A 57,671-nucleotide genomic window follows, 5' to 3' on the forward strand; every position below is an offset into this window, starting at 1 on the left:
CTGGATGCGCTGCTGCGCCTGCGCGAAAGATTGCCGCAATGGCTGCCCCAGGAGAAGCTGACCGGCGCCATAGAGCGGGCCGGACTGCCGAAGACATTCGTTTGCGCACACGCCGCCTGAGCGGTGCCGAATTACTGGAGGACTACATACATGCCGCTGCTACACTGGTCTCCCCGCTCGCCCTATGTTCGAAAGGTCATGGTGGCATTCCATGAGAAGGGCCTCGCCGACACCATTCAAACCACACGAACCACGGCGGACCCCATGGTCCCGCATGAAGAATTGATGCTGGTGAACCCGCTCAGCAAGATTCCAACGCTCGAGCGCGAGGACGGTCCTCCCCTTTGGGACAGCCGCGTGATCATGGAATGGGCCGACAGAACCGGAGAAAGCGGTCCCCGCCTCTTTCCGGAAGCGCCGGAACAGCGTGAAATCGCACTGCGCGACGAAGCGCTCGGTACGGGCATGCTGGATATCGCATTGCCATGGCTGGTGGAGCTCTATATGCGCCCGCCCGAACAGCGCTCCGAAATCCAGATCGCGGCCTGGCGCAGAAAGCTGGCCAGTACCCTCGACTGGCTCGAAAGCCATATCGCCGAAATCGATGCCCGTTCCTTCGATGCCGGGCATCTGAGCATCGGTGTGGCCCTTTGCTATCTGAATTTCCGGTTCTCCTCGGAGGGCTGGCCGAACAACCGTCCCACGCTTGCCGCATGGCACGCCCGTTTCCGCGAGCGGCCTTCCGTCATCGCCACCGAATTTCGCGACGATCCCCGCCCGCAAGCCGCCGGCTGACGGCCAATCGCGATTTCACGCGCCCGACTGGGCGGCATGAAGCTGGCGATACCGTCCATCCGAGGCGACGAGAACGGCATGATTGCCCTCCTCGACAATGCGGCCGTCTTCCACCACCAGGATGCGGTCTGCATTGGCGATGGTTGCAAGCCGATGGGCGATAACCAGCGTGGTGCGCCCCTCGGACAGATCCGACAGGGATTGCTGTATCGCGCGCTCCGTTTCGGTATCGAGCGCCGAGGTCGCCTCGTCCAGGATGAGGATCGGCGGATTTTTCAGGAAGATGCGGGCAATCGCCAGACGTTGCTTCTGGCCACCCGATAGCTTGACGCCGCGTTCGCCGATCACCGTGTCCAGGCCTGAAGGCAGGGCCGCAATCACGCTTTCAAGCCGTGCGCGCCGCGCCGCCTCAAGAATCTCGTTCTCGCTGGCGTCCAGCCGTCCGTAGGCGATGTTCTCCCTGATGGTGCCCGCAAACAGAAAGACGTCCTGCTGCACGATCCCGATGTTGGAGCGCAGCGACTTCATCGTCATGTCGCGGATATCCATGCCATCAATGCTGATCGAGCCTTCGCTGACTTCATAGAAGCGCGGCAACAGCGAGCATATGGTGGTCTTGCCGGCACCCGATGGTCCAACCAGGGCAACCGTTTCCCCCGCTTTCACCGCAAGGTTCAAGCCGGATAAAACCCGCCGCCCGGTTCCGTAGTCGAAGGCCACATCGCGATAGACGATATCGCCCTTCAGACGGTCGACGACGCCCGCTCCCGGCCGATCGGCGATATCCGGCTCCGTTTCCAGAAACTTCCGATAGCGTTCGAAGCCGGCGAGCCCTTTCGGATACATCTCGATCACCGTATTGATCATGTCGAGGGGGCGAAAGAACACATTGACCAGGAGCAGGAAGCCGACAAAACCGCCGGCGGTCAGCTCGCCATGGACGACAAACCACGCTCCGACCAGCATCACCACCACCTGCACAAAGCGCATCGACAGGTAGGAAAGCGATATGGACGCCGCCATCACCTTGTAGGCTGCAAGCTTGGTCGTCAGGTAATTTTGATTGTTCTCGGCAAACAGCTTGCGCTCATGATCCTCATTGGCAAATGCCTGGACCACGCGAATGCCCCCGACATTTTCCTCGATGCGCGCATTGAACTCGGCGACGCGACGATAGATGGCGCGCCATGTCCGGGTCATGCGGCTTCCATAGTAAAGGGTGATGAACGCCGACAGGGGCAACACCACGGCGGTGACCAGCGCCAGCGGCACATGCACCCACAGCATCAGAACGAAAGCACAGATCAACGTCATTACGGCTATGAACAAATCCTCGGGACCGTGATGCGCGACTTCGCCGATCTCCTCCAGGTCCTTGGTCAGACGGGCCACCAGATGGCCGGTCTTCTCATTATCGAAGAACCCGAAAGACAGTTTCTGCAGGTGATCGAAGGCCTTGCGCCGCATCTCGGTCTCGATGCGAATTCCAAGCATGTGCCCCCAATAGGTGACGATGACACGCAAGGCCGCATTGACGAGATAGACGAGCAGAAGCCCCGTTGCGGCAAGCGCTATCAAACCGAGCTGGCCCGTCGGCAACAGCCGGTCGATGAACAGCGTGACGGCAATGGGAAAGGCCAGTTCCAGCATCCCGGCCACAACCGCGCTGGAGAAATCGAGCCAGAACAGGCCGCGATGCGGTCTGTAGTAAACTGCGAAACGTTTGAGGGTGTCGATCATGCTTCTTGCCGGAGGTCAGGATATGGGAATGCAGCACTCAAAGCCCTGGTCATAGACCGTGGTCAGCGCTTGCTCCATTGCTCGAATGCCGAAAGTGTGTGCAGCGCGCTCTGGATCGTGGGCGTGGCGACCTGGGCGGAGTTGAGGAATATGATCTGGTCCTCCTTCGCCACCCGCATGAACCGGCTCCAGCCGGGAGCGATGGCATCGAGCCGTGCACGTATGCCTTCCTCGCTCTGGTCGGTGCTCATATAGCTGTTCATGACGACCAGAAGATCGGGGTCGAGACGAGCGAATTCCTCAGAGCTCAGCGGTACCGCAAAGCCGCGCCCCCTCGCCGGTTCGCTGGTAACGCGGTCTGCCCAGTCATATTGCTTGTAACCCAGATCGCGGATCGCCTGTATCGCGCCCGAGACATCGCGCACCGCACTGATCTGGTCGAAGACGATGATCGCGAGATAGGTTTTCTCGCGCGGATCCTCCGGAAGACCGGAGCGGACCTCGTCGACACGCTCCATATAAGAAGCACGCTTGGCCTCGAACACCTCCGAACGACCAAGGACTTCGGCCAATTGCTTCTCGATGGAAAACCCTGCTTCGCCCACCGACATCGTCGCCTGAAGGTAGACAGGCGCGATCTCCGAAAGGACATCGGACTGGGCCGTTTGCTGACCCATGCCGACGATCAGATCGGGTTTCAAAGCGCGCAGCTTCTCAAGGTCGATGTTTCCCACGGGGCCGATCCCGCCGATACGCAGGGACGGATCATCGCCAAAGACGCTTTTTATGAAATCGACATCATAGATGCTGGCTCCATTTTCCGCCCGGCCATAGACCCCAACCACGTCGAAACCCAATTCGATCAGAGGCAGGGCAATGAGCGCCTCGTGCAAGGCAACGATGCGGTTGGGCGTATCGGGTATCCGCAAGGTCCGACCGGCGTCGTCGACAACCTCGCGCGACTGGACCGCAGACTGGACCGCAGACTCGGCCACGGCCAGGCCACCGCTCAGCAACAAGACCACGACAGCCGTCATGAGCTTTCTCATATCCGTTTCCCTTATTGGCGCCGCATGCGGCGCATGGCGCGCAAGCGCAGTGTGAGAATGAACATCGGCACACCCAGCATGACGATGGCGAGACCGGTCGGCAGCGGGATGTCCCCCGCAAAGGCGCGCGTCATCATGTCTGCGCATATGACGAGCAGGGACCCGACCGCCGCAGAAAGGACCAGCCTGCCCCGGCCCGATGTCGGGCTTATGAAGTTTGCGAGATGCGGTGCCATCACCCCCAGGAAGGCAAGCGGCCCGACAGCGGATACGGCCGCCGAAGTCAACAGAACGGCGGTGACGAGAATGACGGGCTTCGACAAGGGAAGATTCTCGCCCAGCGACATCGCCATCTGATCGCCCATGTCGTAGCTGCGCAGCGAACGGCCAAGCAGCAGAATGGCCGGCACACCCAGGGCGAACCATGGAGTGAAGGTCGCAAGGCTGTTCCAGGAGGAGCGGAAAAGCGACCCGGCCATCCAGTCTGCCAGAGCCAGCGAGACTTCAGGCGGCGTGTAGAGCACCAGGACTGAGGTCACCGAGGACAGGGTCGTCTCGACCGCAATTCCCATCAGGAGGATCGCCATGCCGCCGGCATTTCCACGTCCCACAAGCAGGAGCAACAGGATGCCCACCGCGAGACCGCCGCCAAGCGCCGCCAACGGCAAAACGCCCTGCGGCATCGTCGGAAACAGAACGAAGATCAGCATGAGCGCCGTCATCGATCCCTGGCTGAGCCCCAGCAGTCCGGGATCGGCCAAAGGGTTCTGCGATAGCGACTGAAGCATTGCACCGGTCAATGCGATCGACCCGCCGACCAGCACCCCCATCAGGATACGCGGCAGGCGCACCTCCCAGATCGCAAAAGCCAGATCGCCGCCGCCCGGTCCACGCCGCAGCGTAGCCGCAGCATCGCCAAGCGTTATCGGCGTGGTGCCGACGGTCAGTGAAACGATTGCCGCAATCAGTATTGCAACGAGAAGACACGCAAGCGTCGTCAAGTCCCCGACGCGAATCTGGAGGCCGCCGGAGAGCCTCACGACACGACGACCGTCGAGTGCCCGGGCAAGGATCATCGGCTTGCCTCCCTTACGCCAGGCGACAGGTAGTAGCGTTTGACGATGATGGCGAAGACGAGGCCACCGAGCAGATCCATCATGATGCCGGTGTGCAATATGTGCGGCGCGAAGACTGTTCGAGCGGCCAGATCGGCAAGCAGGCAGATCGCAGCGCCGATCAGCGCATTTGCCGGCAAAGCGCGCGCAAAGGATGCGCCGACAAAGGGGCGCACGATATGGGGCGTCACCAGCCCGACGAAGCCGATAGGACCGCAAATGGCAACAGCCGAACTGACCGACACCACGACGGCACCAACCGATATCCAGGTGACCCGCGAAACATCGACACCCGCCGAAGCCGCTTTCTCGCGGCCGAATGTCACCAGCGTCAGGGGTCTGGCAAGCACCATGAGCAGGCCAAGCCCCAGCGCGCCGAGCCACCAGAAATCCATCAGGCGCTCGACATAGACATGATTGATATTGCCCGACGCCCAGCTCAGAAAATCGCTGCGGCGCGACGGACTTGCCAGCATGATGGCATTTGCGACACTTCCGTAGAGCATCGAGAGGACGGCGCCCGACAGGATAAGCGCCAGACCGCGCGGGTCCTTCGACATGCCGGTCATGCGGGTCACGAAAAGACAACTCACGAAGCCGAACAATCCGCCTGCAATGGCAGCAACGCCCTGCCATTCCATGGGCAGGTTGAAGATGAATGCCCCCACGATGACAAAAAGCATCGCCCCGGAATTGATGCCCAGGATGCCCGGCGAGGCAAGCGGATTGCGCGTCAGCCCCTGCAGGACAGCGCCGCCGCAAGCCATCGTCGCGCCCAGAAAGACTGCGATCAGCGCGCGCGGCAAACGCTGATAGACGACGACGAAATGATCGTAATCATCGGCATCGAAGGCAAGCAGCGCTCGGACAACGCTGCGCAGATCGATGGAAGTCGCGCCGAATGCGAGGTTTGCAAGCAGGGCTGCGAGCACAACCGTCGCACCGGCCAGCATCGCGGGATAGCGATATCGGATCATGTGACGACGTCTGTCCTGTTTCGCGGCAGGCAGACCAGACGCTCGTCACGGATGAAGACGTCGGCATCGAAATCGAAGACCCGGCGGACATTGTCGGCGGTGATCGTGGTTCTTGTGTCGCTGTGCGAGACAACCTTTCCATCGTGCATCATCACCACCTCGTCCGCGAATGCAGACGTCAGGTTGAGGTCGTGCAGAACCGCGACGATGGTCTTGCCACGCTGCGTCAAAGACCGGATCAGGGCGAGGATCGCGTATTGATAGTGAACATCAAGATGATTAACCGGCTCATCAAGCAGGATGGTGTCGGCATCCTGTGCGAGGATCATGGCTATCCAGGCGCGTTGACGTTGCCCGCCAGACAGCGCGTTGACCGGCTTCGAAGCCATGCCCTCAAGTCCGACAGTGGCAAGGGCATCCATGAACAGGGCACGGTCTCTTTCGCCCGGCCCGCCGAACAGCGAATAGCGCGCATAACCGCCGAGCTCGACCAGTTCACCGAGCGTGATGTAGTCGGGGCAATAATTTTCCTGCGGCAGATAAGCCACCCGTTTCGCCAATTCCCTTCTGCCGATCCCATGGAGCGGCGTATCGTTCAGCAATACGCTTCCCGACGATGCCGGAAGAAACCCCATGATCGCCTTGATGAGGGTCGATTTCCCGCACCCATTCGGGCCCACCAGCGCCGTGAAACGACCGTCGGCGAATTGAACCGACACGCCGTCAACCACAGGCTTGGCTGAAGGAGCATAGGAAACAGTCAGATCGTTGCAGGTAAGCAGGGGCACGATAAATCCGGTTGGGTCCTGGTTGCGACGGTCATCAGGGAACAGCGCGGCTTTCGTTTCACGAGGCGGTCACCACCTGCGCTATCGGGCAATGCCCGCGCAGGGCGCCTTCGCGATCCGGGCCATCTCTCCAGTATGGCCCGGCGTGCAACATGCCTCTCCCGACGGGGTCTAGAAATCGACACGCATGCCCGCGCCGAATGTGCGCGGTTGCACGATGCTTGCGCTTATGACGCTGCCGCGCCCACCGATCGATGTCGCTGCCCTTTCGTCGAAAATGTTCTTCACGTAGCCGAAGATCTTGATGTTGTCTTTTGGCCGGTAGGACATGTTCACATTCGCGACGGTGTATGGCTCGACCGCATAGGCGACGGTGTTTGCGTCGTCGGAGAAATAACCGTCGACATGACGGATATTGCCTCCGAAATTCCACCGCTCCGTGATGTCCCAGTCGAAGCCGAAGCCGATCATGTAGCCGGGCGACTTCGCGAATTCGTTGCCCTCGAAATCAGCGCTCGAATCGGTGAACTTCGTGATCTTGGTACGCAGCAAGCCAAGCGAGCCGTTGAGCCGCAGGCTGTCCGAGACGCTCCACGTCGCACCCAGTTCGACACCATAGGAATGCGCGCGATCCGCATTCAGCGTCGCGCTCGTCTGCAGGTCGAGTTCGGGAATATAGGTCCGCGAATAGCGATGCGCATCGCGGAAATCGCTGTAGAAGAGATTTCCGGTAAGTATGAGGTCGCCGTCGAGCAGGCTGGCGCGGCTGAACAACTCGTAATTCCAGACCGTTTCCTTGCGGAAGGGAACGAACATTTCACGCGTCGTGTCGAGCGAGACGCCGCCCGGATTGTAACCGCGATTGACAAGCGCACCGACCGTCAGATCGGGCGTGATATTATAGGACACCGAAATCTTGGGCAGTATGTCATCGAAAGTGCCGTCGAAGGAGACGGGAGTTCCCGCATAACTTCCCGTACGGGTCATCGTGTCGCGCTGATAGCGAAGGCCGCCGGTCACGGACCATTTGTCGGTCAGTCGGTAGGTCAGCTCGGAATATATGCCAAGGCTTTCCTTGCTGTCGCGAAAATCGATTCCGCCCAGGAAGTGCAGCGCTTCGTCTGCCTTGACATTGCGATAGAACGCGCCGGCGACGCCCGTCAAACGACCGTCCATCGCTTCGAAAGTGGCCCGGGTCTCATTCGAGAAATCGGTCTGGTCGATCTCGGCAGAGCCATTGTCGGAAGGATTATAAAGCCGGCGGATATCCGACACCGAATACTGCGTCTGGTTGAACAGCGTGACACCATTCTCCATCTCGTAGCTCAGATCCAGAATACCTGTATCCGTCTTGTTGTCCCAACTGACGACCGCAGTCGAATTGCTTTCATATCCGTTGAATGGATAGGGGATGGATTCCGACTGCGGACCGTTCGATTCAGTATGGCTGTATGTGAACTTCGCCTCCAGGCCGGGGATCGCCGAGGGCTTCCATAACAGTTTTCCCCTGCCGTTCTTCACCGAGATATTGGGGTCTGCGTCACCCGGATCGAAGGCGGGGTTCACGAAATCGATAATGCTGTCACGACCGTAGAAATCGAGCGCCAGACGGCCGGCAAGCTCATCCTGAATAAGCGGGCCGGAAGCCATCAGGGAAAGTCGCCGCCCCTCATTGCTGCTCACGCTGCCCTGGATGGATGCCTCCGGCGTCCATGTGGGGTCGTTCGTGTTGATGATGATCGCACCGGCAATGCTGTTTGCGCCTTGAGAAGTGGTTTGCGGCCCACGAAACACTTCCATCGCGCCAACATCCCACACCGACGTGTCGCCGAAATAGAGCTCGTTGAAACTGATATATCGCCCATCAACATTGATCGTGGCACGGGGAACGGTCCCCCCGTAAAATGCGGTGGCGCCCGTGTTCGGCCCCTCGATTGCCTGACCGCGTATCGTGCCTGCTCCAACGGTGTTCGGCACAAAGACATTGGGAATGTCATTGAGAACATCCTTGGCGGTGTTTTCCTGCACATTCTTTTCAAGCTCTTCCTCCGTCACGACCGTGACCGAAGAAGCGGTGTCGAAAATGCTGCGCACCATGCGCTCGCCCGTGACCGTAATCGTTTCGAGCACCGTGGCATTCTGCTGATCCTGCGCGGATGCAGTAAGCGTCAAGGCAGCAAGGATGGATAATCCGCTCGCAGTGCGCAGCAGAAGATTGGAAGAAATATGTGACATGAAGCCCCCAGGAAATCGGCTGTATACGCTGGCTGGGACTAGAGCCTTGGCTTGCTGAATGTGCTTTAATTCCACATTGCAAAATGGATTCCAAAAGTCAACTTTAAGACATGGATATACGATGCCGAAGCGGCGACTGTATCCGTTCTGCAACAGGTTTGACGGTCCGAGGAGGCATGATATTGCGTTCGAATGCGGGATACAGGGAGGAGCCGGATGGTATTTGAGACGATGGCGCCTCCGGGAGAGCCGGCTGCCAATCCGCTCTACGAGCGAGCGATCCGGAGCCAGTCCTCATGACCCGCGATAAAACGGATACAGAGAGAACGCCGCACTCTCCGGGACGCTCGGGCACTATCCAGTCGGTCGCCATTGCAAGCCGGTTTCTGAAGGTTCTTGCAAGCGCAAGAGGACCGATGGCGCTGAGTGAGGTCGCCAAGGAAACCCGTACGGGTGCATCGACCGCGCATCGTTATCTCAGGAGCCTGATTGCCGAAGGATTTGCCGCGCAGGATCCGGCCAGCGGCCGCTACGATCTCGGCCCGGCCGCACTCGGCATCGGCATGGGCGCGCTCCGCAGGATCGAGCCGGTGGAAGTGGCTGCCCGGCATATGAAGAAGCTCGCTGGGTCTCTCGCCGCAAGTGCCGGGGTCGCAATCTGGACGGAGCGCGGGCCGACACTCGTCCGCTGGTATCGCAGCGCCTATTTCTCGATCAGCACGGTCATGCTCGGGGATGTCCTTCCGGTGGACAACAGCGCCTGCGGGCTGGTCTTTCAGGCCTTCATGACGCCGAAGATGGTGGATGCCGCCCGACAACAACAACCGGCAAATTTTCGCGGCACACAACCCGACGCGGCAAGGCTGAGCTTCATCCGCCAGGCAGGTGCCGCCGAGCTCAATGAACACCTGTTTTCATCGCTCACCGGCAAAGCGGCCGCCATCTTCGATGCCCAGGGCGAAATTGCCTGTGTCGTGACAACGGTGTCACTCATCGATGCCGCACGGTCTGAGGAGCACTTCAGCCTCTTGGTCGAAGCCGCCAATGCGGCCTCGAAAGAGTGCGGCGGCACCGCCTGAGCAATCTCAGGCAGCATCGCCCTGCACCCTATCCGATACCCAGATGCGCGCCCAGGGAGGAGCCCTCATATTCCTTGCGGAACAGCCCCATTTCGCTCAAGCGCGGCATCAGCTCCTCGAAGAAGAGCTGCATCGATCCCCAAGAACCGCCAGGCAGCGAAATGAACCCGTCGATGGCGCCCGCCTCGTGCCACGTCACGATATCCTGGATGACATCGTCAACGGTGCCGACTGAAACCCAATGTGCCGAACCGACCACTTCCGGCCGCGCTAGCAATTCCTCGATGGTGGGTTCGTTCTCGGCGATAAAACGGCGCAACAGGTCCGCATGAGTCCGGCTGCGCACCGGCGTCTGCGGGTCGGGCAGGAAAGACGCCATGACGCGATCATCATCATCCATCTCGCCAATGTCGAGACCAATGATCGACCGGACGGATTCGACGCGCTTTTCGCGTCCGAGATGCGCATGTCCCAATCGATGCAGTTCGCGCGCTTCCTCCCGCGTCCGGGCAAGGAAGAAATACAATCCCGGCAGCACACGAATATCGTCGGGAGAACGCCCCTTCTGCGCGGCGCGCCGACGCAGGTCACCGCGCAGCTCGATGCCTGCCGCCAGATCCGGAATGGCGCCGAAAATGGCATCGGCGACAGAGGCGGCAAAATCGCGACCCGCATCCGAAGCCCCGGCCTGAAACAACGGTATCCGGCCGGCCGGATGCGCAGGAATGGCGAGCGGCCCACGCACCGAGAAAAACTCACCCCGATGGTCTATCGGAGCGGCATCGCCGCCGAACTGATTGCTGTTCCAGAGATCGCGCACGACATCGGTGAATTCGGCCGCACGGCGATAGCGCACTTCGGGGGACGGCAATGGCTCGTCGCTGAAATTCTGCGCGCCATCCATCGAGGTGACGATGTTCCAGCCGGCACGCCCATTGCTCATCCAGTTAAGCGATTGGAGCTGGCGGGCAACCTGATAGGGAGGGTTGAACGTGGTCGAGGCCGTGGTGACAAGGCCGATCTTGTCCGTCTCCTGCGACACGGCGGCAAGCATCAAAAGCGGGTCCAGGCCCACAGCCGCATTCTCCGGCGAAGCCGGCTTGTCGGTCCGCGACCGCTGCCCCGCACCTGAAGGCGGACCGCCCGTGAAATCGGGTTTGAAGACGAAATCGAGCTTGGCGTTCTCCGCCATCTTCGCCAGCTCCACATTGAAGCCGATGGTTCCCTTCCTGGAAGCTTCCGCATCCGCTTCATCCAGTGGCCGCGTACCCTTGCGCCATGTGGCAGTCAGGCTGAGGCCAATCGTCAGATGTCGCGATCCCATGGTTTGCACCTTTCTCGTTCAAATGAAGCGGGCGGCGATTTCATGAAAACGCAAACCCACTCGATCTCTTTGTCTTTCCCGGCTTTCAGGAGCAGCAGACGATCCCGCCCGATCGCAACTCGATCGCCGCACCGCCGCTGGAGCCGAAGGGTTTTCTGCGCAAGGCAAAGCGGAACGGGATGGGAGTGCTTAATCCTCGACGTGGTCGTGACCGCCGATGCGGCCCGGCCGCCAGTAGCCTTCCGAGGAGATCCGATCACGGGTGAAACCGCGCTCGATCAGGTGGTGGCGCTGCGAGCGCACATTGCTGGTTTCGCCTATGAGGTAGGCGTGGCCATTTCCTTCCGGAAATTCAAAGCCGGCGATGCGGTCGAGCATGATTGAACTCGGGCCGGCGTCTCCACCTGGCCGGTGTATCCACTCGATCTTTGCGTCCGCGCGGGTCGATAGTTCCTGCTCGTCCTCGCTCCCCGAAACCTCGATGAAGGCAAAGGCGCGCGCACCCGCCGGCATATCTTCCAGAATATGCAGGATGGCCGGGATGCAGGTCTCATCGCCGCAAAGCAGGTGCCAGTCTGCCGAGGGCGCGAATACGGTGCGGCCACGTGGACCGCGCGCGACGATCTCGTCGCCAGCCTTTGCGCTGCGTGCCCATGTCGGAGCGGGCGTGTTCCCATGCAGGACGAAATCCACCGCAAGCCGCTTTGCGGCCTTGTCGAGTGAACGGATCGTGTAGTCGCGACGGCCCGTTTCTCCATCCGGCAACGGCACCTGCATGACCAAAGCCTGGCCCGGCCTGTACTCAAATGTGTCGAGATTATCGGCGGTCAGCACCACGCGACGCATGCGCGGCGCAATGTCGAACGTTTCGATGACGGTGAATTTCCACTCCGCCAGATTGGGGCGCCGTGGAGGTGTTAAAGCTGAAGCGGTCATGAAGGATGCCTTGTGTGCTTGTCGCCGTCACCTCGGCGATACGGCTGTCGAACAGCATTATCGATAGCAAGATCGATTGAAGTGAAGCCGAACGAACAGGCATACGCCGCGCGCTCTGGCGGACGACATTTAGCACCCGTATTTTCTCGGTCAAGATAAGTTGATATTAAATATCATATTTATGTCGACAGATGAGCGGCGGCATCGCCTGACATCCGCTGAAATGCCGAGAACCAGACGTCCGGGCGCCGGGCGCCCAACAGGAAGCACGGCGCCCGGACGTTCAGGCGGTAACGAGCTTAGAGAGAAATCTGCGGCTGCGTTCGTCCTGCGGTGCGTCGAAGAACCGGTCAGGCGGTGCGATCTCCACAATCTCGCCGGCTTCCATATACACCACCAGATCCGCGACCTGCCGTGCAAAGCCCATCTCGTGGGTAACCACCACCATGGTCATACCACCCTCGGCAAGATCCACCATCGTATCCAGAACCTCGCGGATCATCTCGGGGTCGAGAGCGGATGTCGGCTCGTCGAAAAGCATGATCCGGGGCTGCATGCACAGGGCGCGGGCAATCGCAACACGCTGCTGCTGGCCTCCCGACAACTGCCCGGGATATTTGGTCGCCTGATCGAGTATGTGCACCCTTTCGAGATATGCGTGCGCGCGCTCCACCGCATCGCGACGGGCTGTCTTGCGGGACAGCACCTGCGGCATCACGCAGTTTTCCAGAACAGTCATGTGCGGGAAGAGGTTGAAGTGCTGAAACACCATACCGGCCTCCCGGCGAACCGCATCGAGATCGCGCAGATTGTCGCCCAACTCGATCCCGCCGATGCAGATGCGGCCACCGTCATGGCGCTCAAGCCTGTTGAGACAACGGATCAGCGTGGATTTTCCGGAACCCGAAGGCCCGCAGATCACGACGCGCTGTCTCTCCTCCACCGAGAAGTCGACGTCACGCAGTGCATGGTAGTTGCCGTAATATTTGTTCAGCCCGCTAACATCGATGGCGAGGGTCATGAATGGCTCCTTGCAGTGAGGTCCGTTTCGATGTGACGCGAATAGGCGGCGATGCCGTAGCAGATGACGAAATAAATCATCGCAACGAAGAGATAGGCTTCCGCCGAAGGTGCAGGCCACATCGGATCTGTCGCCGCGCTGCGAGCAGCGCTCAGCATGTCGAACACGCCGACGATCAGAACCAGCGAGGTGTTTTTCACCATGACGATCGCCGTGTTCGTGAGAGGCGGGATCACCTTCTGGATGGCCTGCGGCAACACGATGTGCCAGATCGTCCTCCAATAGGGGATACCCAGCGCCTGCGCCGCCTCGGTCTGACCGTAGGGCAGGCCCTGCAATCCACCACGGATCACTTCGGCGAGATAGGCCGCGGCGAAGATCGTCAGCGCGGCGAGCGTCCTGCCCAACTTGTCGATGTTCCAATCCGGCGGCAGGAACAGCGGCATGAGGATCGCTGCAACGAAAAGCAGACCGACCAGAGGCAATCCGCGAACCAGCTCGATAACCAGTACGGACAGACCCCGCGTCACGGGTTGTGCGGATCGCCGACCGAGCGCCAGCACAACCGAAAACGGAAAAGCGAGACCCAGCGAAAGAACCGCCAGAAGCAGGGTCACCGGCAAACCGCCCCATTTGGAGGTCGGCACGGGAGGAAGTCCCATCACGCCACCACCCATAAGAACAAGCATCACGGCAATGCCCGCTGCCCAGACGAGCAGGAGACGCGCACCCCAGAAGCGCGGCGAGAGGGTCAGCAGAACAAGCGCCATGATCAGGACGATCACGATCACGGCACGCCACTGTTCCTCCGGCGGATAAAGACCGAACAGGATCAGCCGCAGCTTGGCACCGATGAAAGCCCAGCAGGCACCGCCGGACTGGCATTCTGCGGGTGAAGCCACGGTCCAATGCGCGCGGATCAAAGCCCAGTCGATCACAGGAACGAAAGCATAGATGATCAGAACCGAGATCAATGTCAGCGCGATGGAAAGCCTATCCCCGAACAGAGTTTTCACAAATCCGGACAAGCGGGACTGCCGCTCGGGAACCTGTGTCATGGAGCCGCCAGTGTGCAGGCTCGTGAAGGTGGTTTTCTCGGTCGGCATCATCGTTCCACCAGCGCAATGCGCGCATTGAAGTAATTCATCAGGGCCGAGACACTCAGTGAAATGGTCAGGAAAACGCCGAGCATGATGAGAATGCTCTCAAGCGCCTGCCCGGTCTGGTTGATGACAGTATTCACGACCAGGCCCAGTTCGGGGTATCCCACGGCAACAGCAAGGGTCGTGTTCTTGACGGTCGACAGATATTGCGAGGTCATCGGCGGAACGATGACACGCAGCGCCTGCGGCAGGATGATCCTGAACATGATGTGTCGCTCGCTCACGCCGAGCGCCCGACCGCCCTCCCATTGCCCCTTGCCGACCGCTTCAATTCCGCCACGAATGATCTCTCCGGTGAACGCAGTGGTGTAGAGCGTAAGTCCGATGATGATGGCGGAGAATTCCGGCGACAAATACAGGCCACCGCGGAAATTGAGGCCATGGAGTTGCGGCGCCTCCAATGCAATGGGCCGACCCGCCAGAAGCCAGACCAGCACCAGGGCAGGAAGGAAAATCGCAAATCCCCAAAGCCATCTGCGCAATCGACCCTGACCAGCGGCCCAGTGGCGCAGGACTATCAGCAGCACCAGTGCCAGCAGAACCGCAACAGCAATCACGGTTCCACTGCCCGGCCCCATGACAAGCCCCGGCGCATAGACGCCGCGTAGCGACAGATAGAGTCCCGGCAGAGGGTTCAGCGCCTGCCGTACGGGCGGGAAAAGGGAGGTCGCAACGCCGTAAAAGAAAAGCAGCTGCACGATCAGCGGCACATTGCGAAACACGGTCACGTAAATTCCGGCAAGGCGCGACAGAAGCGGATGGCCGGAAAGGCGGGCGAGGGCCAGAGCCAGCCCGCCGATCGTTGCAAACAGGATTGTGAGGAAAGAGAGCCACAACGTATTCGCCAAGCCGACGACATAGGCCCAGAAAAAACTGTCCGATGGCGAATAGCGGAGCACTGTTTCGGAAATGGGGAATCGCGCCGGACGTTGCAGGAACTCATATCCCGTACGGATCCCCCGCTCCGCGAGATTCTGGACCGTATTGCCTCCGATCCAGAACAGGAGCCAGATCAGGCCGCCCAGGAGGACCGCCTGGAAAACACCGTTTCGCAGGCGGTCGGAATACCATAGCTCTCTCAACATGGCGCTACTGGAAAGCGAGTGGCAGCATCAATCCGCCGTTCCTGTAAAGCGCGTTGTAGCCGCGTTCGAGTTTGAGCGGGCTGTCCTTGCCGACATTGCGGTCGAACAGTTCGCCGTAATTGCCGAGCGCCTTGACGATCCGATAGGCGAAATCATCCGTCAGGCCGAGCGCCTTCCCGTTCCCCGGATCGGTGCCGAGGAAGCGGCGAATCCGCGGATCCTCGCTTTTCATCATCTCGTCGATATTGGCCTGTGTGATACCGAAATTCTCGGCCGCGATCAGTGCCTGTACTGACCACCGCACGATATCCATCCACTGGTCGTCTCCCTGGCGAACGGCCGGCGTCAGGGCATCAATGTATGGCGTGGCCGGAAAGATCACATAGTCGTCCGGCTTGTCGGCCATGCTTGCCCGAACCGATGCGAGAGCACCGGCATCCGTGATCAGCGCATCGCAGCGTCCTGAAAAGAATGCCTGTCGCGCAGCGGAGGTGTTATCGAAGATGACGGGCTTGAGATCGAGATCGTTCTGGGTGGAAACGTCGTTGACGACCACCTCCGTCGTGGACCCTGTCTGCACGCACACGGAGGCTCCCGCCATATCCTCGACTTTCGTGATGCCGAGCGCCTTCGGCATCATGAAACCCGTATATTCATAATAGTTGGGCTGGGTGAAGTTGATGCCATTGGTGTCGCGCTGAAGGGTCCAGGTCAGCGTACGCGGCAGCATGTCGATTTCACCGGTCTGAAGCGCCGGTATGCGCTGCTGGCCGGAAAGAGGCACGAAGTCGACGGCATCCTTGTCACCCAGCACGGCAATGGCCACGGCCCGGCAGGTCTCGATGTCGAGGCCTCGCCAATATCCGTTGCCATCCGGGGCACCGAAGCCGGGCGTTCCCTGACTTGCGCCGCATATCATGCGCCCGCGTTCCTTCACGGTTTCCAGCGTCGTCTTGGCGAATGCGGGAGCCGTGCCCAACAGTCCGGCCAGGGACAGCGCGATTGCAGCGTATTTCCTGCAGATGCTCATTTTATCTCTCCTCTGATCTTTGTTCTTTTTCATCTGGTTTCGGGAACGCGCGCACATTCGCGCGCATCCGGTTTTCAGGCCTGCGTGAGAATTCCAAAAAAGCGGTTCAGGTCGGAGCGCAGATCCTGCGGATCTTCGAGACCGATGCTCAATCTCAGGATCGTGCGGTCATTGCGCGGATGCGCGGTGGTGCGGTGAGCCGCCACGCTCATTGGCGCGATCAGGCTGCGGGTCCCTCCCCATGAGGCGCCGATGGCGAAGACTTCCAGCGCATCCAGCGCCCGGTCGAGCCGCGCTTGCCACTCTTCAGGCAACACCACGGAGAAGAGGCCGCTCGCCCCCTTGAAGTCGCGTTGCCACAATGGATGTCCGGGGCTTGAGGGAAGCACCGGCGAAAGCACTTCTACGGGATAGGATGCATCGATTTCCCGGGCGATTTCGCTTGCGACCTTTCCTGAATGAGCCAGTCGCACGGCCATCGTTTCCAATCCCCGCAGCACCAGGGAAACGGCATCCGGTGCGGTGTGATATCCCATCATTCGCATGACGTCGCGCAGCTTCTTGCGCAAGGTGAGATCGTTGACTGTCACCGACCCCATCAGAATGTCGGAGTGGCCGCTGGGATATTTCGTCAGCGCCTGCATGGAAAAATCGATGCCATGCGCCAGTGGCTTGAACAAAAGCGGCGTAGCCCAGGTATTGTCTATGCCCGTGAGAATACCGCGTTCCCGGGCAATAGCCGCGATGGCAGGGATATCCTCGATCTCCATCGTCGTGGAACCGGGGCTTTCGGTCCAGATAAGCTTGGTTTGCGGACGGATATAATCCCCGATCCGGGCGCCGGCTCCCGGCGGGAAAGTCGACCATTCGATGCCCAGAACGGACAGAAAATTCTCGCATAGGCCGGAGACCGGAGGATAGGCGGTCTCCGTGACCAGCACGTGATCGCCAGGCTTGAGAGCGCTCAGGAAGATCGCCGCGATGGCAGCCTGCCCCGACGGCAGGATAACCGTCTTCACGCCCCCCTCAAGCGCAGTCAGCTGTGCTTCGAGGACGCGCTGGGTGGGTGTCCCGTGCATTCCGTAGGAATAACTGTCGAGGTCGCGTGCGCCGCGCTTCGAATAGCTTTCCGCCGTGTCGAACACGATGGTCGAGGCCCGCTGCGTCGGCGGGCAGAGCGAAGCGAACTCGCTTTCATCGACGAAGGGATGGTGAACGGTAAGGGTCGCGTCACGCATGGAATTCTCCGGTTCTTGCCTACCGGTTGTTGCATGATGCGGCTAATAGAAATACTGATATAAAGACATAGTTCTATGCGTTAACCTGATATGAAGCATCGACAGATCGAAGCCTTCCACACGCTCATGATCTCGGGATCGACCGTGCGTGCGGCGGAAATCATGCAGATCACCCAACCGGCCGTGTCGCGATTGATCGCGGAGCTGGAGCATGCGGTGCAGTTTCCGCTGTTCGACCGGGTAAGGGGGCGGTTGGTTCCCACGCGGGAAGCCCGGCTCTTCTTTCGCGAAGTGGATGCTAGCTTCCGGGGGCTCGATCGAATCCGCGCGGCGGCTGCGGGTATCCGTGACTTCGGCGAAGGCAGTTTGCGCTTTGGCTGCTTTGCTGCGGGAAGTGCGAGCATCGCACCGCGTGCGATCAGGGAGTTTCGCAAGCTCTATCCGGAGACCCGCGTCACCTTCCACGTGAAATCGTCGGCCGATATTCGCAATGGCATAGTGGATGGGCAATATGATATCGGCCTGGCAGCCGACGAGATCGACCGTTCCGGGATCGATCTGCAGGTCTTTGGAAGTTACGCCGCCGTGATCGCCATGGCTCACGATCACCCGTTGGCCCGGTACGAAAAGCTGACCCCCGAGATACTGGGAGAAACCCCTTTGTTGGGCCTCGTCCCGGAAGACCGTGCCCGCCAACGCTTTGACAAGCTTCTGGAGGAACTGGGAGTAACACCTCGCTACGTTCTTGAAACACCCAATTCCGCGACGATCTGCGCATTGGCGGAAGAAGGGGACGCCGTCGGCATCGTCAACCCCGTAGTGATCGCATCCTTCAAGGGACGCGACGTGACCTTCCGGCCATTTGAACCGAAGGTCATGTTCCGCTCATTGCTTCTTTATCCGGCGGCGGAACAGAAATCGCGACTGATCCGAGAATTCACCAGGGTGCTCCTGGAACAGAGGTGAAGCTTCAGGCGCTTCACTTCCCGTTCACCCCAACGGACAGACCGAAGGCCGGATCGGCCAGCGGCGAACGGTTCCCGTGAAAATCCGGCAGAACATGCAGCCGGGCGGCAAGCTTATATCCTTCCCCAGCGCGCCTGAAGCGGACTGGGCGCCCTCACCGAACCATCATCCCGGCAAAGCCGCCAAGCACGCCAAGCGCTCCGCCATGGGCATCAATCAGCCCGGCACCGACCCTGCAGCGTTCCGTGAGACCAAGAGCGCCCGCTGCATTTGTAGTGAGTGGTCCAAGGCCCAGGCCGACGGGGCTTGCCTGTTCCGGTAATTGCCCACGTTCAAGCATATCCGGGATGCCGACCGTTTCAAAAAAAATCGTCCTGCCAACCGGTCTTCTCATGCGCAAGATAGGTCCATTTGCGGGTCAGTGTGCATTGCGAACGCGCGAAGGAACCCGATGCTTTCCAAGTCAGGAAATCGGCAAGGTCAAAAAATAACGGACCGCGCTCCAGCATTAGGCAGGTTTTGCTTCAGCCACATCAGCCTTGGCGTCTGCATCTCCGGCGACATGACGCCACCAATATAGTCAAGCACACGCACACCGTCGCAAGGCCGACATACTATTTGCCTCCACAGTTACAATCCTCACCGTCACCAGCTCTACGCCGCGTTTGCCATGCCAGTGATCGCTCGTTCGCGGAAAACCCGGCCGATGCCGATCAGGACTGGGCTGCCACCAACGGGGACAAGATCTTCCGAGGCGAGCCGGGCGAGATCGATGGTTATCAGCGACTGCTCCGGGCGGCCGACGGCGAAGGCGATCGCCACTGGCGTCTCGGGAACAAGCCCGAAATCGATCAAGCGTTTGGCAATCTCTCCTCCTGTCCTCCCGCCCATGTAGAAGATCGTCGTGGCGGAAGGATCGGCCAATGCACGCCAGTCCAGATCACCGGGCAGCCCGCCATGGCGTGAATGGCCGGTGACAAAACGCACGGATCTGGCGCGGTCGCGATGGGTCAGGGATGTGCCAAGGGCAGCAGCCATGGCACTCGCAGCCGTGATGCCGGGCACGACGTCGATCGCGATCCCATGCGCCTGCAACTCGGCGATCTCCTCTCCGGCGCGGCCAAAGATCATGGGGTCTCCCGACTTCAGCCTCACTACGCGCTTACCTTCCCGGGCGAGCTTGAGCATCAGGGCATTGATGTCATCCTGCCGACAGCTCGCCCGTCCGCCACGCTTGCCGACAAGAATGCGCTTCGCCTCCCGGCGCGCGAGTTCCAGAACATCGTCCGAAACGAGATCGTCGAACAGGATCACATCCGCCGCCTGCAGCGCGCGCACGGCCTTGAGCGTGAGGAACTCGGCATCGCCGGGCCCCGCCCCCACGAGGACGACCGTGCCGACCGAAGCCTGTCCGGCACCGGCAATTTGCTCGACTTCACGGGCAACCCCTTCGATGTCGTGTTCCGTGGGGGCCGCACGGAAGGCACGGTCGACGAAGGCTTCCCAGAAGGCACGGCGCGGCGTCCCGGGTGCGAGCCTCTGCATCACCGTGGCGCGCACGCCTGCGGCAAGCTCCGCCCAAGCGCTGAGAAAAGGCGGAAGCAGCGTCTCGATGCGCCGCCGTATCGCCTGTCCCAGAACCGGTGCCGCCCCCGCCGTGGAGACGCCGACGACCACGGGCGAGCGGTTGACGATAGCGCCGAACTGGAACTGGCAGAAACGCGGCCGGTCGATCACATTGGCCGGCACTCCCGCGGATTGCGCTGCGTCAAGAAAGCTGGCGGCTTCACCATCATCCTCGGCATCGCAAATCGCAATGGCCGCATCGAGGAGGTCATCCCTCTCCCAGGGCCGACGGTGAAGGATGAAGGACCCGGCGGAAGCACCTTCTCGCAGAAGATGCTCGAACGTATCGCAAAAGGTCTCCGCATGGACATGCACCACCGCGCCACTTGCCGCCAGAAGCTCTGCCTTCCACGCGGCCGCTGCCGTGCCGCCCACTACGACTGCCCGTTTTCCCGAAAGATCGAAGAAGACCGGAAGGACTGCGAGCGGCGCCATGCGCGTCGGAGACTGCTCACTCGGCTGCCTGGAGGCGATGTGCATCGATAATCTCCTTGATTTCTGCGCGGCAGGAGCCGCAATTCGTTCCGGCCGACAGTGACCTGCCGACAGCCTCAACCGTGGTGCAGCCTGTTCGCACGGCTGCGGCGATCTGATTGATGCCGATCCCGAAGCACGAGCAGACCGTGGCGCCTGCATCCGGGCGGGCTGTCTTGCCCCTCCCCGCGACCACGAGGAAGCGCGAACGCGGGTCCGCATGGCTTTCTGAGAACTGTCCGGTCACCCATTCCCGGGCGACGGCGACGGGGGTCCGGGAAAGATAGAGAGCGCCAAGAAGCCTCGTGTCTTCGAAGGCGGCCATGCGATGGTCGCCCCGCCGGGCGTCGCGATAAGCAAGGATCTCGGCGCCATCGTCGTTTCGGCCCAGTTCCAAGAGGCGGCGGAAAAAGGTTTCATGCTCCGGCATCTCTTCCCTGACAGCTAACTCGATCCGCCAGCCGCCATCGGCACGCGCCAGCGCCCAATAGTCCAGGCCTTCTGTGTTCGGTCGCCGCGCACAGATGGCGAAACCGTAGCAACCCGCCTCAAACCGTTCGAGGCGTATGGGGACATTCTTGGAAGCCGGCTGCCCCGAAAGCGGGTCCGTCACCGGAGCAACCAGCGCACACACGCGAGCGAGCGCTGCGAACTCAGCAGTCCAGTGCATCGGCACGAAGACCGAACCAGGCCTTTGCCTTGCCGTGACGAGCGCCCGCACCACCGCGGCGCCATGCCGGCTCTCGACGCGAACCAGGTCGGCGTCGTCGATAGACAGCCGGGCGGCATCCTCCGGATGAATCTCGGCGAAGGGCTCGGCCATATGCGCCGAAAGGCGCGGGCTCTTTCCGGTGCGTGTCATCGTATGCCAGTGATCGCGCACACGACCCGTGTTGAGGGTCAGTGGATACGCCTCGTCGGCCATGGCGGCACCGGACGGACGGAGCGCCACGAAACGCGCCCTGCCATCAGCAGTGAAGAACCCTCCGTTCGTAAAGAAGCGCTTCTGTGCCGGCTGCGCTCCCCGTCCCTGGGGCCATTGGAAGGGTCGCAGATCCCGATAGTCCGCGTCGGGCACATCCTGATAGGCTCCGATGTCGAAATCGCGCTTACCATCGTTCTCGAAAGCAGAAAGTGCGGCGTGTTCCCGGAAAATGTCGGCCGCGGTGCCGTAGGCAAAAGCCTCACCAAATCCCATTCGTCGGGCCACTTCCGCTAGCTGCCACCAGTCCGCACGCGCCTCGTCGGGAGCCGGCAGGAAGGCGCGCTGTCGCGAGATACGCCGTTCGGAATTGGTAACCGTGCCATCCTTTTCACCCCAGCCCGTGGACGGCAGTTTCACGTCGGCATGGCGGATCGTGTCGGTCTTGGCGACCACATCCGAAACCACAACGAAGGGACAGTCCCGCAATGCCTGCGCCACCGCATCGGCATCCGGAAGACTGTCTACGGGATTGGTCGCCATGATCCAGATGGCCTTGATCCGGCCGTCGGCGACGGCGTTAAACATCTCCACGGCCTTGAGGCCGGGCTTGTCCGCCATACGCGGCGCGTTCCAGAAACGTTGGACGAGGGCCCGGTGCCCGGGATCTTCGAGCGCCATGTGCGCAGCCAGCATGTTGGCAAGCCCGCCCACTTCCCGCCCACCCATGGCATTGGGCTGCCCGGTAACCGAGAACGGGCCCATGCCCGGCTGCCCCAGGCGTCCCGTAGCCAAATGGCAATTGATGATCGCGTTGACCTTGTCGGTCCCGCGCACGGACTGGTTGACGCCCTGGCTATAGACCGTGACGACTTTTTCCGTGGCGGCGAAGAGACGATAGAACGTCTTCATATCTTCTCGGGCAAGCCCCGTTTCTGCTGCGACCCGCGCTCCGTCGAAACACGCAGCGGCCGCAAGCGCCTCGTCGAAGCCGCTCGTATGCGTGTTGATGTAGTCTCCATCGGTCGCGTCCGCCTCAAAGAGGTGACGAAGCAGGCCGCTGAAGAGCGCCGTATCGCCATCCGGTGCGATCGCGAGATGCAGATCTGCGATACCGGCGGTCGCCGTGCGGCGGGGATCGATCAGAACGACCTTCATCGAAGGCCGCTTCTCCCGGGCAGCGGCAAGCCGCTGATACAGGACCGGATGGCACCAGGCGAGGTTGGAGCCCGCCAACACGACGAGATCGGCAAGCTCCAGGTCTTCATAGGTGCCAGGCACAGTATCGGAGCCGAACGCCCGTTTGTGGCCGGCGACCGACGAGGCCATGCACAGGCGCGAATTGGTGTCGATATTGGCGGCGCCGATAAAACCCTTCATCAGCTTGTTGGCGACGTAATAGTCCTCGGTGAGGATCTGCCCGGAAACGTAGAAGGCGACCGATTCCGGACCGTACCGGTCGATGGTCTCGCGAAAACGGTCGGCCACCGTGCCAAGTGCATCGTCCCATGAGACCCGCCGCCCGCCGATCTCGGGATGAAGCAGTCTGTCGTCGAGCGCCAGCGTTTCGCCCAGCGCGGATCCCTTGGAGCATAGCCGGCCGAAATTCGCGGGATGATCGGGATCGCCGGCGATCGCCACCGAGCCATCCGGCTGCGGCGCCGCCAGGACTCCGCAGCCGACACCGCAATAGGCGCAGGTCGTGCGAATGGTCTCAGCCATGGTCGCAGCTTTCCGCAATCGCCGATGCGGAGCCACAGGGCAGCGCCAGAAGGATCCGCTGGCCTTCCAACCGCACCGCAAACGTCGCCGTGCCACCCTCGTCCGCGCCCTGCGCCCTGCCCGTTTCCAGCGAGATGACCCAATTGTGCAAGGGGCAGGTGACACAGCCGTCGTGAACGATGCCCTGGCTGAGCGGCCCTGCCCTGTGGGGACACTTGTCCTCCAGGGCAAACACCCGGTCATCGGTCGTGCGGAACACCGCGATGGTCATGTCCCCGTTCCTGACGCAGCGTGCGCCGCGCTGCGGAATGTCGTGCAGCGTGCCGATCGGCACCCATTCCTGTCCGGTCATCCTCATCATTCGGCCGCCTCCAGGGACAGCGTCGCCATCGACCTGAACTCGTGCTTGTCCTTGCCGGAGGCACGCTCCGACCAGGGATCGACCTGGGCGAATTTCTGGGAGAAGACGAAGCGGTCGAAATAGGCCTTGCGCCTGTCCGCATCATCCATGATCTGGCGGCGCACCTCGTCGTAACCGATGCGCTTGGCCCACTTGTAGATGCGCTCCAGATAATGGCCCTGCTCGCGATACATCTGGACAAGCGCAACGATATGCTCCAGCGCCTCGTCCTCGCTCCTTACGAGGCCGAGCTTCTCGGTGCCCTTGATGTCCAGGCCGGCCGCCCCGGCAAAGTGGATCTCGAAGCCGGACTCCACGCAGATGACACCAACATCCTTGCAGGTGGCTTCAGCGCAATTGCGCGGGCATCCCGAGACCGCCATCTTCACCTTGGCCGGTGTCCAGGATCCCCACATGAATTTCTCGATGCGAATGCCGAGGCCCGTCGAATCCTGCGTGCCGAAGCGGCACCAATCGGAACCGACACAGGTCTTCACGGTGCGCAGACCCTTTGCATAGGCATGTCCGGAGACGAAGCCCGCCTTGCTTAGCTCGGCCCAGACCGCAGGCAGGTCCTGCTTGCGGATGCCCAGCATGTCGATCCTTTGTCCTCCGGTGACCTTCACCGCCGGAATGTCGAACTTGTCGACCACATCGGCGATCGCCCGCAACTCGGCGGACGACGTCACCCCGCCCCACATACGCGGTACCACCGAATAGGTACCGTCCTTCTGGATGTTGGCGTGCACACGTTCATTGATGAAGCGCGACTGGTAGTCGTCGGCGTATTCATCGGGCCAATCACTGACGAGATAGTAATTGAGTGCCGGGCGGCATTTGGCACAGCCGCACGAGGTCTTCCACTCCAGTTCCTGCATGACAGCGGGTATGCTCTTCAGTCTCTTCGCCCTGATGAGCCGGCGAACGTCGTCATGCCCGAGATCCGTGCAACCGCAAACCGGCGTGACGGCGGCCGGATTGTAGGTGTCACCGAGCGTCAGGGAGAGAAGCTGTTCCACAAGCCCCGTGCAGGTTCCGCAGGAGGCGGACGCCTTGGTGTGGGCGCGGACATCGTCCAGCGAGGCCAGTCCCTTCCCGGCGATCGCGCCGATAATCGTGCCCTTGCATACGCCGTTGCAGCCGCAGATTTCCGCATCATCCGGCAAGGCTGCAACGGCCGCCATAGGGTCCAGTTGGGCCCCTCCCTGAAACGCTTGGCCGAAGATCAGCGTTTCACGCATATCGGAAACGTCCGTGCCCTTCTTGAGCATGTCGAAGAACCAGCCGCCATCCGACGTCTCGCCATAGAGCACCGCGCCCATGATGCGGTTGTCCTTCAAGACGAGGCGCTTGTAGACACCTGCACTCGCATCGCGCAGGACGATCTCTTCCCGATCATCGGCCTCCGCGAAGTCGCCCGCGGAATAGAGGCTGACACCGGTCACCTTGAGCTGGGTAGCGGTCTCAACCGGCCGAAAGGCCGCGTCCTCTCTGACAAGCGCCCTGGCCGCGACCTTCGCCATGTCGTAGAGCGGCGCGACAAGGCCGTAGCAGATGCTCTCATGCTCCACGCATTCGCCAATAGCCAGAATGTCCGGATCCGAGGACGTCATGTGATCGTTGACGACGATACCCCGTTCCACATGCAGGCCGGCATCGGTGGCGATGCGCGTTTCGGGACGGATGCCGACCGCCATGACCACGATATCGGCCGGGTAGATCGTGCCATCGTCCAGAAGCACCGCTTCCACCCGCTCATCGCCGAGGATGGCCTTGGTCTGCGCTTCGGTGTGGATCCTGATGCCCCGGTCTTCAAGCTCTTTCCTGAGCAGATACCCTGCGGCGGGATCGAGCTGCCGCTCCATGAGATGCCCCATGAGATGCAGCACCACCACCTCCATGCCGCGACCGCGCAACGCGGCGGCAGCTTCCAGGCCAAGAAGGCCGCCGCCAATGACCACCGCCCTGGCATTCGGCTTTTCCGCCGCTGCTACCATGGTGTTGACGTCGTCGAGGTCGCGGAACGCCATCACGCCGGGCAGGTCCCTGCCCGCAACGGGAATGATGAAGGGCGCGGAGCCGGTGGCAATCACCAGCTTGTCGTAACGCGCTTCTCCCCTGGCGGTCAGGATGACCTTGCGCTTGCGGTCGATCTTCGTGACCGTTTCGCCGAAGCGGCAGGTCACGCGGTTCGCCGCATACCAGTCCGCATCATGGGTGACGATCTGCTCGAATGTCTTTTCCCCGGCCAGCACGGGCGAGAGCATGATGCGATTGTAGTTTCCACGCGGCTCCGCGCCGAAGAGTGTCACGTCGAAGGCGTTCGGCTCAGCCTCGAACAGATGCTCGAGCATGCGGCCCGAGGCCATTCCAGCGCCAACCACGACAAGTTTCTCAGTCATGATGTTCTTTCCGGTTTGTCAGGATGTGCTTTCAGGCCGGCTGCAAGGCAGCCCGACGTTCCATCCTGCGTATGGCAAGGTGCATCCAGCAGATGGAGACGGCGACGATGACGAAGAGGGCCATGAAACAGCTCGTCCAGAGGCCGGTGACATCGTTCAGATAGCCGAACAGCAACGGCAGGATGAAGCCGCCGAGACCACCGATCATCCCCACCATACCGCCGACCGCACCCACATTGTCGGGGTAGTAGACAGGGATATGCTTGTAGACGGCAGCCTTGCCGAGGCTCATGAAAAAGCCAAGAACAAAGACCAGCGCTATGAAAGCCCACGGACCGACAGCGAATTGGAAACTCTTGGGGCCGTCGATGCCCTGCACGACATAATTGGCTGCCGGCATCGACAGGATGAGCGTGCATGCTGCGGAGACCGCGAAGGTCCAGTACATCACCGTGCGCGCGCCGGCCCTGTCGGAGAGCGCGCCGCCATAGGCACGGAACACCGAGGCGGGCAGCGAATAGGCCGCGCCGATGAGACCTGCGGTCTTGATATCGAAGCCATAGACTCCGATCACATAGCGCGGCAGCCAAAGGGCGAGCGCCACGAAGGCGCCGAAAACGAAGAAATAGTAGAGAGAAAAGCGCCAGACCTGAAGGTTCTTCAGCGGCTCGAATTCGGAGGCGAAGCTGCGGCGCTTGATCTGCCCCGTGCGTTGAGCCCGGGTCACCGGGTCGTCGCTTGTAGTGAACCAGAAAACCAGCGCCATGATCGCAAGGGCGGCCGCCCACACCTGCGCGACGGTCTCCCAACCCCAGGCCACCATCACGAATGGCGCGGTGAACTTCGTCAGCGCCGCACCGACATTTCCGACACCGAAGATGCCGAGCGCCGTGCCTTGCTTTTCAGCGGGGAAGAAACGCGAGACATAGGCCACGCCGACGGCGAAGGAGCCGCCCGCCACACCCACGCCCAGTGCCGCAAGCAGCACCATCGTGTAGCTGTGCGCGAGCGACAGGAGAACGGTCGCGATCGCCGCCGTCAGCATCGTCGCCGTGTAGACGAGACGACCGCCATAGCGATCGGTCCAGATTCCGAGGATCATGCGCACGAGCGACCCTGTCAGGATCGGCGTGCCGACGAGCAGGCCGAACTGGGTTTCGCTCAAACCCAGCTCCTCCTTGAGGCGGATACCAATGATGGAAAAAATCGTCCACACGGCAAAGCAGACCGTGAAGGCGATGGTGGACATGGTGAGCGCGCGACGCGGTGTCGTCTCTTGCGTCGGCGTGGCTGGCTGCAATGCGGTCATTGGCTTTTCCAATCCAACTGCTTGAGCCTCATGAGAGGCATGGCTTTCGATAGAGAAGACACAAAAGAAAAAAGGCTGCCCGACGATCCGTCACGCCCCGCTAAGCGGATGCGAACCGACCGTCTGGCAGCCTTGCCTTGTGCGCCCGTCGTTGGACGCTTTCTTATCTTTGGTGTCCCCTCTGGACCCGCTTACTGCGATGCATCATCCATGCCAGTTTCGCTCCAACCGATCTTTGCTTTTTGATTTTAAAGAGTTAGCAAAAATCAGAAGGAGAAAAGCCCTTCGCATATGCAGCAGAATTCTGACTAATTCTGCGTCGTAATGCACCTAAAATAGGCAAATACTGAGGATGCCTAAATTATAATCCATCCACCAAAAGCCTAGCGGAAAGCAGACCGTTGGCTGGCGATATAGGCGTCGAGATGCACGGGATCGAAGATGGCACCATCGAAAAAGCCGTCCGGGCCGAGGACAAGCTGTCCAGCCGAAACGCCGACTGGGGTTGGCACGGCCAGCGCCCCTTCCACCTTCATGCTGGCGGCGGGCAGCGGCACGCCGAGCGGCTCCAGCGCGGCGCGGTAGATGTCGGGCCGGAACGACCGCCGTGCCGTCTCCGCGTTTTCAGCGCTGTGCGGCACCTGCCCCCAGCGCACCATCTGGGAATAGAACCAGAGCGCGTGGCTCTGCCAGGGGAAGATCGCCGCCTTTTGCGCGGGAACGAAAAAATCGGGAAACCGCCACGTCCCGCCGCCAGTCTCCAGCTCTCCATCGAGCGCCCCGCGCAGCAGCGCGGCGGGCTGGTTGAGATAGGCCGGGGCCGACAGGAGATCGGCCAGTTCCTCGTGGTTGTCGGCTTCGCCGCACCAGACGGAGGCGCGGTGCAGCGCCCGCAGGAGCCGCGCGAGCACCGCACCGTGCTCCCTCGCCCAGTCCGCGCGCACACCCAGCACCTTTTCCGGGCTCGACCGCCAGATCGCCGCCTTCACCGTGGCGATGTGCGCAAGGCCTGCGGCCACCGCCACGCTGTTCCACGGCTCCCCCACACAGAAGCCGTCGATGCGGCCGGCAGCCATCGCATCCGCCGTCAAAGGAGGTGGAACAATGAGTATCTCCACATCGCGCTCGGGATCGATGCCACAGCCAGCGAGCCAATAGCGCAGTTCGAAATTGTGCCCCGAATGGGGATGGACCACGCCGAAGCGAAGCGGGTCTTCGCCTTTTCGGCGCCGGGTCTGGATAACCCCGCGCAGAGCGGCACCTATCACGCCCGGATCGTCGGGCCTTGCCGCTCCCTCTCCGGCCATCGCGGCCCAGAGATTTCTGCTGACGGTGACGGCATTACCGCCAAGGCCGAGCGACATCGGCGCGATCAGATCGAGCCGCATGGGCGTCAAGCCGAGATTGGCCGCGATGGGCATGGGCGCCAGCATATGCGCCATCTCGAAATGCCCCACGGCTATGCGGTCGCGGATATTCGCCCAAGATGTCTCGCGCGCCAGAGTCAGAGCGATGCCCTCTTCCTCGGCAAATCCCCTCTCGCGTGCGGCAACGAGAATGGCGCTGTCGAGGAGCGGCAGGAAGCCGGCCGTGATGGAATCGCTGACGCTCATGTCCTTATCCTCCTCCAAGCAGTTCGGATGCAGTGATCAGGCTCTGCGCGATTTCCGAGATCTTGCGGTTCTGGTTCATCGCCGTGCGCCGCAGAAGCTGGTAAGCCTCGTCCTCCGAAAGCCCCTTGGAGCGCATGAGAATCCCCTTGGCCTTGTCGATGACCTTGCGGGATTCGAGCTCGTTACGGGCGTCCTCCAATTCACGCTCCATGCGCGAGAACGCGTTGAAGCGGCTGATCGCCATGTCGAGGATCGGCTTCACTCTTTCCTGTCTCAGCCCATCCACCACATAAGCCGATACGCCGGCATCCACCGCCGCCTCGATGGCGGCCTGGTCGGACCGGTCAACGAACATCGCGATCGGCCGCTTCACGGCGCGCGAGAGGTTGAACATGTTTTCGAGCATGTCGCGATTGGGATTTTCCAGGTCGATGACGATGACGTCCGGCTGCACTTCACTGACCCGGCGGGCGATGGCGTGGACATCATGAACCAAGGTCACCTGCCCATGACCGGCCTCACGCAGACCCGCTTCGATGATCGAGGCGCGGATCGTGTTCTCGTCAATGACCAGGATCGATAACTGCTTGGGCGTCATGCCGCATTTTTCGCGTATGCGTGCGAATTGTGCAATGCAAGATACGAAGGAAATGACTGTCCGCCTTTGGGTTCCTCGACCAGTCCTGCCGCCGGAAGTCCGACGGCAGGAGAGACGGAGCGAAATTCAGAACGGCAGCGCGCCGGCCCCGATCAGGATTCGGTGGGCGGCTGTAACACGTGCCGGGATCGGATAATTCCTGTTTGCCAGAATGACGACACCGATTTTCTTCGCAGGGATAAAGGCGGCATAGGCGCCGAAGCCATTCGTGGAGCCGGTCTTGTTGATCAGACCCGCTTCGCGCGGGTGCCTTGCGGGAGAGAACCACTCGACCTTGTTTGGCTTGTACGCGATCTCGGCGGAGTTGCCTGCAAGCACCTGCTTCAGGTCGTCCGGATCGTCATAGAGCTCCCACCCCAGCCCTTGGGTCATCGCGCCGACGCGATAATAGCCGGTATGGGTTGCCTTGATCGCGCGCCGCAAGGCCTCGTCCAGCCCCGCGCTGGTCATGTTCAGTTCCACGAAACGCAGGAGATCGGCGGAGCTCGTCTTGACGCCATAGGCCTCCGAATCCAGAACGCCAGGACCGACCCGTATGGGCTTTCCTTCCTTCGAATAGCCGAAGGCATAGTCCTTCATGCGCGCCGTGGGGACCCTGATATAGGTGTCCGGCAGCCCCAGCATGGGAAACAGCTTGGCTTCCATCAGTTCGTCGAACGGCTTGCCCAGACGCTCGGCCGCCAGGAAACCGAACAGGCCGATGCTGGGGTTGGAGTAGCGGCGATGAGTAGCCGGGGCGAAATCGGGACGCCAATTTCTGTAATAACTGGTCATGCCCTGCGCGGTCACATTGTCGGGAAACTGCAGAGGCAGACCTCCCGCCGTGTATGTGCCAAGTTCGAGAAGGCTGATACCGTCAAAGCGGGAGCCACGCAGACCCGGAAGATAATCGCTTGCGGGATCGGACAGGGACAAGGCGCCGACCTCCTGTGCGTAAGAGGCAAGCGTGGCCGTGAAAGTTTTGCTGATCGAGCCGATTTCGAAGATCGTTCTCTCCGAAACGCCCCGCCCGTCATCGCGCGAAGCGACACCGAAATTAAAAAAATAGGGACTGCCCCCAACAGTCACGGCGACGGCAACCCCAGGGATATCGTGCTCGTCCATGATGGGACGGACCACATCCTCGACCACGGCCCTGAGCCTCTCGCGATGTGCCTGGTTCGGCGCGCCGGCATACGCACAGGTGACAAACAAGGCCGCTATCCCCAAAACCGCGGGGATCAATCTGAGACATTTCACGACGAAGCAACTCCTCATACTGGTTTAAAAAAGGCACCCCTACAATTCGCCTGCCCCGCCATCGCGGACATGATCGAAATACGCATCTTGCGCCCCGGCGACAATTGACCATTATTTGGGACTGACATTAGAAAAATTAGGGCTTTGCATGGTTCGTCCCAATCTGCCGCTGAACGCGCTTCGCGCCTTCGAGGCTTCCGCGAGACATCTGAACTTCACCAGGGCAGCGATCGAGCTCTGCGTGACGCAAGCGGCGGTCAGCCATCACGTCAAGGGCCTGGAAGCCAGGCTCAACGTCACGCTTTTCAAGCGGCTGCCGCGCGGGCTTATGCTCACCCATGAGGGGGAGACCCTTCTGCCGGTCCTGCGCCGTGCCTTCGACCACATTGCCGGCACGCTGGAGAAATTCGAGAGCGGGCACTATCGCGAGGTGCTCACGGTGGGAGCCGTGGGAACTTTTGCCGTGGGTTGGCTGATTCCCCGCCTCGCAGAGTTCGAGAGCCGGCACCCCTTCATCGATTTGCGGCTCTCCACCAACAACAATCGGGTGGACATCGCAGCCGAGGGGCTGGATTATGCAGTGCGCTTCGGCTCCGGTGCCTGGCACGGCATAGAGGCGATACCCCTGATTGAGGCGCCGCTTTCTCCCCTGTGCGTCCCGCAGATCGCCGACCGCCTGTCCTCGCCCGCGGATATGGCGAAGTTCACTCTGCTACAATCCTACCGCGCGGATGAGTGGCCGCAATGGTTCACTGCTACAGGCCTGGGCCAGCCCGTGCCCACGGGGAGACGCATCGTTTTCGATTCCTCCCTGGCCATGGTGGAGGCTGCTCTTCAGGGCGTCGGCATTGCGCTCGCTCCGCCCTCCATGTTCTCGCATCTTCTGCGCAGGGAGATCGTCCACCAACCCTTCGACGTCACCGTCTCGTTGGGCAGCTACTGGCTGACCCGCCTTCAGTCACGCGTGGAGACGCCGCCTATGACGGCGTTCCGCGAATGGCTCGTAAGCGCCATCCACCCTGAACAGAACAAGACTTCGCAACTCCCGTGATGGAATGACGGCATGTCCGCCAAGGGCTGTGGCACCCCGCGCGGACCAACAGCACGCCACCCCCGTTAATACTTATTATTATGACAAGGAACGGTCCCGCACGCACGCCGACCCACGGATACCGAATGTCGGCTTGCAGCTCTTGACATATCGATAGCCATCTGGTTATCAATACAATCAATAACCATCGAGCTATAAATCAACCATGGAAAGCCGAGACCAACTTTTCAAGGCACTGTCCGATCCGACCCGGCGTACTCTCTTCGAGCGGCTATGCCGCGAGGGGGAGATGACTGTCGGGGCCCTGACCGCTCAAGCCGGCATTTCCCAGCCGGCCGTCTCCAAGCACCTTGGCGTTCTCAAGCGGGCGGGATTGGTGAGGGATTACCCGGAGGGCCGGCTGACTCGCTATCGCGCTGAACCGCGCAATCTCCTGCCGCTCATCGACTGGACACGGGAAATGGCGAACTTCTGGGAAGACCGGTTCGACGCGCTCGGCGATCTACTCAACAGGATGGACCAATGAACAACATGTCGAATGAGAAGAAAAAAGTTGTCGTGGAGCGGGAGTTTGCCCACGCCCCCGAAAAGATCTGGAGAGCGCTGACCCAGCCACACCTGATCGAGGAATGGCTCATGAAGAACGACTTCCACCCTGCCGTTGGCCACAGCTTCAACCTTTACGGCGAATGGGGAGGTATCCTCGACTGCGAGGTGCTTGCCCTCGATCAGAACAAGTCACTCTCCTACACTTGGAACTTCAAGCATGACGACCCTGTGTTCGATCTGCGCAGCATCGTCGTCTTCACCCTGTCTCCCTCAGGCAAGGGAACACTTCTGCGCATGGAGCAGACGGGCTTCCGTCCAGACCAGAAGCAGGCTTTCGGCGGCGCGCAAGCAGGCTGGAAGCAGTTTTTCGACAAGCTCGAAGCGACCCTGGCCCGTCTGGAACAGGTGTGACGGGAATATCGCAGATGCAGCACAAGAGGGGTGTCAGCGACACGCCGCCCCTTGATGACCTTATGGAGGAACCATTGAGCTGGAATGGACGTATCCGCCAGTTTCACCGCTGGACTGGCATTGTTTTCACGGCGACCGTGATTGCCAATTTCGCCACCATGACACAAGGCACGCCTCCTTCCTGGGTGACATACTCGCCCCTGCCGCCACTGTTTCTCCTGATGTTCTCTGGCCTGTTCATGTTCGGCCAGCACTATGTGAGCGGGAGGCGAACAGCTGTCAGGGAGGGGTAGAAGCAACCCCGGCCAACAGCCTCCCACGGCTTACGCTGCACATGACCCTAGCAGAGCCGGGCCTAACGCATGTCCTTATCCCTAAGCCGGGAACCGCCTATCCGACACGCGGGAGCTCCACGGGGCAGCCCCGCGATCAAGGCTCGCATGTGATCAGGGCCTGGTAGATTATCTCTCGATCAGCGGCGCGTCTGATTGTCGTAGCGGCATCGACCGAACGAAGCTGACGGGCAATGCTTGAGAGAAGTTTCAGATAGTGGCTCTGTTCACCGGACGGAGTCAGGATCAGGCAGACGATATCGACCGGCTCTTCGTCGATGGCGTCGAAATCAATCGGCATTGTCAGGCGGACAAGGAGCACGAACGGCAGGTTTATACCTTCTACCGATGCATGCGGGATCGCGATGCCGGCCCCGATACCGGTCGATCCAAGGTCCTCGCGGCTCTGCACCGCATTCAGAACATCACCCTCGACGAGGCCCAATCTGTCTGCTGCCGTTTCTGCCACGAATTTGAGGAGCTTGAATTTCGAGGGTACTGACACGTCAATGAGTACACCGTTCGGCTGCATGACCTCAGATATTTGCATAGATCTACCTGCTTCCATTCCTTTGCACGTCGCCTTGGGCCACATCCTCCCTTCCGATCTCATTCGGCTTCGCGCAGCCGGTATCCGACCCCCGTCTCTGTTGTGATGTATTGCGGTTCGTCAGGGCTCTGCTCGATCTTCTGGCGGAGCTGGCGCACATAAACACGCAGATACTGGACATCGGTCGAGCCGCCCCAGACCTGATTGAGCAAATGCTGATGCGTGATGACCTTGCCAGCGTGCTGCACGAGAACCCGCAGGATGTCGTACTCCTTGGGCGAAAGCTTCACCTCCTTTTCGGCGACCTTGACGATCCGCTTGACGAGATCGACGGAGAGAGCCCCGGTTTGGAAGATCGGCCGCTCACCCTGCTGCTGCAGCTTGTGGCGCAAGGCCACGCGAATACGGGCAACGAGTTCCTTGGTGCCGAACGGCTTTGTCACATAGTCGTCGGCACCGAGTTCCAGCGCCTTGACGATACCTGCCTCGTCTGTCCGGCTCGACAGGATGATGATCGGCAGCTCAAGCAGATCGTTGCGCCATTTGGCCAGAAGGTCGTGTCCCTGCATGTCAGGCAGGCCGAGATCAAGGAGGATGAGGTCGGGCTGTTCGCCTTCGGCCTTTTGCATGGCTTCCACGGCGTTGGTCGCTTCGACGATCGCGTAGCCCTCGGCTGTCAGGCCGACACGCAGCAACTTTCGGATCGGTGGCTCATCGTCGACAACGAGAATCCTGACGGTCGAATTGGTCATCACATTTCTTCCAGTTTTGGCATGTCGGCCGGAATTGGCATGCGCAAGGTAAAAATGGCACCGCTGCGATCCGTCCTGTTACTCGCCGTGATCGTCCCACCCATCGCTTCAACGAAGCCCTTGCAGATCGACAACCCCAATCCTGTACCGGCAAGGACGAGATCGCGTTTGCGGGCGCGATGGAAGCTGTCAAAGATCTTCTCCAGGTCCGAGGGCGGAATGCCCGGCCCTTCATCGAGCACCTCGATCATCATCCACTGCCCGTCCTCCCATGCCCGAACACGGATCGTGGTGTCGGGAGATGCATATTTCGCAGCGTTGTCGAACAGGTTGAACAGAACCTGCTCGAACAAGACAGGGTCCAGCCTCAGCATCGGCAGATTGGCGGGAATATCGGTGAGCACTTTATGCCGCGACATGATTTTGTGGGCCCGACGCAGCGCGGAACCGACGATATCGCCGAGATATTGCAGCGAGGCGTTGGGTTCCATCGCACCCGTTTCGAGCCGCGACATATCGAGGAGATTGGCGATGAACCGGTTCAGCCGCTCCGCCTCGTCGACAATCGTGGAGAGCATTTCGGCGCGATCCCCATCCGGCATCGCATTCGAATAATCCCGAAGCGTGCCGGCAGCCCCGAGGATGGCAGCGAGTGGCGTCTTCAGGTCGTGCGAGATCGAGGCGAGCAGCGCAGAGCGCAGTTTGTCGGCTTCTGCCGCAAGCCTGGCTTTGTCCACATCGGCGACGAGCTGAATCCGCTCAATGGCAACGGCCGCCTGATCGACCAATGCATCGAGCAGCCTCTGTTGCTCCGGTGTGAGAAGCGGACCGTCCTTGTCGTTGTCGAGGCCGATAACGCCGACGGGGGTTCTGCCCGTTATCAAGGGCAGATAGAGGCGTTTTGCACCCGGAAGCGTGTCGGCTCCGCGCCCGGCTGGATGATTGTGCTCCCAGGCCCAACGCGCTGCCGCAATATCGGCATCGACGAGTGTGTCATCTGGGGGATAACCAGCCCGGACCGCTACGGTCCCGTTTTCTGGGAGCAGAATGACAACGCGCAATTTGAGCATCGCCGCTATCTGGTGCGCTGCGGCCCAAAGCACATCGTCGAGCGTACTGGCTCCCGCCAGCTTCTTGGCAAAACGATAAAGCTCTTCGGTGGCGCGCGCACGCTGCCGGGCCGCCGCTGCCTGACGGTGCACGCGGGCAGCAAGATTGCTCGTGATAAGGGCTGCGCCGATGAAAAAAAGAAACGCGATCACGCTTTCGGGATCGCGGATGGTGAAGGTGTAAAGGGGGTCGAGAAAGAAGAAATTGAAGGCCAGCGCACCCAGCAGGGATGCAAACAGCGCAGGCCAAAGACCCGCCGTCGCCGCCGAGGCAAGCACCGCCATGAGGAAGGCGAGCGCGATGTTGCGCACGTCGAGCGCTCGCGAGAGCAATATGCCGAATGCGAGAGCCACGCCGACATAGCCGACGCTCCACAGATAAGGCCGAATCCGGAACCGGCGCGGTTCTACTCGCACCAGGCCTTTGCGCACCGTGTCCACGCGTTCCTTGCCAGAAATCACGTGAACGCTGATATCGCCGGAATGCCGGATGAGATCGTGGGAGACCGAGCCTTCCAGAAACTCCCGCCAACGCGACTTGCGCGACCTGCCCCCGATGATATGGCTGTAGTTGTTGTCGCCGGCGTAGCGCAAAAGTTCCTTGGCAACGTGGTGGCCTGGTACAGTGATGGCGTCACCACCGAGCTGTTCGGCCAAACGCAAGGCTGCAGCGATGCGATCCTTGGCTTCTTCCGACAGATTGCTCGACCGCGGCTCCTCGATATAGACGGCCGCCCAGGGGCTGCGCAGGCGGTCGGCTTGCCTTTTGGCGTAGCGGACCAATGAAGGCCCTCGCAGGTCGTCATCGATGCAGACCAGCACACGGTCACCCGCGCCCCACGGTCCCTCGATAGCATGCGCCTGCATATGACGCAGAAGCTGCTCGTCGACGCGTTGTGCCGTGCGGCGCAGTGCCAGTTCGCGAAGGGCGGTCAGGTTGCCCGGGGAGAAATAGTTCTCGATCGCTCGCTTGGCGGTCTTGGGGAGATAGACCTTCCCGTCGTGCAGGCGCTTGATGAGATCGTCGGGTGTGATGTCGATGATCTCGACTTCATCGGCCTTGTCGATCACCGAATCGGGTACCGTTTCGCGAACCCGGATGCGTGTAATCTGAGCGACAACATCGTTGAGGCTCTCCACATGCTGGATGTTGAGCGTCGTGTAGACGTCGATGCCCCGGTCGAGAAGCTCGAGAACGTCGAGATAGCGCTTCGGGTGCCGGCTTCCGGGGGCATTCGTGTGCGCCAACTCATCGACCAAGACGAGCTGGGGCTTCCTTTCCACCACCGCGTCGAGGTCCATTTCTTCGAGAACCTGGCCCTTGTACTCGACCTTCGCCCTCGGGATGATCTCGAGTCGGCGGACCAGCGCTTCCGTCTCCATGCGCCCGTGTGTTTCGACGACCCCGATGACGACGTCGTCGCCATCAGACTTGCGGGCGCGCCCCGAGATCAGCATCTCATAGGTTTTGCCGACGCCTGGCGCTGCACCCAGGAATATCTTGAGACGACCCCGCGTCTCCTGTTCCGCCTTTTCAAGCAGGGCATCAGGAGAAGGACGCTTCATCTCGTCTGCATGATCCTGAGGACTCATCATCAACTCCCAGCAATGGAGCGGCAGTCACCGGACTGCCGCTACCCCTTTTTATAACCTGTCGAGCACGAGGTTGAGTTCCAGAACGTTGACGATGCGTTCCTTGGTCAGAAATCCGCCCGGTGAGAAAGCCGCGCGGCGGATCAGGGACTCAAGTCGGGCTTTGTCCATTCCCCGCGCCTCCGCGACCCGAGCAGCCTGATACACCGCCGCCGCTTCCGAGATATGAGGGTCGAGCCCCGCGCCCGAGGCCGCAGCAAGGTCGGCGGGCAGCGGGTTTGCCGGTGTGGCGCCATAACGCTCCACGATCTCTTTGCCGCGGTCGGTGACCTTGCTGCTCGTTGGGGACAAGTTGCTGCCGCCAGCACCAGCGCCGTCATAGTCGACAGCCGAAGGCCGGGGCCAGAAGTATTCCGGCCTCGTAAAGGCCTGCGCCACCTGGCGACTGCCGATGATCGCGCCGTCCTTGCTGGTAATCAGCGAGCCGTTGGCGGTGTCCGGCGAGATCGCCTGAGCCACGGCCCAGACGGCGGTTGCATAGAAGGCGACACAGATCAGCATGGTCGCCGCTGCGATACGAATGCTTGCGAGGAGTGATTGCATGATTCTGGTCTCCGGATCAGTTCATGTAAATGAGATGCTCGGCGATCGGCCCGAGCGTTGCCGCCGGGAAGAAGGTGAGAGCGCCGATGACGACGATGGTGGCAGCGAGCATGGTGGCGAAAACGCCGCCCTCGACGCCGAGCGTGCCGCTCGATTCCGCGCTGCGACGCTTGGCCGACAACGAGCCGACGATGGCAAGCGGCAGGATGATCGGAATGAAGCGGGCGAGCAGCATTACGATACCCGTGGCGAGATTCCACGGCACGGTATTGTCGCCGAGGCCCTCGAAGCCGGATCCATTGTTCGCGGCAGACGAGGTGAACTCGTAGAGGATTTCACTGAAGCCATGCGGCCCGACATTGTTGAGCGTGTCAGCTCCCCAAGGCGTTGCCGCAAAGATCGCCGTGCCGCCGAGGATGAACAACCCGTGGGCGAGCAGCGCGAAAAGCGCGAACTTCACCTCCCGCGCTTCGACGCGCCAGCCCAGATATTCAGGCGTGCGGCCGATCATCATGCCGGCGATAAAGACGCCGACGACGATGTAGAGGAACATGTTGATCATGCCGACGCCGACGCCACCGAAGGTCGAGTTGAGCCACATGCCGATCATCGGCATCAGCCCGCTCATCGGGTTGAGACTGTCATGCATCGAGCCGACTGAACCGTTGGACGTCGAGGTGGTCAGGATTGACCAGAGCGGGCCGCCCGTCGGGCCGAAACGCATCTCCTTGCCCTCGAGATTGCCGACATTCTGTTCGATCGGCAGTTCGGCGAAAGCCTGCGTGGGAGCGCTCTCGAAATAGACGGCTCCCGTAATCTTGACGGCGATGAAGGCCAGCATGACAGCGAAGATGACGCCGGAATGGCGCATGCGCCCGACGATCCGGCCGAACATCCACACGCAGGCCATCGGGATGATGATGATGGCGAACATTTCGAGGATATTGGTCCAGAAGCTGGGGTTCTCCAGCGGATGGGTCGAGTTGGGGCCGAAGAAGCCGCCGCCATTGGTGCCGAGCTGCTTGATCGCCACGAACGCCGCCACCGGGCCCCGCGCGATGGCCTGCTGTACGCCTTCCAGCGTGGTCGCGATGGCCGCGCCATCGAAGGTCATCGGCGTGCCGCCCAGAACCAGCAGAATGGCGACGACGAAGGCGATCGGAAGCAGCACGAGGAAAGAGGCCCGCTGAACGTCGATGAAGAAATTGCCCAGCGGACGACCCGCCAGCCCGCGGGCCAGTGCAGCGAGCGCCGCGATGCCGGTGGCCGCCGATACGAACTGGAGCCACATCAGGCCGGCAAGTTGCGACAGGTAGCTCAGCGATACCTCACCCGAATAATGCTGGAGATTCGTGTTCGAGGTAAATGAGGCGGCCGTATTGAAGATCAGGCTGCCCTCCAGAACTGCTTTGCCGTCGGGGTTGAGCGGCAGATGCTGTTGCAGAGCCAGCAAGCCGTAGGTGACCACGAACATGACCCCATTGAAGGCCAGCATGGCGACCATGTAGTGCTTCCAGTTCTGGTCCTGCGCGGCCAGGGGACCGCCCACGGCCCGCATGGCTCGGGTTTTCCAGCCGGCAATTCCGGACGACGGATCGGCAGGGTCCATCGCCCATTTCATGTAACGGCCGAGCGGCCAGGAGATGAGCGCCGTGCCTCCAACGACGAGGACGACGAAGAGTATGGATTGTATCAGCATCGAATTGTCTCCGAGATCGCTGGAAGGTCAGGCCCGGTCGACGGCGTTGGTCATGACGAGCAGAAGCCCGAAGACGGCAAGGCCGAGAAGCAGACAGAAAATGGTCATGGGATGGGTTCCTTTGATCAGGCGAGACCGATGGCGGTGATGACGAGGTCGATCGCCTTGATGCCGATGAAGGGCACGATCAGGCCGCCAAGCCCGTAGATGAACAGATTGCGCTTCAGGAGCCCGTCCGCGCCGATCGCCTTGTAGGCGACGCCTTTGAGCGATAGCGGGATAAGCGCGATGATGATGAGCGCGTTGAAGATGATCGCCGACAGGATCGCGCTTTGCGGCGTGGCCAGTCCCATGATGTTGAGCCCGCTCAGTTGCGGATAAAGGGCGACGAACATCGCCGGCACAATCGCGAAATACTTCGCAACGTCGTTGGCGATGGAGAATGTGGTCAGCGCGCCGCGCGTCATCAGGAGCTGCTTGCCGATCCCGACGATCTCGATGAGCTTGGTCGGATCGGAGTCCAGATCCACCATGTTGCCGGCCTCGCGCGCGGCGACCGTGCCGGTGTTCATCGCGACACCGACATCGGCCTGGGCGAGCGCGGGAGCGTCGTTCGTGCCGTCGCCGCACATGGCGACCAACTTGCCCTTCGCCTGCTCTTCTCGGATCAGGGTGAGCTTGTTCTCCGGCGTGGCTTCGGCGAGGAAATCATCGACGCCCGCCTCGGCCGCGATGGCGGCGGCAGTCATCGGGTTGTCGCCGGTGATCATTACCGTGCGGATGCCCATACGCCGCAGTTCGGCAAAGCGCTCGCGAATGCCGCCCTTGACGATATCCTTGAGGTGAACGACGCCCAGAAGCCGCCCGTCCTTCACGACCGCAAGCGGCGTGCCGCCAATTTTGGCGATGTGGTTGGCAACCGCCTCCAGTTCCCGTTTGGCCTGCTCGCCAGCGCGCGGTGTTCCTGTGGTCGTTGAGGAGAGTTCGATGTGTTTGAGTACCGCGTCGACCGCACCCTTGCGGATCGACGATCCGTCGAAGTCGACGCCACTCATGCGGCTCTGCGCCGTGAATGGCACGAAGGTCGCGTGCAAGCTTTGCATGTCACGGCCACGGATGCCGTACTTCTCCTTGGCAAGGACGACGATGGAACGCCCCTCCGGCGTCTCGTCGGCCAGCGAGGCGAGCTGTGCGGCGTCCGCCAATTCCTGTTCACTCACGCCTTTGACCGGCCGGAACTCAGTCGCCTGCCGGTTGCCCAACGTGATGGTGCCGGTCTTGTCCAGCAGCAACGTGTCGACATCGCCGGCAGCCTCGACCGCGCGGCCGGACATGGCAAGCACATTGAACCGCACCAACCGGTCCATGCCGGCGATGCCGATGGCTGAAACCAGCGCACCGATCGTCGTTGGGATCAGCGTTACGAACAGCGCCACCAGCACGATCACCGGAATGGAGCCACCGGCATAGGCGGCGAAGGCCGGGATGGTTGCGGTCGCGAGGACGAAGATCAGGGTCAGCCCGGCGAGCAGGACATTCAGCGCGACCTCGTTGGGCGTCTTCTGACGCTCGGCCCCCTCGACCAGCGAAATCATGCGGTCGATGAAGGTCGATCCGGCGGCGGCCGTGATCTTTACCTTGATCCAGTCGGAGAGAACCTGCGTTCCGCCGGTCACGGCCGAACGATCGCCGCCGGATTCCCGGATCACCGGCGCGGATTCCCCCGTGATCGCCGCCTCGTTCACCGAAGCAATGCCTTCGATGACCTCGCCGTCCGACGGAATGATGTCGCCGGCTTCCACCAGCACGACATCGCCGACCTTCAGGATCGTGCCGGGCACGAGCTTGAGGCTGTCGCCGCCATCGGCCAGCAACTTGGCCTGGGTCTCGGTGCGCGAGCGGCGCAGAGAATCCGCCTGCGCCTTGCCCCGCCCCTCTGCGACGGCCTCGGCAAAATTGGCGAAAAGGATCGTGAACCAGAGCCAGAGGATGATCTGGAACGAAAAACCGAGATCGCCCGCGCCGGTGGCGATATCCTTCAGGAACAGGATGGTTGTCAGCACCGAAACGACGGCGACGACGAACATCACCGGATTTCTGGCGAGCGTGCGTGGATCGAGTTTTTTGAGTGCATCCCCGAGTGCGGGGATCAGGATGCGGGCATCGAAAATGCTCGCGGATTTCGACTGGCTCATGACTGACTCCAGCTTGATGTTTCTGATGACGGGCCTGGTCAAAGTCAGTCCCGCCCGAAAAGGCGGAAGAGGAGCCAGGCAAGCAGCACGACCACCGACATCGCCAGCGTCATGCCGAGGATGATGTCCGACACGCGGGGAGGTTTCCCCGCCTTCAGGAGGCCAAGCCTTGAATTGAGAGATCCGCGAACCTGTCCAAGCCACCTCCCGATGGTTCGCGCGGAGTGCTTCATCGGACTGGACTTTCGGTTGCTCAGAAGCGTTCCGGTCGCAAGAGTGCGCAGATCAGGTAGGCGGCGATGAACATCGTCACTCCCCCACCCAGAATATATTCGAGTGCCATTCCACACCTCGTCTTTCCGGAAGCTGCTGGTCTGCAAGACTTCCTGTTGCCTATATTCGCGCTCTGCTGCCTGCCTTGGCGGCAGAGAAGCGAAGTCGGCGGGAATATGGCGCAAGACCGCATAAAGGTTCGAGAGAGGCGAAGGCCCGAAAGAATAAAAATCTTATATGTATTTCAGGGTATATCGGTCGTGGAAGCGCCGGAAATGGCCTGTCATCTGCCTGGCACCGGTCGAGAACGCCGCGCGAATGATCCAGGCCAGGACAGGAATCCTGCACCTGCTATGCCGCCCATCGAAGGATCCTCGGCAATATGACAGGCAGCGTGAAGATCGCCTTCATGTCCAATCTCTGCGCGTCAGGAACGCAGAAAGCCTGCTCAGGCTTTCAGTCGCTCTCATCCATGGCAAACTTGAACACGCCGACCATTCCTAGCATGTCGGACACCATCCAACAGCCCTGCAATTGCAATGGGATCACGATCTGCACCCGCGGCCTGCCGCGATCGTTGGTCAGGCGGTGCTCCATACAACGAACAGTACGTGCCCAGGCGTCCAATAACACCGACTCGGCACGATGCCTGGTCGAGGTGATAAATCTTGATGACTGATCACCTTCAGACGTTGATTTGTACTTTCAATAGTGCGCTCAGACAATTTATCATCGCTCAATGAGCCAATCTCCAACCGATACCGCGACGATCAATCTGACCTTGGATGGTGACGGTCCGCCCTATCAACAGATCGAGCGCGCGATCCGCAATAAGATCCAGAGTGGCGCTTGGCCACCGGGACACCGCCTCCCGACGGAAGAAGAGCTGGCAGCGCATCTGGGTGTCTCCCGGTCACCTCTGGTGAAGGTGTTCAAGAACCTTGTGAACGCCAAGGTCATAACCCGCCGTCGGCGCCATGGCACCTTTGTCAGCGAGCGCAGCGACAACCATGCAGTCATCGGGATCATCGACATCCGCGAGACTATCGAGAGCGCGGAAAAAGATTACAGCTTCGAAGTACTGGAGCGCCGGATCGTGAAGGGCCGGGAATTCGACGTCTGGCCCGATGTCGATCCCGGCGAACGCCTTTTGTGGCTCTCTCTCGTTCACAAGGCCAATGGTGCCGGCGAGGTGTTTGAAGAACGCCTGATCCAGATATCCGTCATTCCCGAGGTGGAGAATACGTCCTTCCGAAATGACCTGCCCAATGAATGGCTCCTGGCACGGCTGCCGTGTACCCGGCTGATCAATACCGTCCGCGCTGCCCTGCCAGAGCGGCGTGTGGCCCATGCCTTGGGCCTGTCCGTCGGTGAACCTGTGCTGGTCTCCGAGCGTCGCAGCTTCGCCAACGATGATGCCGTCACCTGGGTTCGGTTGTCATTTCCCGGCTACCGGCATGAATTCACAGGAGAATTCAACCCTCTGCTTCCAATGGAAAACTGAGACCGGTGTTGCAACTATCCCATCAATCGGTCACTTCCTGGGCCAGGCCGACCAATGCATCGCCCGCCGAAGTCAACACAGGGAATCGGCGAAAGATAACAATCCCACCAGCCTCGAAACGGAGCGTGGATGGTGGAGACGTGACATCGTCAAACCCGTGCAGGTATCCTGCGATCTCTCCGGCGCGAACCTCTTGTCCGACCTGCACGCACGGCTCGAAAAGACCGTCCGCCTTGGCATAGATCGTGGTGGCTGGCGGCAGCATTCGCAGGTGTCGCACAATATCCGGCTTCGGCGCATCGAGGTCGGGCGCAATACCAAGGTTACGCAGCACACGACGCAGACCAGCCTCTGCGATAGCGACACCTCCCGGCGAAAGCCCAGGACCGCCGCCCAGTTCGGTCGTCATCGCCGCAATCCCATGCGCAGCCGCACAGGCATAGAGTGTCGTTTCACCACCCCCGCCCCGCCCATCGGTCAGCACGGTGTTGGGAGCCGCAAAACCAGCCAGAAAACTGTCGAGGCGCGCCGACTGCTCCGCCGTTCGGCCTCGATGCGCAAAGGCGACCGGAAGATAGTCGAGGGAACTGCCCCCCGAATGCAGATCGATGGCATAGTCGGCGAGCGGAAAAAGCACCTCTGTGACATATTGGGCAATCATCGCCGTCGGTCCGGAATCTTCCCTGCCGGGAAACAACCGGTTCAAGTTGCCGCCATCCAAAGGTGAGGTCCGGCGTCCAGCCAGAACTGCAGGACGGTTGAGCGCCGGCATCACAATGACGCGTCCCCGAATCTCCGTTTCGGCAAGGATCCGGACCAGGCGCCGCAGCACGATCTGCCCCTCATACTCATCGCCATGTGTCCCGGCGGTCAGCAAAAGTGTCGGGCCATCCCCGCCGTTGAAGCACAGCAACGGCACAGGAATCCAACCATAGGCGGAGCTATCCGACGACCACGGCACGCGGGCGAAATCAGACTGAAAGCCCGGCTTGTCGAAATCAATAGTTGTCCAAACCTGATTGCCCATTTCTCTCCCTTGATGTCTTTCGCCCGTTCCGCGGGCTGCTCAGCCACGCAGGGTTCGCACTTCGTCGAGAATACGCACCCAGCTGCGTATCCCCTTGTGGAGACGCAAGGTATCGTAATGTTCGTCCGGTGCGTGGATGGCATCGCTTGACAGGATGAAACCAAGAACGATGCAATCGATACCAAGCACGTCACTGAACATCTCGGCGAGAGGAATAGAACCACCGCTCCCTTTGAGGATAGTCGGAGTGGACCATTCACGCTCCATTCCCCTTGCAACCGCCTGAACAAAGGGGTTATCCGGTGACATGGCCACCGCACGGCTACCCTCGCTTCCCTCGAACTCGACGCGGCATCCTTCGGGCACCCGCGCTCGGATGAAGTGACGGAACTTTTCCCGGACATCCGCCGGATCCTGCCCGTCAACCAAGCGGAAAGATAGCCTTACGCTTGCCGAAGCCGGCAGAACAGAGCGCTCCCCAGGCCCCTGATTGCCACCGGTGATCCCGTTGAAATCCAAGGTCGGACGGCCCCAGATCGCCTCGAGCGGCGTATAGCCATGCTCAACCAGCCCACCGCGCAAATCCGCCGAATCCAGCTGATGCGCCTCCTTCGACAAGGCCTGCCATTGTGTGCGCAAATCCGCAGGAATTTCTTTCACATTGTCGTAGAAGCCGTCTATAGCCACACATCCTTCGCTATCGTGCAGCGCGGCAAGGAGACCCGACAGGATGCGGATCGGATTGACTGCAACGGCCCCGAAATATCCGGAATGCAAGTCAGGGTTCGGGCCAAACAGCGTCACCTTTTCGTGCAGAAGCCCCTTCAGCTGCGTGGTTACAGCCGGCTGTGTCGGCGACCACATATCGGAATCGCAAATGAAGGCGACATCGCAAGCCAGCTCTGACCGATAGGCCTCGATGAAAGCCGGAAGGCTGGCAGAACCGGATTCTTCCTCTCCTTCCAGGAGAATGGTGACCTGGCCGGGAAACCGTCCCTGTACCTCGCGCCAGCAACGCAACGCCTCGATGAAACTCCAGAGCTGGCTCTTGCTGTCAGAAGCGCCCCGCGCATAGATGCGGGTCACACCAGCCTCCTCCACCAGCTTCGGCTTGAAGGGGGAGTGAGACCATTGATCTTCATCCCCTACCGGCTGCACGTCGTAATGACCGTAGAACAACAGTCTCGGACCGGGATCGCTTTCCTCCGCCCGGGAATGGGCGAGAACCAGCGGGTGACCTTCGGTCGCAACCACGCGGGCCTCGAAACCCATGCTTGAAAGCTTCCGCTTCAGCCAGCCGGCAGCTTCCCCGATCCCGGCGGCGCCCGACGGATCGCTCGATATCGAGGGTATCTCCAGCAGTCTGAGGAATTCGGTGAGTGTCTGATCCCTATCCTGGTCGATGCGGGCAAGAACGTCTTCAATGTCAGTCACGGGCGTGCAGGTAGTGTTCACAGCTCAAACCCATAGTCACGCATCAGCGTTGCCCGCAAGGTTTCAAGATCGGCCCCGGTCGCCCTGTTCTCCTTTGGCGTACTGGGCTCTTTCAGACCCGTGGAGCAGCCCATCAGAACGACCGGTCCGTCGTTTTCAAACTCCTCGATCTGATCGAGCGCAGCCAGAGTGGCCCCGGAGGAGATTTCCAGCCACAGTCCGCACCTCCCCAATTTTTTGTGCGCTCGAAGAGCGGCTTCATCGTCTACCAGCAAGGAGAGCCCCCTATTTTGCCGGATGGCTGCAACGGGGCGATAGCCGTTCACCGTAGTGGCAGTTCCTAGCTGAACCGTCGGTCCGGCTTCGACGGTCACCGTGGACCGACCTTGCTGGAGCGCATGATGGACCGGGCCGCGTGCCGAAGGCTCGACCGCCACGAGGCGAGGCATGCGGTCGATATGCCCCAGAAGAAATGCCTCGCGAAAGCCTTTGTAGATGCCGTAGATCATCTCTCCGTAGCCGGTAGGCACAACGACAGCCGCGGGTGAGGCTCCATCGAGATCGGCCAGAATTTCATAAGCGATGGTCTTGTACCCCTCCGGTCCCCAGGGATGACCAGTATGGGCCGGCGTCAGGTTGCTGACCGGATAAATGCCGGGCAGCTCCGCCAGTGCACGCATTGCCGGCCAACGGTCATCGGCCGCCAGAAACAAAGGAAACGCGCCATAGCCGAGGATCATGTCACGAATGGCCCCGCTCACCTCGGGCATGGTCAGCACGATGCAGTTCAGCCCGGCCCGCGCCGCCATGGCTGCCGCCGAGACCCCATGATTACCCGACGACGCCACGATGATCGTCTTCGCCTCTTCGCAAAGCGCTGCGCTGATCGTGAACACATTGAGCCTGTCCTTATGGCTCCAGGTCGGATTGCGGCTATCGTCCTTGACCAAGATCCTGCGCCCCGACAAGTGCGCGGGGGCAAGGGCTGAAACATCCACCAGAGGCGTCCCCCCAACCGGCATATCGGCCTTCGGATGACGGGGTGGAAGCAACTCTTCCCAATCTGCCCAAGTGCTTTCGCGCCGGAAGGTGACATCCTTGACCCGTCCGTAATCGTAGTCCAGCTCGAGAGGGTATTGCATCTCCTCCGTAGCGCTTTCGGGGCATCCGCGCAGAAGAGCAGGAAGGAGTGGATACTCCGTTGCAGGCTCCGCCAGAGAGCGTTGGACGGTCGCGAGTGAGCGGGTTTCGAAAGGCAGGTTCATTGCAATCTTTCCACTGATAGAATTGACGGGGTTGGCCCGCGCTTGCAGGCGCGGTCACAGACGCTGTCTGGAATAGCCTCTTCCGGCCGCTATCTGACGACCTGCTCGAGGAACCTTTGCGTCCGTTCCTCCCGAGGCGCATCAAAGAATTCTGCGGGCGGCGCCTGCTCGACGATCCGGCCCTGGTCCATGAAGACGATCCTGTCGGCAATACCGCGGGCGAAGCCCATCTCATGTGTGACGCAGATGATCGTCATGCCGTCGCGGGCCAGATCGGCCATCGTATCCAACACCTCCCGCACCATTTCCGGATCCAGGGACGACGTAGGCTCATCGAAAAGCATGATACTGGGCCGCAGGCAGAGCGACCGGGCGATCGCGACGCGCTGCTGCTGACCGCCGGACAGTTGTCCGGGGTATTTCTGTGCCTGCTCGGGGATACGCACCTTTTCGAGTTGCTGCATGGCAATGTCGATGGCGACAGACCCGGGAACCTTGTGCACCCAACGCTGTGCCAAGGTGCAGTTCTCGAGAACCGTAAGATGCGGAAACAAGTTGAACTGCTGGAACACCATGCCGACTTTTTTGCGCACATCGTCCAGTGCGCGAGCCCTTTGCCTTAGCTCTTGCCCGTGCACAACGATCCGTCCCCGCTGAAAGTCCTCCAGCCCGTTGATGCAACGTATCATCGTCGACTTGCCCGATCCGGAGGGGCCGCAGACGACGATCCTCTCCCCCTGCTTCACCTTGAGGTCGATGTCTTCGAGAACGTGAAAGGACCCAAACCATTTGCTCATGCCGACGATCTCGATGGCAGGCGTGTGCGATGTATCGTTCATGGCAATGGGACCCTTGTCTGGCATGGGGATGGAAGCAGCCGCGCTCACGCCCTGTCCTCCGGCGCTGTGCCGCCGACGGCGACCAGATTGAAAAGCGTTGATAAGATCAGCCGGGTGATGACGACGATGCAGATGTAGATGCAACCGGCGATCAGAAGAGGATGATAGATGTCGAGCGTGCGCGCCCGGATCTCATTGGCGTAGCCCATCAGATCCATGACCGTGATGGTGAAGGCCAGCGCGGTGGACTTGCACAGCAGTATGACTTCGGTCGTATATGGTGCGAATCCGTTGCGCAGCATCGCTGGCAGGATCGCGACCCGAAATGTCTGGAACCCCGACAGACCCAGCGATCTCGCGGCCTCTACCTGCTCCCTCGGCGTCTGGTAGTAGGCCCCGCGGATGATTTCGGAGGTGAACGCCATTTCCACGAAGGCAAGGCAGATGATCGCGCACCAATAGGGGCTCGCAAACACCGTCCATAGCACCGTTTCCCGGATGAAGGGCAGCAGGGGAAATCCGTAGTAGACAACATAGAGGATCAGCAGCAGCGGCACCCCACGGATGCAGAACATCAAGCTCCAGATCGAGCGGGCCACGATCCCGGGAAAGCGGATTTGAAAGGCGGCGACAGCGCTCGCCAGAACGAAACCGATGACGAGGGCGATGACGAAGAGGCTGAGCGTCGTTCCGAGCCCCTGCAGAATCTCGAGGAGATAGTCGAGAAGCACACTCATCGCGCACCTGCCCTATCCTGCCGCACACGCTGCTCGAGATGTGCGAAGATTCTTGAGCAGAGAATGGCAAAGATCACGAAGATGGCGATGGCGATACCATAGAAGACAAAGGGCGCCCCGGTGGAGCGCGCTCCGATGGAAGCTGTTCGAACAATGTCTGGAATGCCGATGATGCTCAGTAGCGCGGTCTCTTTCAGGCTGATGAGGCAGAGCGACCCGAGATGCGGGATGATTTTGCGATAAACCTGCGGAAGAATGATAAGCACCAGCGACTGAAGGGTCGTGAACCCGAGCGAGCGACCGGCCTCGTGCTGCCCCTGCGGAATGTCTGCCCATCCGGCCCTGAACAACTCGGTTGCATAGGCGCCTAGCACGATCGAGGTGGAGATGACGGCGGGAACATACGCGCTGAGCCGGACACCCGACATGCCGGGCACCAGGTGCAACAGAGCCTGAATCGCACCGTCGAGCGTGTAGAAAATGAGGATCAGCAACAATATATCCGGCAGACTGCGGAAGACATAGGTGTAGAGGCTCACAAGCCCCGCACTGCCGCGAAATCCACTTCTGGCAAACAGCGTACAGAGTATGCCTATCAATATGCAGAAGAAGAAACCAAGTGCCGCAACAGTCAGACTTGTGCCGATTGCGCTGAGGAATTGTAGCCCCCAGCCGGATGCTAGGTAGTCAATCAAGAAAGTTCGCCCTTCCCGGAACGAAGGCAGGATATGGTCACGGTCGAACTTGCCGACTGTGACCGGGCTTCCTGCAATTGCAGGTGATGCCGCTCGGGATCAGGTTATTCGTAGACTGGAATGCCCCATTTTTCGGACAGCGTCTTCCAGGTCCCGTCTGACTTCATTTGGCCAAGCGCCTTGTTGAATTCGTCGCGCAAAGAAATGTCGTCAGGCCGGAACGCCATGCCGATCCCCTCGGAAACAGCGACTGGCTCCCCGATCTCTACAAGTTTTGGACCGTCGCCCTTATCGCCGGTAAATGGCTCAACATCGCCAAAGACAGCGTCCACGCGGCCGATCTTCAGGTCGGCAGTCAACGTGTCCATTGAAGGGTAAAGCTGCAGCTTGGTGTCCGGATAATTCGCTTCGATGAATTTGGCGTTCGTCGTGCCTTGCTGAACACCTACAATCTTGCCCGCGAGCCCTTTGGGCGTCACATCGAGCTCTTTCCCTTCCACAACGCCGAAGAACGAATAAGTGCGCGCATATGGTTCACTGAATACCACTGTTTTACGGCGCTCGTCCGTAATGCCCATACCGCCGATGATCACGTCGAACTTCCGAGCCATCAGCGCAGGTATGATGCCGCTCCACTCGTTCGTGACCCAGGTGCAGTTGGCTCCGATGATTTTGCAGATCGACATGCCGATATCGATGTCGAAGCCCTCCAGCGTGCCATCCGCTTTGGTCATATTGTAGGGCGGAAAACCACCTTCATTTGCCAGGACAAGATCACGCGCCGCAGCAACGGTCGCGCCAGACGATGCCATCAGGGCTGCAATCAGTGCGACATGAAACTTGGTTTTCATCAGCATTTCTCTCTGTGTTCCCATTTGTAGTTACAAATAGGATGTGATGAGAGAAGCTTTTTGTCAACGACGAATTTGCAGGAGCCTGAAGGTCGGGAAAATTCCAATTACCTATAATAATTCATGACCTTAAATGGACTTTGGGTGTACGGTAAGATCGCCGCTCAGACAGAATGATCACTGCGCCAGGGAACTTGGTGGCGACAAGGACCGCCGTCCCCAAGGGACAATTGCCACCCGAATCCGCGCGCACTAGATGGTGAGGAAGCCACGCGACAGGGTCGTGATCGGCTCGAAGCCGGTCTCCGTGACCAGCACCGTATCCTCGACCATCATCCCTCCCTCGCCTAGCCTGTAATAGGGCGTTTCGAGGCATAGGCACATCCCGGCCTTCAGCGTGGTGTCGTCACGGCCGTTTATCAGTGGGGTGTCGTATGACCGCAGCCCGATACCGTGCCCGCAATGCTGTCGCTGGTAGGTCGGAATCCCGTTGGCACGTACCGTATCGACCCCAATCTCGAACAGGTCCCGCGCTTTCACGCCCTCCCGGAGATGATGAAGCATCGCTTCCAGCCCCCTGAGCAGGGCGGCATAGATTTCCTGCTGCCTTGGGTCCGGTTTGCCAAATACCAGCGTACGACCAATATCCGACCAGTACCCGTCGACGGTGCAGCCCGCATCGATCCGGATCGTTTCTCCCTGAGCGATCGCCCGCCCGGTGGGATAAGCATCGGCCAGCGCTGACCGGGGACCCGAGGTAACGGAAACAAAGCGGGGGACGCCGCCCCCCAGCACCATGCTCTCGGTCATCATCGCCGCGAGGTCCCGCTCCGTCATCCCTGCATGAGTCGTCCCCAGAATTTTCGCGAACCCGGCCTCCACACATTCCGCCGCGCGTCGCAGGCGGACAACCTCCCCCGGCAGCTTCACCGCCCGACATGATTCAAGCAGCAGCGACACATCGAGCAATCGGCTTTCTCCATAAACCTCAGCGCAGAGGCGCCACAGCAGATCGTCATGCGAGCGGTCGACTCCGACCCGCCCCTCTCCCGGTTGAGCAGCGAGAGCCTCGACAAAAGCTGCGTCGAAACTCGCATGCGGCATCTGCGTCATAATGCTAGGGACACTGTCGTCGCGGTCGAAATAAAACTCGCCATATCTATGGATCAGTTCACCCCGACCCAGCGCCTCAAAGGCAGGTGCGGCGTCGGCTGCGCTGGTAACCAGCTCTGCGACATCACACCGGGCGAGAACAGCGGAACGATAAGTCGGTGCCAGGTCGTGAGCGATGCTGACATAGCCAGACAGGTAGGCCTTGTTCAGCGGATTGTCGGAGACGAGAAGCCGCACATCTGAAGGTAGCGCCGCATACACTTTGTCCCGCACCGCCTTCGCAAGCAATGCCATGCTCTTCAGTTCGCTCATTTTATCCAATCCGAATTGTCGCTGTTAAACCTCAAGGGTTCATCGCAGCGAAACAACGACAATTGAGCCCAATCACAAGGCTTATGACCGCTGCCTATTCGCATCCTCCGCCAATATGCCACCCTGTGACAAGTCGATTTACCCATCGATATTGCAAGGTTATGGTTACGTACGGCGACGAGCACGATATTTGGAGTCTTGTTCGGCGCCGTTGCGATCAATATCCCGACTTATCGGCCGAATTGGCAACCACGAGCAAAGCAAGATGCCTGATCGTAGCGAACACTGATGAAATAGCTCGCCGCATCCTACCGCATGGCATGTTGGAGTTCATCTATTGTGGTTCCGAGGAAGAGCCCGGTCTTGCTGGAGCGCGCAGTGAACTTGTGACAAAGTCCGCCCGCGGTTCTTATTAGTGCGATTGGATGAATACAGATTTCTGGCGCTCGAGGGTTCGCGGCGAAAACCTTCCGATCAAATCTGTACTCAAATCCGCGTTCTGAAACTCGATTGAATCGAGCAGTTTTCCTAGGAAATCCAGATTTGTGGGAACGCCCTCCACCCGCACCTGCGCCAAGGCCCGAGCCATAAGTTTCAGGGCCGAGATCCGGTCGGCCCCTCGCACGATCAATTTGGCGATCATAGGGTCATAGAACGGGGTGATGCTGTCGCCGCTGCGCACAGCATGGTCTACACGAAGATCCTCCGACGGCTCGGGCCAGGTGATCCTCGTGACTGTGCCCGGGGCTGGCAGGAAATTCTTTTCTGGGCGTTCGGCATAAATGCGGACTTCAATGGCGTGGCCGTCCGGAGCCGGATCGATCGTGGGCATCGCGAACGCGCCTTCGGTCTGCCGGAGCTGCCATTCGACGATATCGACCCCCGTGATCATCTCGGTTGCTGGGTGTTCGACCTGAATCCGGGTGTTCATCTCCAGGAAATGGAAAACCTGCTTTTCCACGTCGTAGATGAACTCCACCGTGCCAGCGCCTTCGTAATTCACCGATGCCGCGAGGTTCACCGCGGCCTTCTGCATGGCCGTGCGAACGGCGTCCGGAAGATCCGGTGCCGGAGCCTCCTCGACTACCTTCTGGTAGCGGCGCTGTACGGAACAGTCCCGCTCGAAAAGGTGTACTGCCGTGCCATCGCCAAAACCGAACACCTGCACCTCGACATGACGCGCCTTGGGGACATAGCGTTCCAAGTAAACCGTACCTTCCCCAAAAGACCTCTCGGCCATGGACTGAGTCGCTGCGACGACGCCCTCAAGATCGTCGGGGCGCTTGACGAGGCGCATCCCGATGCCGCCACCGCCAGAGGCTGCCTTCACCAGCAACGGAAAACCTACGGTGGCGCCTGCTTCATGCAATCCATTCAGATTTCCGACGGGGAAGCGCTGGCTTCCGTGCAAGATCGGAACGCCCGCCTTGTTCGCGATGGCCCGCGCACGATCCTTGTCGCCCATACTTGAGATGACCTCGGGCGCGGGACCGACCCAGAGCAGACCGGCATCCAGTACGGCTCTCGCGAACTCAGGGGACTCCGCAAGGAACCCATACCCGGGATGGATCGCCTGCGCGCCTGCTTTCAAGGCGGCTTCGATGATCCTGTCGGACCTGAGATAACTTTCGCGCGCAGGGGCGGGACCGAGGAGGGTCGCTTCATCAGCGGCCGCGACATGCGCGGCATCTGCATCCACCTCCGAATAAACGGCGACGGTTGCAATTCCCAGTCTGCGGCAGGTCGCCATGACGCGGCAGGCTATTTCACCGCGATTGGCCACCAGGAGTTTTTCGATCCGAGGCATATCGGTCCTTTCTTCAGGTCGTCAGCTTATGGTTCGGTTGAGCGCTGCCAGAAGCAGCGCCGAAGTCACGGCAAAGACGGGCGCAACAAGCAGGTTTCTGCTGACGATCAGTTCGCCCCGGGGAACCGCGCTGACCGAGGCAGTCACCATCAAAAGCAGACCCGAGTAGGAGATCATTGCCGCGGAACTCCAGCCCACCAGCGTGGCTCCGGCGAGCGCCAGGTCCGTAACGGCTCCATGCTTGTCCGCCAGCAGCGACATCAGAAGCGACGCAGAGACGATCGGATGCACGCTCAGTATGCCGAGGGTCATCATGGACAGGGGAACCAAGGCCAGAAGCAAGGGGGCGGGAAGCGTGTCCAAACCCAGATTTGCAACCGCCATGTCGATGGTCACGCTATCGCGCAGGACTAGTCCGAACATGAACGCAAGCGCGACCACGGCAACCTCCGGCCCGATTACGAGGATGCGGTCAAGCGTTACGCGCCCCACGTCGCGGAGGTGGGAAAGGGCATTGCCGGCACCCCGGCCAGTCAGGATAAGGATCACGCAGAGTGGCGGCAGTGCGAGACAGCTTGCCTGCAACGTCGAGAAATCTCCGGCGTTGCGGAGCACCGTGACCGAGACTCCCGCCACGAGTATGATCGGGACAAATCCACCAAGTGCCCGAAACGCGCGCCCCGCGGTCGAGACCGGACCTGCCGCGTGCAAAGTCGCAAGCGCAATCGCCATCCCGACCCCCGACAGGACAAAGCCGACGGCCATCAGAGACCACAGCGGAAGATGCGGGAAAAACGCACTGACCACGGCAATCGATACGAAGAACGGCGACCAGTTTACGGCCAGCGCGGTTCCGGAGAGCGCCGCGACGGCATCCTCACGCCGTTGTCCCGCATTTTCGACCCCTGCGAAGAGGGGAGAGAGAATGGCAACCGCACCCACGGTCATCACGGTGCCAAGGACGCCTGATCCGACCGTCATCCAGACAGGGCGTGCAGAACCTGACTGAAGGCTCAGGGCAGAGCGGTAGCGGTCGACACGAGGGTCTCGTTCGGAAACGCTTCGCAGCATCTGCGCCGAGGCAACAAAAGCCCCGAAGACGATCGTCTGAGCAAAGACGGTTGGAAAAGCCCAGAGATTGTCGTCCAAGATCAGCAAGAAAGCGGACGCGGCGACCATACCGACACCAAAGAGCCGGTCGCTGTTTCGGGCGTTCAGGAGGCTGCCTGCCGCATAGATCGCGAAAACCGATGCAATCGCGAGGGAGAGCCACTCTGCATCCAGAACGAAGGAAATCAGAGAAAGCGGCCACAGGAAAAGAATCAGGCGGCCCATCGACTCTACCGGCGTTCGGCGACTGCCTGACCTGCCGCGCCGCTGGACACCGCCAGCCATTGCCTGACGACGACAGTCGCGAGCGCCAGAAGCGCGATCAGATCAGTCACAACGTGATTCGCGACAACCGAAACTCCGGCCAACGCCAGGATCGCCGACACGTACCAGTGCACGGGCTGCCGGTAGAAGCGGCCGGTGGCGATGGCGAGTAGCATCGCAGCGACCAGGCCCATGACCGCAGAGGAGGCGATCTCGTACCATGTCCCTTTCAGCAATACCCCCTCACGGTAGATGAAGAAGAACGGTAGGAGGTACTTCATGGTCGCAAGCCGCATTGCATCGATGCAGATCGGCCACCAGTGTTCCCGCGCGATCACGGCGGCAGTGAACACTGCCGTGCAAACCGGAGGCGTTAAGGCGGAGAGCAGCGCTGAATAGAAAACGAAGAAATGCGCCGAGATCGGATCGATGCCGAGCCGGATCAGGGCTGGTGCGGCGACCGCCGCCGACAACAGGTACGCAGCAGTGGTAGGCATCCCCATGCCGAGTACCAATGCGACGATCATGGCGAAAACGACGGCAAGAAGCTGAAAGTTATTCTCGTTGATCATCATGATCGTCTCGGTGAGCTTCACGCCCACCCCCGTCAGCCCGATAAGAGACAGGGTGATCTGCGCGCAAACTAGAAGCGCAAGGATACTGACGATCCCGGAAGCAGCCGAGTTCACACCCTCAAGCAGGCTGCAGAAGCGACTCTTGAACGAGGACCAGCTATATTCTCCGAGGAGAAGGAAAAGCGTGACATTCGTCACAATGCCGTAGAAGGCAGCCAGGCTTGGAGTGCGTCCCGTGAACATCGCCCCGAGCGTGACCACCAACGTCAGTGCCAACGGCAGGAAACGGCGCAGCGCGAAGACCTCCTTCCAATGCGGCATTTCTTCGACCGGGAAAGGCTTCATCCCCTCGCGCCGCGCCTCGATATCGATCGAAAACCAGACACAAGCGAAGAACAACACCGCGGGGATGATCGCTGCATAGGCGATCATCGTGTAGGGAACCCCCAGCAGCTCAGCCATGATGAAGGCTCCCGCACCCATTATGGGAGGTGTGATCTGCCCGCCGGACGAGGCTGTGGCCTCGACCGCTGCGGCAAAGCGGGGCCGGTAGCCAAGCCGCTTCATGGCCGGAATCGAGAAATTCCCGGTGGTCGCGACATTCGCCACCGCCGACCCATTCAGCATACCCATGAATGCGCTTGACGCCGTAGCGACCTTTGCGGCACCGCCTGGGCGCCGCCCTGCGACAAGCAGAGCGATGTCCATGAAACTCTGGGCTGCACCGGTGGAGAGGAGAACCGCGCCAAAAATGATGAAAATCGCGATCAATCCGGCGGACAAGCCGGTGACCTGCCCCCAGATTCCTTCGGTTCCGAGATAAAGATACTCTACAGTATACTGCAGATCGAAGCCGGAATGCCCCCAGCGTCCAGCGATGTGATTTCCGAAAAGCGTGTAGAGAAGCGTCGCCACGGCGAGAAGGGGTAACGCCACCCCGGTGCTGGAATAGGCAACAAATGCAACGAGGATCATGAGAACGAGAGCGCATGCGATCTCGAATGGAGTTGCGAAAACCGCAAAGGATTCAACGAGACGCGTGTCCTGGGTGACGATGTAGAAACAGGTTCCTCCAACCACAACGGCAAGAACAAGCCGCACCATCGCACCGGTGCGCGTCGACAGGAAATCCGAGAAGGGACCGCCGAGCTTGTCGAGCGTCAGGTAAACCATGATCAGGGCAAGCCCGGTGTGACCCGAACGCTGAACCAGTGGCGGGAATGGACCAAAGCCAGCAGTGTATATCTGGAACGCGACCAGCAGCAATCCAACGACCATCGCAAGCTTCGACAGATCGAACGGCTTGCTCTCGCGCATCGTATCCAACTTGGAAGTGACCATTTCACGGACTTTCAGGATCGAGGGAGAGAGGGACGGCGCCCCGACCGCGCGAGGCGCCGCTGCGCCATCATTCCATTTCGGGCGGAATCAGGTTCTCGGGCACCTCGACACCCCGCGACCGATAAAACTTCACCGCCCCGGCATGGAGAGGGATGTTCACCAGCGCCACGCTGTCAGCCACCGGATCGAGCTTGCCGAAGCTTGGGAACGCGGCGATCTGCACATCCGTGTGATCCATGATCAGGCTCAGCATCTCGAACACCTGCTCGTTGGTCATCGCCTCGGCCGTGGTGAATTCGCCGATGACCTGAACAGGTGCGGTGAAGCCGGGATAACCGCTGACTTCGCCAGCCTCGTAAGTCTCGAAGCTCACGAAGGGTAATTTTTCCTGGATCGATGCGACCTCATCCCTGGTGAAGCTCAAAAGCCGAAGCGGTATCGACGCTGCAATCTCCATTGTGGTGCCGTCCAGCGTGCCGCGACCGCCCGCCTTGACGTAGCCAATGGTCCGGTTGTCCCGGACCGCATCCGTCGCATCCGACAGAGCGAGAAGCTGGTAATCCGGCTTGATGCCCAAGGTGTCGAGCATCTGCATGACGAGCTGCTCGGTCGCGGAACCGCGTTGTCCAGGCGTAAATGGCCGCCCGGCGAGTTCAGAGAGCTTGGTGACGCCACTATCCTCGCGCACCACCCAGGCTTGCGTCGAAGGCGAATGCACCCAGAGGGCGCGAAGGTTTGGCATCGCGTTTCCTTCGAAATCGCCCAGCCCGGCAT

The 57,671-nt window shown here is 60.6% G+C and carries 49 protein-coding genes and 1 pseudogene (2 of these 50 only partly in view); 9 read left to right on the top strand and 41 right to left on the bottom strand.

Annotated elements, in window-relative coordinates:
• Positions 1-120 carry the end of a hydroxymethylglutaryl-CoA lyase gene (locus NA8A_RS07640; protein ID WP_009756337.1) on the top strand. The gene continues 813 nt to the left of window position 1, outside the view, so the window shows 120 of its 933 coding nt (coding positions 814-933); the start codon falls outside the window, past its left edge; it ends in the stop codon at positions 118-120.
• 30 nt (positions 121-150) lie between these two features.
• On the top strand, positions 151-795 hold the full coding sequence (locus NA8A_RS07645) for a glutathione S-transferase family protein (RefSeq protein ID WP_040672026.1): 645 nt from the start codon (positions 151-153) through the stop codon (positions 793-795).
• Between the two features lie 15 nt (positions 796-810).
• Here the strand turns inward: NA8A_RS07645 and NA8A_RS07650 are convergent, their stop codons facing one another.
• The 6 genes from NA8A_RS07650 to NA8A_RS07675 all read right to left on the bottom strand — a co-directional run bounded on the left by NA8A_RS07650 (position 811) and on the right by NA8A_RS07675 (position 8,699).
• Positions 811-2,535 (bottom strand): ABC transporter ATP-binding protein, encoded by a 1,725-nt coding sequence (locus tag NA8A_RS07650; protein WP_009756339.1) that lies wholly within the window; start codon positions 2,533-2,535, stop codon positions 811-813.
• 62 nt (positions 2,536-2,597) lie between these two features.
• Entirely contained in the window at positions 2,598-3,584 is a 987-nt protein-coding gene (locus NA8A_RS07655; protein WP_009756340.1) for an ABC transporter substrate-binding protein, read from the bottom strand.
• 11 nt (positions 3,585-3,595) lie between these two features.
• Positions 3,596-4,660: a FecCD family ABC transporter permease gene (locus NA8A_RS07660; protein WP_009756341.1), complete on the bottom strand. Its 1,065-nt coding sequence runs from the start codon at positions 4,658-4,660 to the stop codon at positions 3,596-3,598.
• Positions 4,657-5,676, bottom strand: a complete 1,020-nt coding sequence (locus NA8A_RS07665) for a FecCD family ABC transporter permease (RefSeq protein ID WP_009756342.1) — start codon at positions 5,674-5,676, stop codon at positions 4,657-4,659. The genes NA8A_RS07660 and NA8A_RS07665 overlap by 4 nt, the downstream gene beginning before the upstream one ends.
• Positions 5,673-6,467 carry an ATP-binding cassette domain-containing protein gene (locus NA8A_RS07670; RefSeq protein WP_040672029.1) on the bottom strand — a complete coding sequence of 265 codons (795 nt, stop codon included), beginning with the start codon at positions 6,465-6,467 and terminating at the stop codon, positions 5,673-5,675. Before NA8A_RS07670 ends, NA8A_RS07665 begins: the two co-directional genes overlap by 4 nt.
• Before the next feature lie 168 nt (positions 6,468-6,635).
• A complete protein-coding gene (locus NA8A_RS07675) occupies positions 6,636-8,699 on the bottom strand; it encodes a TonB-dependent receptor (RefSeq protein ID WP_009756344.1) in 2,064 nt (687 codons plus the stop codon).
• Positions 8,700-8,995: 296 nt separating this feature from the next.
• On the opposite strand from NA8A_RS07675, the gene NA8A_RS07680 reads away from it, so the two are divergent.
• Positions 8,996-9,778 carry an IclR family transcriptional regulator gene (locus NA8A_RS07680; protein WP_040672031.1) on the top strand — a complete coding sequence of 261 codons (783 nt, stop codon included), beginning with the start codon at positions 8,996-8,998 and terminating at the stop codon, positions 9,776-9,778.
• A gap of 28 nt (positions 9,779-9,806) precedes the next feature.
• Here NA8A_RS07680 and NA8A_RS07685 read toward each other — a convergent pair whose 3' ends face one another.
• The 7 genes from NA8A_RS07685 to NA8A_RS07715 form a co-directional block, all read right to left on the bottom strand.
• Positions 9,807-11,102 (bottom strand): NtaA/DmoA family FMN-dependent monooxygenase, encoded by a 1,296-nt coding sequence (locus NA8A_RS07685; RefSeq protein ID WP_009756346.1) that lies wholly within the window; start codon positions 11,100-11,102, stop codon positions 9,807-9,809.
• A gap of 189 nt (positions 11,103-11,291) precedes the next feature.
• On the bottom strand, positions 11,292-12,038 hold the full coding sequence (locus NA8A_RS07690) for a siderophore-interacting protein (protein ID WP_009756347.1): 747 nt from the start codon (positions 12,036-12,038) through the stop codon (positions 11,292-11,294).
• 283 nt (positions 12,039-12,321) lie between these two features.
• The gene (locus NA8A_RS07695) at positions 12,322-13,059 is read right to left on the bottom strand and encodes an amino acid ABC transporter ATP-binding protein (RefSeq protein WP_009756348.1); all 738 of its coding nucleotides are present in this window, start codon (positions 13,057-13,059) and stop codon (positions 12,322-12,324) included.
• The gene (locus NA8A_RS07700) at positions 13,056-14,165 is read right to left on the bottom strand and encodes an amino acid ABC transporter permease (protein ID WP_009756349.1); all 1,110 of its coding nucleotides are present in this window, start codon (positions 14,163-14,165) and stop codon (positions 13,056-13,058) included. Before NA8A_RS07700 ends, NA8A_RS07695 begins: the two co-directional genes overlap by 4 nt.
• Positions 14,165-15,307: an amino acid ABC transporter permease gene (locus NA8A_RS07705; RefSeq protein WP_009756350.1), complete on the bottom strand. Its 1,143-nt coding sequence runs from the start codon at positions 15,305-15,307 to the stop codon at positions 14,165-14,167. Before NA8A_RS07705 ends, NA8A_RS07700 begins: the two co-directional genes overlap by 1 nt.
• Before the next feature lie 4 nt (positions 15,308-15,311).
• Positions 15,312-16,337 carry an amino acid ABC transporter substrate-binding protein gene (locus NA8A_RS07710; RefSeq protein WP_009756351.1) on the bottom strand — a complete coding sequence of 342 codons (1,026 nt, stop codon included), beginning with the start codon at positions 16,335-16,337 and terminating at the stop codon, positions 15,312-15,314.
• A gap of 74 nt (positions 16,338-16,411) precedes the next feature.
• Positions 16,412-17,575 (bottom strand): trans-sulfuration enzyme family protein, encoded by a 1,164-nt coding sequence (locus NA8A_RS07715; protein ID WP_009756352.1) that lies wholly within the window; start codon positions 17,573-17,575, stop codon positions 16,412-16,414.
• Between the two features lie 90 nt (positions 17,576-17,665).
• Here NA8A_RS07715 and NA8A_RS07720 point away from each other — a divergent pair, with 90 nt between their 5' ends.
• Entirely contained in the window at positions 17,666-18,541 is an 876-nt protein-coding gene (locus NA8A_RS07720) for a LysR substrate-binding domain-containing protein (protein WP_009756353.1), read from the top strand.
• 25 nt (positions 18,542-18,566) lie between these two features.
• On the opposite strand, the pseudogene NA8A_RS24630 reads toward NA8A_RS07720, so the two are convergent.
• The 9 genes and pseudogenes from NA8A_RS24630 to ampC all read right to left on the bottom strand — a co-directional run.
• A pseudogene (locus tag NA8A_RS24630) lies at positions 18,567-19,129 on the bottom strand (FGGY family carbohydrate kinase); the annotation flags it as partial.
• Positions 19,130-19,195: 66 nt separating this feature from the next.
• Positions 19,196-20,647: a siroheme synthase CysG gene (cysG, locus tag NA8A_RS07730; RefSeq protein ID WP_009756356.1), complete on the bottom strand. Its 1,452-nt coding sequence runs from the start codon at positions 20,645-20,647 to the stop codon at positions 19,196-19,198.
• Positions 20,619-23,285: a nitrate reductase gene (locus NA8A_RS07735; protein ID WP_009756357.1), complete on the bottom strand. Its 2,667-nt coding sequence runs from the start codon at positions 23,283-23,285 to the stop codon at positions 20,619-20,621. The genes cysG and NA8A_RS07735 overlap by 29 nt, the downstream gene beginning before the upstream one ends.
• The gene (nirD, locus tag NA8A_RS07740) at positions 23,278-23,646 is read right to left on the bottom strand and encodes a nitrite reductase small subunit NirD (protein ID WP_009756358.1); all 369 of its coding nucleotides are present in this window, start codon (positions 23,644-23,646) and stop codon (positions 23,278-23,280) included. The genes NA8A_RS07735 and nirD overlap by 8 nt, the downstream gene beginning before the upstream one ends.
• Positions 23,643-26,087: a nitrite reductase large subunit NirB gene (gene nirB, locus NA8A_RS07745; RefSeq protein WP_009756359.1), complete on the bottom strand. Its 2,445-nt coding sequence runs from the start codon at positions 26,085-26,087 to the stop codon at positions 23,643-23,645. Before nirB ends, nirD begins: the two co-directional genes overlap by 4 nt.
• A 31-nt stretch (positions 26,088-26,118) precedes the next feature.
• On the bottom strand, positions 26,119-27,396 hold the full coding sequence (locus NA8A_RS07750; RefSeq protein ID WP_009756360.1) for an MFS transporter: 1,278 nt from the start codon (positions 27,394-27,396) through the stop codon (positions 26,119-26,121).
• 383 nt (positions 27,397-27,779) lie between these two features.
• Positions 27,780-29,009 (bottom strand): CmpA/NrtA family ABC transporter substrate-binding protein, encoded by a 1,230-nt coding sequence (locus NA8A_RS07755; protein ID WP_009756361.1) that lies wholly within the window; start codon positions 29,007-29,009, stop codon positions 27,780-27,782.
• Positions 29,010-29,013: 4 nt separating this feature from the next.
• Positions 29,014-29,607 carry an ANTAR domain-containing response regulator gene (locus tag NA8A_RS07760; protein ID WP_009756362.1) on the bottom strand — a complete coding sequence of 198 codons (594 nt, stop codon included), beginning with the start codon at positions 29,605-29,607 and terminating at the stop codon, positions 29,014-29,016.
• Between the two features lie 126 nt (positions 29,608-29,733).
• Positions 29,734-30,924, bottom strand: a complete 1,191-nt coding sequence (gene ampC / locus NA8A_RS07765) for a class C beta-lactamase (protein ID WP_040672033.1) — start codon at positions 30,922-30,924, stop codon at positions 29,734-29,736.
• Positions 30,925-31,054: 130 nt separating this feature from the next.
• On the opposite strand from ampC, the gene NA8A_RS07770 reads away from it, so the two are divergent.
• From NA8A_RS07770 to NA8A_RS07785, 4 genes are all read left to right on the top strand, one after another.
• Complete coding sequence (locus tag NA8A_RS07770; RefSeq protein ID WP_009756364.1) at positions 31,055-31,957, top strand: LysR family transcriptional regulator; 903 nt, start codon at positions 31,055-31,057, stop codon at positions 31,955-31,957.
• A 205-nt stretch (positions 31,958-32,162) separates the two neighbouring features.
• Positions 32,163-32,483, top strand: coding sequence for an ArsR/SmtB family transcription factor (locus NA8A_RS07775; protein WP_009756365.1), 321 nt, complete (start codon positions 32,163-32,165; stop codon positions 32,481-32,483).
• Positions 32,480-32,917, top strand: a complete 438-nt coding sequence (locus tag NA8A_RS07780) for an SRPBCC family protein (protein WP_009756366.1) — start codon at positions 32,480-32,482, stop codon at positions 32,915-32,917. The genes NA8A_RS07775 and NA8A_RS07780 overlap by 4 nt, the downstream gene beginning before the upstream one ends.
• 74 nt (positions 32,918-32,991) lie before the next feature.
• On the top strand, positions 32,992-33,210 hold the full coding sequence (locus NA8A_RS07785) for a hypothetical protein (RefSeq protein WP_040672111.1): 219 nt from the start codon (positions 32,992-32,994) through the stop codon (positions 33,208-33,210).
• A 136-nt stretch (positions 33,211-33,346) separates the two neighbouring features.
• Here the strand turns inward: NA8A_RS07785 and NA8A_RS07790 are convergent, their stop codons facing one another.
• The 7 genes from NA8A_RS07790 to NA8A_RS07825 form a co-directional block, all read right to left on the bottom strand.
• Positions 33,347-33,799, bottom strand: coding sequence for a PTS sugar transporter subunit IIA (locus NA8A_RS07790; RefSeq protein WP_009756368.1), 453 nt, complete (start codon positions 33,797-33,799; stop codon positions 33,347-33,349).
• Between the two features lie 59 nt (positions 33,800-33,858).
• Positions 33,859-34,551 carry a response regulator transcription factor gene (locus tag NA8A_RS07795; RefSeq protein WP_009756369.1) on the bottom strand — a complete coding sequence of 231 codons (693 nt, stop codon included), beginning with the start codon at positions 34,549-34,551 and terminating at the stop codon, positions 33,859-33,861.
• Entirely contained in the window at positions 34,551-37,253 is a 2,703-nt protein-coding gene (locus NA8A_RS07800) for a sensor histidine kinase (RefSeq protein WP_009756370.1), read from the bottom strand. Before NA8A_RS07800 ends, NA8A_RS07795 begins: the two co-directional genes overlap by 1 nt.
• Positions 37,254-37,304: 51 nt before the next feature.
• Positions 37,305-37,856 carry a potassium-transporting ATPase subunit C gene (locus tag NA8A_RS07805; protein ID WP_009756371.1) on the bottom strand — a complete coding sequence of 184 codons (552 nt, stop codon included), beginning with the start codon at positions 37,854-37,856 and terminating at the stop codon, positions 37,305-37,307.
• A 16-nt stretch (positions 37,857-37,872) separates the two neighbouring features.
• Positions 37,873-39,555 carry a potassium-transporting ATPase subunit KdpA gene (gene kdpA / locus NA8A_RS07810; protein ID WP_009756372.1) on the bottom strand — a complete coding sequence of 561 codons (1,683 nt, stop codon included), beginning with the start codon at positions 39,553-39,555 and terminating at the stop codon, positions 37,873-37,875.
• Between the two features lie 125 nt (positions 39,556-39,680).
• A complete protein-coding gene (gene kdpB, locus NA8A_RS07815) occupies positions 39,681-41,750 on the bottom strand; it encodes a potassium-transporting ATPase subunit KdpB (protein WP_009756373.1) in 2,070 nt (689 codons plus the stop codon).
• A gap of 253 nt (positions 41,751-42,003) precedes the next feature.
• On the bottom strand, positions 42,004-42,093 hold the full coding sequence (locus NA8A_RS07825; RefSeq protein ID WP_040672035.1) for a potassium-transporting ATPase subunit F: 90 nt from the start codon (positions 42,091-42,093) through the stop codon (positions 42,004-42,006).
• 669 nt (positions 42,094-42,762) lie between these two features.
• Between NA8A_RS07825 and NA8A_RS07830 the strand changes: the two genes are divergently transcribed.
• On the top strand, positions 42,763-43,527 hold the full coding sequence (locus tag NA8A_RS07830) for a GntR family transcriptional regulator (RefSeq protein ID WP_009756375.1): 765 nt from the start codon (positions 42,763-42,765) through the stop codon (positions 43,525-43,527).
• A 22-nt stretch (positions 43,528-43,549) separates the two neighbouring features.
• Here NA8A_RS07830 and NA8A_RS07835 read toward each other — a convergent pair whose 3' ends face one another.
• The 12 genes from NA8A_RS07835 to NA8A_RS07890 all read right to left on the bottom strand — a co-directional run.
• Positions 43,550-44,554, bottom strand: coding sequence for a M14 family metallopeptidase (locus tag NA8A_RS07835; protein WP_009756376.1), 1,005 nt, complete (start codon positions 44,552-44,554; stop codon positions 43,550-43,552).
• 39 nt (positions 44,555-44,593) lie between these two features.
• A complete protein-coding gene (locus NA8A_RS07840) occupies positions 44,594-45,988 on the bottom strand; it encodes a M20/M25/M40 family metallo-hydrolase (RefSeq protein ID WP_009756377.1) in 1,395 nt (464 codons plus the stop codon).
• A gap of 17 nt (positions 45,989-46,005) precedes the next feature.
• Positions 46,006-47,253, bottom strand: a complete 1,248-nt coding sequence (locus NA8A_RS07845) for a threonine synthase (RefSeq protein WP_009756378.1) — start codon at positions 47,251-47,253, stop codon at positions 46,006-46,008.
• An 89-nt stretch (positions 47,254-47,342) separates the two neighbouring features.
• Positions 47,343-48,116: an amino acid ABC transporter ATP-binding protein gene (locus NA8A_RS07850; protein WP_040672113.1), complete on the bottom strand. Its 774-nt coding sequence runs from the start codon at positions 48,114-48,116 to the stop codon at positions 47,343-47,345.
• Positions 48,117-48,136: 20 nt separating this feature from the next.
• Complete coding sequence (locus NA8A_RS07855; RefSeq protein ID WP_009756380.1) at positions 48,137-48,829, bottom strand: ABC transporter permease subunit; 693 nt, start codon at positions 48,827-48,829, stop codon at positions 48,137-48,139.
• Positions 48,826-49,524 (bottom strand): amino acid ABC transporter permease, encoded by a 699-nt coding sequence (locus NA8A_RS07860; protein WP_074896729.1) that lies wholly within the window; start codon positions 49,522-49,524, stop codon positions 48,826-48,828. The genes NA8A_RS07855 and NA8A_RS07860 overlap by 4 nt, the downstream gene beginning before the upstream one ends.
• A 104-nt stretch (positions 49,525-49,628) precedes the next feature.
• Entirely contained in the window at positions 49,629-50,375 is a 747-nt protein-coding gene (locus NA8A_RS07865) for a transporter substrate-binding domain-containing protein (protein ID WP_157174137.1), read from the bottom strand.
• Between the two features lie 252 nt (positions 50,376-50,627).
• The gene (locus NA8A_RS24310; RefSeq protein ID WP_009756383.1) at positions 50,628-51,800 is read right to left on the bottom strand and encodes a M24 family metallopeptidase; all 1,173 of its coding nucleotides are present in this window, start codon (positions 51,798-51,800) and stop codon (positions 50,628-50,630) included.
• Positions 51,801-52,212: 412 nt separating this feature from the next.
• Positions 52,213-53,607, bottom strand: a complete 1,395-nt coding sequence (locus tag NA8A_RS07875) for an acetyl-CoA carboxylase biotin carboxylase subunit (protein WP_009756384.1) — start codon at positions 53,605-53,607, stop codon at positions 52,213-52,215.
• A gap of 21 nt (positions 53,608-53,628) precedes the next feature.
• The gene (locus NA8A_RS07880; protein ID WP_009756385.1) at positions 53,629-54,942 is read right to left on the bottom strand and encodes a hypothetical protein; all 1,314 of its coding nucleotides are present in this window, start codon (positions 54,940-54,942) and stop codon (positions 53,629-53,631) included.
• Positions 54,943-54,947: 5 nt separating this feature from the next.
• The gene (locus NA8A_RS07885; protein ID WP_009756386.1) at positions 54,948-56,897 is read right to left on the bottom strand and encodes a TRAP transporter permease; all 1,950 of its coding nucleotides are present in this window, start codon (positions 56,895-56,897) and stop codon (positions 54,948-54,950) included.
• Positions 56,898-56,964: 67 nt separating this feature from the next.
• Positions 56,965-57,671, bottom strand: partial view of a TAXI family TRAP transporter solute-binding subunit gene (locus NA8A_RS07890; protein ID WP_009756387.1) — the 3' portion only. Its footprint extends 277 nt past the window's final position; 707 of the gene's 984 nt are visible here — the last part of the coding sequence; the start codon falls outside the window, past its right edge — the gene reads right to left on this strand; the stop codon is at positions 56,965-56,967.

This window comes from Nitratireductor indicus C115, from assembly GCF_000300515.1.
GTDB classification, from domain to species: domain Bacteria; phylum Pseudomonadota; class Alphaproteobacteria; order Rhizobiales; family Rhizobiaceae; genus Nitratireductor; species Nitratireductor indicus.

Excerpts from the sequence above, each read along its gene's own strand:
- NA8A_RS07855 (WP_009756380.1), bottom strand. The coding sequence starts at position 48,829 with ATGAGTGTGCTTCTCGACTATCTCCTCGAGATTCTGCAGGGGCTCGGA.
- nirB (WP_009756359.1), bottom strand. The coding sequence starts at position 26,087 with ATGACTGAGAAACTTGTCGTGGTTGGCGCTGGAATGGCCTCGGGCCGC.
- NA8A_RS07850 (WP_040672113.1), bottom strand. The coding sequence starts at position 48,116 with ATGCCAGACAAGGGTCCCATTGCCATGAACGATACATCGCACACGCCT.
- kdpB (WP_009756373.1), bottom strand. The coding sequence starts at position 41,750 with ATGAGCCAGTCGAAATCCGCGAGCATTTTCGATGCCCGCATCCTGATC.
- NA8A_RS07695 (WP_009756348.1), bottom strand. The coding sequence starts at position 13,059 with ATGACCCTCGCCATCGATGTTAGCGGGCTGAACAAATATTACGGCAAC.
- NA8A_RS07735 (WP_009756357.1), bottom strand. The coding sequence starts at position 23,285 with ATGGCTGAGACCATTCGCACGACCTGCGCCTATTGCGGTGTCGGCTGC.
- NA8A_RS07720 (WP_009756353.1), top strand. The coding sequence starts at position 17,666 with ATGAAGCATCGACAGATCGAAGCCTTCCACACGCTCATGATCTCGGGA.
- NA8A_RS07660 (WP_009756341.1), bottom strand. The coding sequence starts at position 4,660 with ATGATCCTTGCCCGGGCACTCGACGGTCGTCGTGTCGTGAGGCTCTCC.
- NA8A_RS07645 (WP_040672026.1), top strand. The coding sequence starts at position 151 with ATGCCGCTGCTACACTGGTCTCCCCGCTCGCCCTATGTTCGAAAGGTC.
- NA8A_RS07845 (WP_009756378.1), bottom strand. The coding sequence starts at position 47,253 with ATGAACCTGCCTTTCGAAACCCGCTCACTCGCGACCGTCCAACGCTCT.
- NA8A_RS07685 (WP_009756346.1), bottom strand. The coding sequence starts at position 11,102 with ATGGGATCGCGACATCTGACGATTGGCCTCAGCCTGACTGCCACATGG.
- NA8A_RS07760 (WP_009756362.1), bottom strand. The coding sequence starts at position 29,607 with ATGACGCCCAAGCAGTTATCGATCCTGGTCATTGACGAGAACACGATC.
- NA8A_RS07700 (WP_009756349.1), bottom strand. The coding sequence starts at position 14,165 with ATGCCGACCGAGAAAACCACCTTCACGAGCCTGCACACTGGCGGCTCC.
- NA8A_RS07715 (WP_009756352.1), bottom strand. The coding sequence starts at position 17,575 with ATGCGTGACGCGACCCTTACCGTTCACCATCCCTTCGTCGATGAAAGC.
- NA8A_RS07775 (WP_009756365.1), top strand. The coding sequence starts at position 32,163 with ATGGAAAGCCGAGACCAACTTTTCAAGGCACTGTCCGATCCGACCCGG.
- NA8A_RS07680 (WP_040672031.1), top strand. The coding sequence starts at position 8,996 with ATGACCCGCGATAAAACGGATACAGAGAGAACGCCGCACTCTCCGGGA.
- NA8A_RS07835 (WP_009756376.1), bottom strand. The coding sequence starts at position 44,554 with ATGGGCAATCAGGTTTGGACAACTATTGATTTCGACAAGCCGGGCTTT.
- nirD (WP_009756358.1), bottom strand. The coding sequence starts at position 23,646 with ATGATGAGGATGACCGGACAGGAATGGGTGCCGATCGGCACGCTGCAC.
- NA8A_RS07875 (WP_009756384.1), bottom strand. The coding sequence starts at position 53,607 with ATGCCTCGGATCGAAAAACTCCTGGTGGCCAATCGCGGTGAAATAGCC.
- NA8A_RS07690 (WP_009756347.1), bottom strand. The coding sequence starts at position 12,038 with ATGACCGCTTCAGCTTTAACACCTCCACGGCGCCCCAATCTGGCGGAG.
- NA8A_RS07770 (WP_009756364.1), top strand. The coding sequence starts at position 31,055 with ATGGTTCGTCCCAATCTGCCGCTGAACGCGCTTCGCGCCTTCGAGGCT.
- NA8A_RS07675 (WP_009756344.1), bottom strand. The coding sequence starts at position 8,699 with ATGTCACATATTTCTTCCAATCTTCTGCTGCGCACTGCGAGCGGATTA.
- NA8A_RS24310 (WP_009756383.1), bottom strand. The coding sequence starts at position 51,800 with ATGAGCGAACTGAAGAGCATGGCATTGCTTGCGAAGGCGGTGCGGGAC.
- kdpA (WP_009756372.1), bottom strand. The coding sequence starts at position 39,555 with ATGCTGATACAATCCATACTCTTCGTCGTCCTCGTCGTTGGAGGCACG.
- NA8A_RS07705 (WP_009756350.1), bottom strand. The coding sequence starts at position 15,307 with ATGTTGAGAGAGCTATGGTATTCCGACCGCCTGCGAAACGGTGTTTTC.
- NA8A_RS07800 (WP_009756370.1), bottom strand. The coding sequence starts at position 37,253 with ATGAGTCCTCAGGATCATGCAGACGAGATGAAGCGTCCTTCTCCTGAT.
- NA8A_RS07865 (WP_157174137.1), bottom strand. The coding sequence starts at position 50,375 with ATGAAAACCAAGTTTCATGTCGCACTGATTGCAGCCCTGATGGCATCG.
- cysG (WP_009756356.1), bottom strand. The coding sequence starts at position 20,647 with ATGCACATCGCCTCCAGGCAGCCGAGTGAGCAGTCTCCGACGCGCATG.
- NA8A_RS07710 (WP_009756351.1), bottom strand. The coding sequence starts at position 16,337 with ATGAGCATCTGCAGGAAATACGCTGCAATCGCGCTGTCCCTGGCCGGA.
- NA8A_RS07755 (WP_009756361.1), bottom strand. The coding sequence starts at position 29,009 with ATGAGCGTCAGCGATTCCATCACGGCCGGCTTCCTGCCGCTCCTCGAC.
- NA8A_RS07880 (WP_009756385.1), bottom strand. The coding sequence starts at position 54,942 with ATGGGCCGCCTGATTCTTTTCCTGTGGCCGCTTTCTCTGATTTCCTTC.
- NA8A_RS07805 (WP_009756371.1), bottom strand. The coding sequence starts at position 37,856 with ATGCAATCACTCCTCGCAAGCATTCGTATCGCAGCGGCGACCATGCTG.
- NA8A_RS07830 (WP_009756375.1), top strand. The coding sequence starts at position 42,763 with ATGAGCCAATCTCCAACCGATACCGCGACGATCAATCTGACCTTGGAT.
- NA8A_RS07795 (WP_009756369.1), bottom strand. The coding sequence starts at position 34,551 with ATGACCAATTCGACCGTCAGGATTCTCGTTGTCGACGATGAGCCACCG.
- NA8A_RS07665 (WP_009756342.1), bottom strand. The coding sequence starts at position 5,676 with ATGATCCGATATCGCTATCCCGCGATGCTGGCCGGTGCGACGGTTGTG.
- NA8A_RS07790 (WP_009756368.1), bottom strand. The coding sequence starts at position 33,799 with ATGCAAATATCTGAGGTCATGCAGCCGAACGGTGTACTCATTGACGTG.
- NA8A_RS07650 (WP_009756339.1), bottom strand. The coding sequence starts at position 2,535 with ATGATCGACACCCTCAAACGTTTCGCAGTTTACTACAGACCGCATCGC.
- NA8A_RS07825 (WP_040672035.1), bottom strand. The coding sequence starts at position 42,093 with ATGGCACTCGAATATATTCTGGGTGGGGGAGTGACGATGTTCATCGCC.
- NA8A_RS07885 (WP_009756386.1), bottom strand. The coding sequence starts at position 56,897 with ATGGTCACTTCCAAGTTGGATACGATGCGCGAGAGCAAGCCGTTCGAT.
- NA8A_RS07780 (WP_009756366.1), top strand. The coding sequence starts at position 32,480 with ATGAACAACATGTCGAATGAGAAGAAAAAAGTTGTCGTGGAGCGGGAG.
- NA8A_RS07655 (WP_009756340.1), bottom strand. The coding sequence starts at position 3,584 with ATGAGAAAGCTCATGACGGCTGTCGTGGTCTTGTTGCTGAGCGGTGGC.
- ampC (WP_040672033.1), bottom strand. The coding sequence starts at position 30,924 with ATGAGGAGTTGCTTCGTCGTGAAATGTCTCAGATTGATCCCCGCGGTT.
- NA8A_RS07750 (WP_009756360.1), bottom strand. The coding sequence starts at position 27,396 with ATGACCGCATTGCAGCCAGCCACGCCGACGCAAGAGACGACACCGCGT.